Source organism: Paenibacillus sp. GCM10028914 (assembly GCF_042666275.1).
Lineage (GTDB): Bacteria > Bacillota > Bacilli > Paenibacillales > Paenibacillaceae > Paenibacillus_AQ.
Window position 1 is genome coordinate 57,672 of record NZ_JBHTFO010000013.1, and the last position, 57,671, is coordinate 115,342.

A 57,671-nucleotide genomic window follows, 5' to 3' on the forward strand; every position below is an offset into this window, starting at 1 on the left:
GGTTTATATGCGCTTCGAGGCGAAAATGTGGTGGATTGGACCGGGATTGCTGCGGGTGGAACGATTGCCATTGTTCCAATTATTATTGTATTCCTATTTCTTCAGCGCTATTTTGTCGATGGAATTGCAGGTGCTGTAAAAGGTTGAATTGTTAAGGGTGTAGCTTCAATAAAACAAACATCAAAGGCAGGTAATTACTATGCGAGTTATTTATTTAGATTTAGATTCACTACGTCCTGATCACTTGGGTTGTTACGGATACCACCGTAATACTTCACCACATATTGACCGAATTGCAGAGAAAAGTGTACGCTTCACTAACTACTATTGCTCTGACGCTCCTTGTATGCCGTCGAGATCGGCTTTGATGTCGGGGAAATTTGGAATTCATAACGGTGTTGTTGGACACGGTGGAACGGCAGCGGATATGAGACGAGAAGGAGCGAGCCGCAGTTTTGGAGACCGGTTACGCACGGAAAGCCTTCCTGGCTTGTTCCGCAAACAAGGGTATAAGACAGCTTCGATCAGTACATTTGCCGAAAGACATTCGGTATGGACATTTAATGCCGGATTTAATGAGATTTTTAATAATGGTGGTCATGGACATGAGACTGCGGAGCAGGTTTTACCTATTGCTCTGAAATGGTTGAAGGATAACGCAGAGAATGAGGATTGGTTTTTGCATCTGAATTTTTGGGATCCGCATACGCCTTACCGAACACCGATTGAGCTGGGAAATCCGTTTGAGAATGATCCAATGCCGGAATGGATTACAGAAGAAGTATTTGAGCTTCATAAACAGAAAAAAGGACAGCACAGTATCGAAGATATGAATAAACTTGCCAAGTCCCACTATTTCAGACATCCAAGGCATGGTACGCAGATTGAACAGTTTAATGATCTAAGGATGATAATTGATAACTATGATTGTGCGATTCGCTATATGGATGATCACATTGGACAGGTGATAAAGTCCCTTGAAGAACTGGGGATTTGGGAAGATACAGCTATTCTCGTTAGTGCGGATCATGCAGAAAATATGGGTGAACTCGGGATCTATTCTGAACATGGAACGGCTGATCAAGGTACTTGCCGAATACCGATGATTATCCGTTGGCCGGATGGAGGACAACAGGGAACGGTTGATGACGGACTGCACTACCATTTGGATCTAGCCCCTACATTTGCTGACCTTCTAGGCGCTCCGAAATCGGATGCATGGGATGGGAAGAGTTATGCTGATACGGTGACCTCCGGTGTGGATACGGGACGTGATTATCTTGTGTTATCTCAGTGTGCGCATGTGTGTCAGCGTAGCGTCCGTTTCGGGGACTTTCTCTACATCCGATCCTATCATGATGGGCATCATGGATTCCCTAAAGAAATGTTGTTTAATTTGAAAGATGATCCGTATGAGCAGTACAATTTGGCTGAAACTCATCGGGACGTTTGTATGCAGGCGGTTTACTTGCTTAACGAATGGCATGATGAAATGATGTCAACGATGGATCATGACAACGACCCGCTGTGGACGGTAATGAAAGAAGGCGGTCCTTTCCACGCGAAGGAATACAAGGAGATGATGGAATAACAAGAGGGAAGCCCTTATCTAAAGGGCTTCTTTTTTTATGAACATGAGTATGAATATATGTTTTGGTTTGCTGAAGGTACTACTACAACGAAGAAGGCGGAATCATTTTGGAGAAGCGAAGCGGTCGCCTTTGTCCCTGGATTTCAACCAATACACAAGATTTAAAGGAAATCCTGGGACAACAGTGATCGGAAGAATGATCCGTTTTTGGAGTGATGCAAAAGCTAACAATCTACCAACTGATACGACATTTTATGTCGTACCATGTGTAATACAATAAAAGTGCTTCCCATTATAAGGAAGTCAATCTAAGATAGATATTAGTTGAAAAGAGGTTGGAAAAAAGATGTCCAAGCCAAAAAGAGGGCGCTCTCTCTGGCATTTACCTTCTCGAGGAAGAGGCACCTGTCCGTTATGTCATAGCACTCGAATTAAGCTGCTATACCCTCGGACAAAAGCCGATGGCACTGCCGTTAAAGTATGTAAACGGTGTGATAAATCGCCGCAGACGAAGATAGATGCCATAACAGCTGTCTGATTCAGCTGCTAGATCAAGCGTCCGCCCGCTTCCTTTATTAGGGAGCGGGCGTTTAATATTCGTTATCGTTCCACTAGGAACATGGGGAGTTGACGTGAAAGCATGAGTAATGTGCACCGAATACAATGGTTTGATCAGCAGATCCGGGAGGGGAAATACCCTAATAGCCGATTATTGTCACTTGAATTTGAGATTTCGATACGACAAGCACAGCGTGACATTGAATATATGGAAGTATCTCTAAGAGCTCCTCTTATGTATGTTGCCAAAAAAAGAGGCTATTGCTATGAAGATCAAACCTATCTTCTACCTTTGTTATATATGACTGAAGATGAAAAAAGTGTACTTAACTACCTTATTCATCGTTATCGCAGCTACGATTATGAGAATTCAGCTTCTGTTCAGCGAGTAGCTCATTTACTAGGACGGTTTACAGAAGAACAGATGACGGAAAGCTTCCGTCTTCCGGTATTTAATGTAAGACCACAGATTCTTCAATATTTTGAGCTGCTATCCTATGCCATTAGAGAGTCATTCATCGTACATATTATCTATAGAGAAGAGCATAGTGAGACAGCTTTAACGGTCTGTCCACTTGCACTTATTTCTAAATATAATGCGGATTATGTACGTGTTTATGACTCCGATCAGCAGACGGAGATGGAACTTCGACTGGACCGGATCTTACATATAAGAGTAAGCAAGGAGAAAGCAGAAGGAGTCAACCTTGGATCTATTAATGAAGGTGCTCTTGTATCGAGATCTAAGCCATTTCAGGCGAGTATGAAGCTAAAGCAATCCTTGCCCGGAGATTCATGGCACGGATACTCTGCCAAGGCATTTGAACCGGGTATATATAGAATTGATTTTTATGATGTAGAGCTATTTATTCAGGATCTAATGCTGCATATGAGCGAGTGGCAGGAATTATCGAGTCCTAAATGGCTGAGAGAGAAATTACGAAATCGCTGCGAGGTCATGATCAGACAATTGAATCCACTCGAGTGAATACTCTTATTAATCAGGAAAGGAAAAAGATAGCGGTATGTCTGAAGTTTATTTGAACGATATCCAAATGAAGCGAGAATCGAAATCGTTTATAGATAGTCTGCATGCCGTCTTGACTGCGGCTGGTCTTTTTGAGGGACCGAAATACATGCTATCCGGTCTTACAGGGATGGCATTTAAGTTCACGGTACATAAGCAACTGCTTCCGATGTCCGTGACAGCTTATGGACAGTGGGGAATCGAGCATCAGGCTGCGCTAGATAATCTGGGGATTTATACAGTATCTGACGGAGGGTTCACAAGGCATCCAACGTCTCAGAGTTACCGGCATGAAGCGACCCAGTGGGTAAAAGAAAGTCTCGACCAGGGGAAGGGAGTCATCTACTGGCTACCTGAATTCGGTGTTGTTCATGGATATGATGATGAAGATGCTGTGTTCTTTATACAGGATGGCATATCATCAGAAGATCAAATCGTACTCTACGATAATTTCGGACTGAACATCACCCCGTTTTGGGACATTCAGCTTATGGGAGACAAGGTAGATGTGCCCATGAAAGATATGATTTTGGAGTCGATGAGACTTGCTTTAGAAGATTGGAATACTCCTTACAAGACACTCCCCTCAACAGATGTAGCTTCGGGACGGCTTGCCTTTGATTATTTAGCGGCTGGACTGGAGAGGGGGATATACGATGAGACAGGCGCTGTCTATATAATGGATTCTTATATATATTCGAGGAAAGAGATTAAGAATTATTTGAGGGAAGCGGCAGAATTCTGGACGGATCTTCAGCAGGTGTATGAGCTCTATTCGCAGCTAGTGCACGTTATGATTGAGAAACAGGCATACTTTACTGAAACTCCAAGCGGAAGAAGGGTAGACAGGGAGCAGTTTCCATTGATTCTTGAGCATTTACATTTGGCTAAAGGGTTGGAAGAGCAAGCGATGAATTGCTTTAAAGCGATCTCAGCAAGACATCCCGATCCTAAGCGAAGCGTAATACCTCGATGGGGAGCACACATCGTTAGATGAACGAAAGGACAGATACATATGGAACGGATAATTTTGACAGACTTGCATATGAAACGTGAATCCTATTCCTATATTGATGCACTTCATACCATTGTAACGAATAAAGGCTGGCTTTCTTGTTCCAAAGCTGTATTGGCTGGTATGACGGCCATGTCATTTCGCTTTACAGTAAACCGGAAGTTAAGTGATGAATCATCTACTGCTTACAATTGGATGGCAGAGCATTTCGTAGCTGCTGATCTTCTGGGGCTTAGAACAGCGCAGCAAGCAGGATTTTCGTTTCAACATACCTTTCCTTTGTATCAGAAACAAGCTGTTCAAGATATTAAACAATCCATTCGTCAGGGGACAGGTGTATTGATCTGGAGGGATTCTTTTGTTGTCATTTCTGGATACGATGATAAAAAGGAATTGTTCTTGTACTCTGATGGGTTAAGTGAAGAGCTAATTAGTTTGAAGTATGAGGATTTTGGCTGTAATAATTCGCCTTATTGGTATTACCAATTGTACGAAGGGAAAATCGAGCTGGATATTTATGAAGTGTACAAGGAATCGTTGATGCAAGCGGTAAGTAAGTGGGATACACACGATATACTGCTTCCACAGCATGAATATGCTTGTGGCAGAGAGGCATATGACGCCATCGTAGAAGCTTTATCAAGTGATGATTATGATCGTAGGGGAGCGTTTGAAACGTTCCGCTGTTATGGCGCGGCCAAGCGGGATGCGGCCCAGTATCTCTGCTCATTGAAATCGATTTGGCACGAGTATACAAGGGTATCTGAACTGTATCTTCGAATAGCTGACCTATTTGATGAAATTATCCATAAAGCTGCAAGGGAAGAATGGAATGTTTTGATCCCTTTATTTATGGACGCCAAGCGATATGAAGAGCAGGCGATCGAGGAATTAAGAGCGTTACTAAGTGAAAACATACATAATCGATTCGATGATTCTGGATTGAGATAAACTGGTAATTGGCATATAATATAAAGCAGTTATGATGAGATTAAGACCGTTTTCTTGGCGAGAACGGTCTATTTTTTTGTCTAAAGGGTGTGTGCAGGATGAGAGATACTCATGTTGAAGTGAGGATAGGAGATGTATTGTTCCCTCTAAAGGAATTCCATGATTTCAGCTGGATTCAAGCCAAGGGGCGTGTATTTAAAGTGTTTTCTCAGCAGGACTCCGGGAATATTAGCTTTGGTGTCGAGACGTCAGATGGAGGACGAAAATTTATTAAGTATGCAGGTGCTCGAACAATGGCGTACGAAGGAATACCGGACGAAGCGATTGCTCGCTTAAGGCAAGCTGTTTCTTTATATGATACACTTCAACATCACGCTCTGATCAAGCTTCTGAATCATTATCCGGTCGGTAATGGATACGCAGCGGAGTTTGAATGGTTTGAGGGAGAGAATCTCCATCCTCATGAGACCTATCCTCCCCCGGCAAAATACATTCATCCGGATTCTCCACACTTTCGCTTTAAACAGTTACCGGTTGCTCAAAGATTAAAAGAATTAAATGATATTTTTGATTTTCACGTTCTAGTTGAACAGAGCGGTTATGTGGCGGTAGATTTTTATGATGGTAGTATCTTATATGATTTCAATCATCAGCAAGTACGTGTATGCGATATTGATATGTATCAGCTGAAACCTTTCTCTAATACGATGGGCAGGTTATGGGGCTCTTCTCGTTTTATGTCACCAGAAGAGTTTGAGCTTGGAGCTCCCATTGATAGTGTGACGAATGTGTTTAATATGGCGGCTATTGCGTTTGGGCTGCTTGGCGGTGAGCGGGATCGTTCCTTGGAAAAGTGGGATGCTGGAGAGGATTTATATCGGATTGCATTAAGAGCAGTCAACCCTCAGAGAGCTGAGCGCTATACGAATGTAAAGGAGTTTGTTTCTTACTGGTCACAGGCTTGCCGTCAGGCTAGTGATGGGGAATACAGAAGACGATTCTCAGAGGCACGATGTAAAGAAATAGATTATCATACGCAATTTTACGGAGAGACAGAGCTTTTTCAGCTTGGAAGCTGGTTATCAAAACCTGTGAAATCCGTCATGGATGCACTAGAGCTGCTGGAATCTAAGGAGCTGCAAGTGTTAGACTTAGGCTGTGGAGTCGGAAGAAATAGTATACCGATTGCACAGCGTATAATGGACAGGGGTGGCAGGGTTGTATGTGTAGATTTGCTGCCTGAAGCTATTGATAAATTACGAGTCAATGCGGATCAATACGAGGTTGCACACTTGATCGAAGGGTATACGGCAGATGTGGAATACTATGATGTTCCGAGAAACACTTTCGATTTTATCGTAGCCTGTTCGGTATTGGAGCATATGAGCTCTGAAGAAGCCTTTATTTCAAAGCTTGAACAATTGAAAGAAGCGGTTAAAGATGAGGGAATTATCTGTTTGTTAATAAACACGGATGTGAAAGAAATTGATGCAATCACTGGAGAAGAAGAGGCCGGCTTAATTGAGCTAAATCTCCCAACAGAGCGTACGCTCATCCTTTTGCGTCATCATTTTTCGACATGGGATACTCTTAAAGAAAGCCATGTTCAGCAAGAGATCCCAGAGATTAAATTAGGAAGAAAAGTTATATTTCGAAGCGAGTGGGTTACCTATATTGCTAGGAACGTTATGCTCTAAATAACGTAGTAAGGAAGCGAACTTTGATAGAAGGTTGTGAATGTAGTGGAAAAGTATACACATCTCGGTGTTTATGGGGTTCTGATTCGTGGAGGAAGGATTCTATTAATCCGTAAAGCTAGAGGGCCATACTTAGGGAAATGGGATTTGCCTGGAGGTTCGATTGAGTTCGGGGAAGAGCCCGAACAGACATTGAAGCGTGAGTTTCTTGAAGAGACCGGACTGGATGATATTCAAGGACGTATGAAAACTGCTGTTTCTTGCACCATTATTTATGAGCGAGCAGAGGGTATATTGGAGGAAATGCATCATATTGGCCTTATTTATGAAGTAGAGTTAGAGGAAATAGATGCCCCGATTAAACGAGATGGAGACCAGCAGGATTCCCTTGGGGCGGAGTGGATCCCACTCGAAAAGTTGCAGTTTATCCCGATGACTCCGTTTGTGGAAATGGTTATAGAGCAGTTTGTTGATCAGCATGCGGAGGATTCCTTAAGTTAGTAGTAAATCAAGAGAGAGTCATCCTTATAGGACAGGTTGTAACGGATTTATCAGGGCTTACAAAAAAAGGGGTGTCACAAGAGCCGTTTCATGGCTTTTGGGACGCCCCGTTTTCAAGTGATAATATTTTAAAATTTGAAAATGTTAATTGTTTTCTGCAGCTGGAATACTGCGTCTGTCATGGTGTCAGCTTCATCGGCTACCTTCTGGATGGAAGTAATGCCTTCATTCATCGATGCGGATACCTGCTCGGTACCCGCAGCAGATTCTTGAGTAATCGCCGATATATTCTGTATTGCTGTTGATATATTCTGTGCACTTTCCAGCATGGCTTCACTTTCTTCGGAGAAAGCGGAGATTTGTTCTGTTATGTATTGGACGCTGTTCACGATCTGTAAAAATATCTGCTCTGCCTCACGAATCATTTCTGTCTGCTGACGTACGACTTCTTCATTGATTTTTATATTCTGACCGGCAAGTTTGACGTCCTGCTCGATACTGCGTACAAGATTGAATACTTCGCGCGTGGAGGAAGTTGATTCTTCGGCAAGTTTGCGTACTTCCTGGGCAACCACAGCAAATCCAGCGCCATGTTCTCCGGCACGTGCAGCTTCTATTGAAGCATTCAGAGAGAGTAGATTGGTTTGTTCAGCGAGTTCCGAAATGGTCTCGGTAATTTTGGAAATCCCTTTGGCATTCTTGGAGAGAGCCTCAATCGATTCAGCAACTTTAGAGGTCGCTTCAATATTTTTCTGCATACCGGCAGACTGGTTCGCAACAGATACCCGGCCTTGTTCTACCAGGTTTAGAGTTTCGAAGGAATGCTGGTTCATGACTTTAGTGGAATCGGTATAATTACTAACTTTCAATTCGATTTCGCGGATGGAACCCGTCATCTCAGCAACATCCTCAGATATTTCATTTGCCCCTAATGCAAGTTCATTCGAGGACATAGAGACTTGGTTCATCATTTGAATGAGATCATGGTTCTTGTTCGAGATATCTCGACTAGAGTTCATAACTTGACGAGTGATCTCCGATGTTTCTTGCAAAATTTTTCGAAGTCTATCTACCATGCTGTTAAATGTGCGGCTCAAATCCGTCATACCGCCGACCTCTTCAACTTTAAAAGTGAAATCCCCTTTGGCAATTTTGGATGAAACATTTGAAATGTCAGAAAAAGAGTTTGTAAGCGCATTCTGAACAACACGTGAAAGAGGATAAGTGAGAATGATAAGCACGGTGACGAGCAAAATTCCAATAATAAATTTTCCGAGCGCGACTAAGGTGATTAGCATAGGAATAGCAAACAGCAGAGCAACCATATAACATGCGGCAGTTATTTTACTGGTTATAGGCAGTTTATTAAACCACGACATAAGCTTGACTTCCTCCCTTTGGCACAGGATATATTTACCATGATTATAGCATCACTCGACAAAAGTGGATATATTGAATTATATTCGATGTCGAAAGTGGGTCATATTGATTAGTTCTAATGATCTAATTGAACATGAGGGGATTTAAGGGGATGCGTTATTTCCATCAAATACATCCCCTCAAAATGTTTATGAACCTATTTATTTTACAGCTTTGAATAAGGCCGAGGCTAAATAATTTGTGTTATTCAAGATCATCCGATCATGTTGAAATAGGGTTTCCCATAGGTTCATATCAAGCAGCGCTCCTTCATCCCGGCGTTCAAATGTATCCAGGTGACGGGTTTGTTCCTGTTTCAATTGTTCTGTGAAATGGTTGTATTCTAAAGCTTCTTCATATGAGAATCCACTCTCAATGAGTCGTTTATGCCATTCTTCTCGATTCATGAGTTGCGGAATACCGAAAAAATTCTCTAGTTCTTTTTGTGTTTCTGCAGGCATCGGTTTGTCCATCAACAATTCACGGTCGTAAAGTGTTCCTCCTTTGTCTAAAACTCGGCAATACTCCGATAATGAACGGGATGCATCGGTAAAAACAGTAACGGACTCCGCAATAATGAGGTCAAACTGATTGTCTTCGAATGGCAAAGAACATACATCAGCCTTCTGAAAATGAATATCCAATCCCATAGCTTCTGCTCGTGCACGAGCCTTATTCAACATGTTCTCATGCAAATCAATGGCGGTGACGTTAAATCCTTGCTCTTTTAAGTAACAAGCAGTCCTACCCGTTCCACAACCCACTTCTAATATCCTGCTGTTAGGAGAAATGGGCTCATTCCGGAATAATCGTAGTGTTGCTTCAAATCCTCCGGGATGGGCGCTACCCATTCCTAACTTGGACAGCATATTGATATAATTCATGTGCTTAGGTCCCCCAATTCTTCCTGTATTCGGTGTAATGAGCATTCGTCTTATTTAACATATGTTTCAGGTACGTTTGGGGTTTTGCTGAATTTAATAATTTGAGCCCGTTTTTATAGGCTTGATGAAGTTTAACAATGGGGGAACGTAAAGTGAGGACTGAACCGTTTGCTGCAGCTAGGCAATTGATATTTCGCGATTATCCGGATTGCACGTTAGCCGTGTTAGGAGGAAGTGCAGGTAGAGGAGAGCATAACGAGCACTCAGATCTCGATATTGTGGTTATAGATGGAGAGGGCTCAGAAGATTTAAGTCGTAAGACGGTGGAGGCTTATGGTTGGGTCGTTGAATTATTCTTCATAGCTTCATCAGAGTATCGTGAGCAATTCGATGCAGGTGTGCTAGCTGGAAATCCGACCTTGCAAAGAATTATTGCCGAAGGAAAGGTATTACGCACAAGTTCCATTGGAAACAAAATTAGGGAAGAAGCGAAGAATGATCTGGATCTCGGACCATTGCCGCTCACTTCTTTTGATATTGACGTTAATCGTTATGTAATTACCGAATTGATGATGGATTTAAGAGGTTCAACTAAGGCTGTAGAAAGCTGGTTCATCGCTCAAAAGATGACTGTGCTACTGTGTGAATTCATGCTCAGAGCCAATCGTCAGTGGATTGGAGAAGGAAAATCGTTATTTCGATTTCTGTCTGTGTATGATGCGAGTACAGCAGATGCATTGGAGAAGTCAATGGCGTTGTTCTACCGCTACAATAACCAGGAGCAATTATTGGAGCTAGCCGAAAGAATTTTAGAGCCATATGGTGGTCCGCATTTGATTGGTTACGAAGAGTAAGTATCATGGAGGGATAAGAGCCGTTACAGATCAGCCTCATCCTAAATACATTAGTATTGTGATTAGATCACACGATATTAAAACTCAGGAGGGATCTTCATGAGCGAAGTATGTGGCGGTGGATGGGGCAACCCAGTTGGTGTCGTATTGGTACTCTTCATTCTGCTTGTAATCATTCTTGCAGTTTGGGTCTAGTCCAATCGGCTAGATGAGAAATGGATACACTCCCTCGACCTATGTCTCGGTCGAGGGAGTATATTATAGAAGATAGTCGATGTTTAAGATTATTCAATAACGAAGTGCAGGAAGTTCAAATTGACTTTGGAGAAGGACTATTAGCCGAAACAACAGCAGTCATCACCAGATGGCTTCTTTCTGTTTGTATCGCATGAGTAAAAGCATCTTCCAGGGTTTCAAATACCGCTGATAAAGTGCCGTCCAGTCGGCTGGAGTAGTGAATGCCCTGTGTTAATGTCCCTTTGGATTTAGCACGTTCCACTTCTTGATATATGATGTCCATATAATTGTCTGTGCCTAACGGATAAAGTGAGAAGTGACTGGCTGTTTCAATGTTAGCTTTTTCAGCAAGACTTTCATTCATGCGAACATCATCTTCTGACATGAATACATCCCCTTTGCTGTCACCTGGGCAGCCAATCGAGAAAGTTCCGTTAAATACCGTATGAACACCCGTTCCAGCTGTATGGGCGAATATCGCACGAGTCACGTCGAATACATGCTCTGCTCGTCCTCTGACACATGTACATAAATCATCGGTATGAATCCAAACCTTGTCGGTATTGACGGACTCCAGTGCTTCCGTAATAACCTCTACGAATCGATCAGTCATTGGAAATACGGAGAATCGGCAGCCTACTATTCGGCTGGTTCCGCAAGTGAGATGGCTCATAAAATTAAAACCTCCTTGTATTATATGAAAATAAAAAACTGCACTCCGGGTAAGAAGTGCAGTTTTATGCTCATAGGAAATAAACACAAAGCTCCACTTCCCCACGCTAGTATGACCTAGATCGGGTAGTAAGGGTTGACGATCATTACGTCTCTCAGCACAAGGCACCCCTAGTTAGCTCGAAATTGTATGCGATTGGTAACAGGACCTTCATTCTCGTGTTATTGTAACGTCCAGGCTATTATATTTCAATGATTTCTTACATTTCTTACCGGAGCGTAGCGACAACAGCAAGGGCAGCCTCCAATCAAAATATGAAAAACGGGTGCCCTACTAGCCATGATATGGCTTTTAGGACACCCGTTTGAGGTAAGAGATTATTTAAATACTTTTACACGGTTTTCAAGCGGCTGGAATTCTTTCTCGCCTGGCTCTGCTGTTGGCTTACCGAAAGGCATTTGAGCGAGCAATTTCCAGCTTTCAGGCAGATTCCATTCATTTCTAACCTTCTCATCAATCAGTGGGTTATAGTGCTGCAGGGAAGCACCAAGACCTTCAGCCTCAAGAGCTGTCCATACCACAAACTGAAGCATACCTGAAGATTGAAGGGACCAGATCGGGAAGTTATCAGCGTAAAGTGCGAAGTTCTCTTGCAAGTTAGCAACGACACTGCTGTCTTCGAAGAATAGAACTGTTCCGTAGCCTGCACGGAAGCCGGCCATTTTTTGAGCTGTAGAAGCGAATTGCTCTTCGCTACCGCCAACAACTTCCTTAAGAATACCTTCAGTCAGGTTCCATAGTTTATCATGTTGTTCTCCTAGAAGCACAACTACCCGAGCACTTTGGGAGTTGAAAGCAGATGGAGTATGTTTTACCGCTTCATTTACAAGATCTTGAATGCGTTCATCTGAAATAACGGAGTCTTTACTGATCGCATAAATTGAACGACGGTTTTTAAGGGCAGTGCTGAAATCTGTTGACATGATGAAATTCCTCCTAGAGTTCATAGTTTTGGTTGCTTACTTAGATATAAGATTTCTAAAAAATCTGTCGTAATACATTGATGGCTGCTATGTGTACGATCAGTCATCGGACAGTAAAACAACACTAGCAACTTACAAAAAGTTATAAAAAAACTATCTGTAAGTATGTTATTATATTACAGAGTTCATTGTCAAGTTTAATTAATCGATTTTTCGAAAGTTAAAACAATAACGACGGTTAGTATATGAAGGAAAATGATAATCATGTGATGTTTACATGAACGAAACTTAATAATGTGAACAAATGATGAACATATATTAAATTTTTGAGAAATTTAATTGATTTTGATTCTCAATTATACTTGATGGGTTGAGAATGGGATGATATAATTCATTACAGATCGCAAATGATAATCAATCTCATTGAGAATGATATCAACTTAACGAACCGGAATTTACCGGTAACTGCATACCTGCATAGAAGGAAGAGCTATGAAGAAAAGATACTTGATCGCAGCAGTTATAGTATTATCCTTCATCTCCTTATTTATTGGAGTAAAGGACATTTCACCACTTGATCTGTTCAGGATGACTGAGCAACAACAGCATATTTTTCTAGTCAGTCGTGTACCGAGACTTATCAGTTTAATTCTGGCTGGAGTCAGCATGAGTATTTGCGGATTGATTATGCAGCAGCTTAGCCGGAATAAATTCGTTTCGCCGACGACGGCAGGAACGATGGATTCCGCAAGACTTGGGATTCTGGTCTCCATGCTGGTGTTTTCAACCACAGGGCCGCTCATCAAGATGCTAGTCGCATTTCTCTTTGCTTTTGCTGGTACGCTTGTCTTTATGAAGATACTGGACAAAATTAAATTCAAAGATGCGGTGTTTATCCCGCTGGTTGGATTGATGTTCGGGAATATTATTAGCTCAATCGCTACATTTTTCGCCTATAAATATGATCTTATTCAGAACATGTCTGCCTGGTTACAAGGTGACTTTTCAATGATCATCAAGGGGCAGTATGAACTGATGTACATAAGTGTTCCACTGGTCGTTCTTGCCTATTTGTTCGCCAATAAATTTACAGTGGCAGGCATGGGTGAGGAATTTGCAACAAATCTGGGATTGAAATACAGAAGAGTGGTAAACATCGGTTTGATTATTGTGGCTCTGGTAACTGCTTCAGTCGTTCTGACTGTAGGTATGATACCTTTCCTAGGACTGATCATACCGAACATCGTGAGTCTTTACTTGGGGGATCACTTGAAAAAAAGCCTTTCGCATACCGCACTGCTGGGGGCCGGATTTGTTCTCTTTTGTGACATTATCGGCCGAATTATCATCTATCCCTACGAAATTCCGATCAGCTTAACCGTGGGAGTAATCGGAAGCGGTATATTCATTTACTTATTGATGAGGAGAAAGGCATATGACTTATAAAGCCAAAACCGGTCTGTTGGCCGCGGCGGCGCTTATCCTGATAGCCCTCTTCCTATTTATAGATCTTGGAGGTAGTTGGGACTACGCGTTTCCGAGAAGAATCAAAAAAGTGCTTGCAATCGTATTAACTGGCGGTTCAATAGCATTATCTACCACGGTGTTTCAAACGATTACTAACAACCGGATATTAACACCAAGTGTCATGGGACTTGATTCCTTATATGTACTAATACAGACCTTTGTTATTTTCGCCTTTGGTTCATTTGCAATGTATGAGCTTGGCAACCTTAATTTTCTTATCAATGTCGGCGGTATGATTCTCTTCTCTGGAGTCTTGTACAAGATTCTGTTTCGAAGGGAAGGAAATAGCATTTTCTTTCTTCTGTTAGTCGGCATGATTTTCGGATCATTGTTCTCAAGTATGTCTTCATTTATGGAAGTACTGATTGATCCGAATGAGTTTCAGTTTGTATCTGATAAAATGTTTGCCAGCTTCAACAATGTAAAGACCGAGCTGTTACTTATTTCTTTTATTGTTGTAGGGTTAACATTGATCTATTTCGCAAGGTTCTTTAAATACCTTAATGTACTGGCTCTAGGGCGTGAGCAGGCAATCAATCTTGGTGTGAACTATGATTTTGTTGTAAAGAGATTGCTGATTATTGTAGCTGTTCTTATCGCGGTGGCTACAGCGCTTGTCGGACCGATTACATTCCTCGGACTTCTAGTCGTGAATGTATCGTATGAATTCTTAAAGACATATCGACATTCTTACTTAATTACAGGCTCGGTTCTAATCAGTATCATTGCTCTGGTCGGAGGACAACTGATCGTTGAACGAGTGTTTACCTTCTCAACTACGCTAAGTGTCATTATTAACTTTGTCGGCGGTGTGTACTTCATCTATCTGCTATTAAAGGAGAGTAAATCATGATCCAGGTTACTAATGTATCTAAAGCTTACAATGGTAAAAAAGTTGTGGATAGTGTGTCAGTTACAATACCTAAAGGTAAGATTACATCCTTTATCGGACCAAACGGCGCTGGTAAGAGTAGTCTTTTGTCCATGGTCAGCAGACTCGTATCTAAAGACAGTGGAGAAATCATGATTGAAGGTAAGGAAGTCAGTGAGTGGAAGAGCGGCGATCTGGCTAAGAAGATTTCGATCTTGAAACAATCTAACCACATCAGTCTTCGTCTGACGGTTAGAGAGCTGGTCTCCTTCGGACGGTTTCCATATTCTCAAGGTAGATTGACGGCTGAAGATGAGAAGTATGTCGATGAAGCGATCCGTTATATGGAACTTGAAGACATGCAGCACAAATATCTGCACCAGCTTAGTGGTGGTCAAACACAGCGTGCCTATATTGCTATGGTCATTGCTCAGAATACAGAGTATATTTTGCTAGATGAACCGCTGAATAACCTGGATATGAAACACTCTGTTCAAATTATGAAGATTCTTAGAAAGCTAGTAGCCGATCTGAATAAAACGATTGTTATTGTTATCCATGATATTAACTTTGCATCTTGCTATTCCGATTATATCGTAGCTCTTAAAGACGGTAAGATTGAGAACGAAGGTAAGACGGATACAATTATTCAGAGTGATGTGCTTCGCAGCATTTATGATATGGATATCGAGATTGAAGAGATTAACGATAATAAGATCTGTGTTTACTACGCTTAACGGATTAATGATACCAGCAGGGATAAGATTCACGAGGATTAACCAATAATCTTATCCCTAATGCTTAATGAGGAGTCTGCTTGTGAAAAGCGGAAGGACTCCCTATGGCATACAAATGGTAATAATTAACTTCAATTGTAATTTTTTCATTAATATAAAATAATATATAGGGGTGGAAGTAATGAAAAAAGTATTAATGTTGATCATGGCTACAGTATTTACACTGGCTCTTGCAGCCTGTGGATCGGATGAGAACAAGAATGCGGCGTCCGGTAATGGTGGTAACAGTGGAGAATCCGCAAGCGATAAAATCACGATTGAGCACCAGCTTGGTAAAACAGAGTTTTCGAAGAACCCACAAAAACTCGTTGTGTTTGACTTTGGTGTTCTCGATTCGTTAGATAAGCTCGGCATTGAAGTTACAGGTGTTCCTCAGAAAAACATTCCTCCGTATCTTTCAAAATATGAAGATGCGAAGTACGAGAACGTGGGTAGCTTGAAAGAGCCTGATTTCGAGAAAATCAACCAAATCAAGCCGGACCTCATCATCATCTCCGGTAGACAAAGTGATGCTTATGAGGAGCTTTCCAAAATCGCACCAACGATCTATATGGGTGTAGACACTGCACGATACATGGAATCTTTTAAAGAAAACATGAACACGATTGGACAGATTTTTGGTAAAGAAGATCAAATTAAGACCGAATTGGAAACCGTTGATAAAGAGATTGCAGCGCTAAACGAAAAGGTTACAGCATCAGGTAAGAATGCCCTGATCATCCTTGCGAACGAAGGCAAGATTAGTGCTTACGGTCCAGGTTCCCGTTTTGGTATTCTGCATGACGTATTCGGCTTCACAGCAGTAGACCCTGGTATTGAAGTTAGTACACATGGTAAAGATATTTCCAGCGAATATATTGTAGAGAAAAATCCGGACTACCTCTTCGTTGTTGACCGTGGTGCTGTCGTAGCAACAGGTCAAGATTCTGGTGCAAAAGATGTGGTAGAAAATGAACTTGTAAAAACAACGAATGCTTACAAAGATGGAAACATCGTTTATTTGGACCCGAACTACTGGTACCTTTCCGGTGGTGGATTGACTTCTGTATCTGAAATGGTTAAAGAAGTTAGCGCTGGAGTTAAATAATTAAGTTGAATATAAACACCGGTTCCGTTACACAGGACTCGGTGTTTTGTTTATTTGAAAGTCGGTTACTATTAGAGGACAATGGTCATATATTAGCACGCATAGGGAGGGGGATTAGCATATGAATCCAAATCAAATGTATATAGGTGGAGAATGGCTAAGTACATCCGAACAGACAGAGGTCTTTAACCCGGCTACTGGCGAAATGATCGGTACTGTTTCTAAAGGGGGACGGTCGGAGGCTAAGCAAGCCGTAGACGCGGCACATAAAGCATTTCCTGCTTGGTCGAAGTTAACCGCCGAGGAAAGAGGGGATTTTCTCCGTCGTTGGTATGATTTGATCGCTGAGAATACAGATGAATTAGCGAAAACGATGACACTTGAGCAAGGTAAGCCATTGAAAGAAGCAGCCGGGGAAATTAAATATGCGAACAACTTTATTAGCTGGTACGCTGAGGAAGGTAAAAGAATATACGGCGAAACGATACCGGCATCTTCATCGAATAAACGAATACTTGTAACGAAACAGCCGGTAGGTGTTGTCGCTGCGATTACGCCGTGGAATTTTCCTGCTTCCATGATCACTAGAAAGGTTGCGCCTGCTCTCGCTGCTGGCTGTACAATCGTTATTAAGCCTTCTCGGGAGACGCCTTTCACAGCACTTAAGCTGGTGGAATTAGCCGATAAAGCCGGATTGCCTGCAGGTGTGATTAACATCGTTATGGGCAATTCAAGTGAGATTGCTGATGTGTGGCAGCAAGACAGTCGAGTTCGCAAGTTATCTTTCACGGGATCAACAGCTGTCGGTAAGAAGTTGATGGCTGGAGCTTCCGAAAATGTGAAGAAGATTTCGCTGGAGTTGGGTGGACATGCTCCTTTAATCGTGACTGCACGCGCTGATCTGGATAAGGCCGCAGAAGGAGTTATTTTGTCTAAATTCCGTAATGCTGGACAGACCTGTGTATGCACGAATCGGATTTATGTGGAAGAATCTGTTGCATCTGCGTTTGCAGATAAGGTTGCCGAATTGACGAAGAAGCTTAAGGTAGGTAACGGATTGGATGAGGGCATCGATATCGGGCCTCTCATTAATGCTGAGGCAGCCGAGAAAGTACGAAAACATATTCAGGATGCGCTAGATAAAGGTGGTATTCTACTAGCAGGTGATGAACAGAATAAGGAAGACCAAGGAACGTATGTACAGCCTACTGTCATTAAGAATGCAACGGATGATATGCTGTGCATGAGTGAAGAAACCTTCGGTCCGCTAGCTCCCATTGCGGTATTCAGCTCCGTGGAGGAAGCCGTGAAACGAGCGAATAACAGTCCTTATGGACTGGCTGCTTATGTATTTACTGAACATATCAGTGAAGCAGTGCAGATTGCGGAATCACTGGAATACGGTATTGTAGGTATTAATGATCCTCTTCCATCAACCGCCCAAGCGCCATTCGGTGGCTTTAAGGAGAGTGGGCTTGGCAGAGAAGGCGGCCATTTCGGAATCGAGGAGTTTCTGGAAATCAAGTATATTTCACTCGGACTGTAATCCGGCTTATAGTGCAGCTATTATGAAACCGCTCCTTTGAAGATGGTGGCTTATACACTTCCATTCTTCCAAAGGGTGGTTTTTTTGTGTTATCTGTTATTTTGATGGTCTAACAAAAGAAAAAGGAGCTATCCTGCAAGATTAGATCTTTTAGAATAGCTTCTTCTCTAAAGTATGCTGTCACCCTTTAATTCCATTCATAGCTATTCCTTCGATGAAATAACGCTGCAAGAAAATAAATAAAATGATTATTGGCATGATAGCCATTACAGCACCCGCCATCAGTAGCGGATAGTCGGTAGAATGCTGTCCCTGAAAGCTAGAGATGCCAATTGAAAGCACTCGCATATCTTCGGAGCTGGTCATAATGAGAGGCCAGAGCAAATCATTCCAAGATGCAAGGATCGTAAAGATGGCTAATGAAACAAGCGCAGCTTTGGATAATGGCAGATAAATGTTCCAGTAAATTCGGAAATAACTGCAGCCGTCGATTTTAGCAGCCTCTTCAAGATCCTTAGGAAGGGTCATAAAGAACTGTCTAAGCAGAAATGTGCCGAAGGCACTGAAGATACCAGGGACGATAAGTACATAAAAGGTATCAAGCCAGTTTAGCTCCCGCATGATAACAAAGCTTGGAATCATGACAACTTGGGAGGGAACCATCAATACTGCAAGTAAAGCAAGAAAAATAACATTTTTAAAAGGGAAATTCATACAAGCGAAGGCATAAGCGGCAAGAGAACAGAGTATCAGCTGACCGCCTGTACGTCCCAAGGTTACGAGTATTGTATTCCAGTAGTAAACGCCGAAATCAATCGTCTCTATCACACGAAGATAATTATCAAAATGCCACTCAGCCGGTAGCCACGTCGGGGGTATAGTCATGGAATCCGCAAAGGATTTAAAAGATGTTGATAGCATCCATAGAAACGGCATGATCATTAGGAGTGCACCGGCAGCTAACAGAAAGTGGACCGCCAGACGGCGGGTTTTTTCTGACGCAATTGAAGTTTTCAAGATGTGACCCTCCCTCTGGTTATTGGTAATGAACCCACCTTTTTTGGAAATACATCTGGAACATCGTAATGATTAGAATGACGATAAACAACATAAAGGCTTGTGCTGACGCATATCCCATATTGAAATATTTGAATCCATCTTCCCAGATGCTATATACAACGGTTCGTGTTGAATCGAGAAGCGTTGTCTGTTGATCCATCATGATGAAGATCAAGTCATATACCTGAAATGAATTAATAAATGACATCACGAGTACAAAGAACAAGCTTGGAGTCAGAAGAGGGAGTGTAATCCGGAAGAACTTATACAGCGTACCGGCTCCGTCTAGTGAAGCGGCCTCATAATAACTGCTGGATATTCCCTGTAGACCTGACAATAGAATAACTGCATTATAACCAATGCTGCTCCAGACGCTTACAATGACGATCGAGAAGAGGGCAAACTTTTCATCAAAAAGCCAGTTAGGCTGCGGTAAATTCATCGTACCGAGTACATAGTTGATCAGACCGAACTCCGAATTATAGAGCCATCTCCATACCATACCAACTGCAATCGGCATGGTTATGACGGGGATGAAAAATAGCGTTCGATATACGACCATGCCCTTGATTTTTTGATTGAGAAGTACCGCTAATAGCGTAGCGAAAGCAATGGATAATGGAACAGTCCCGAAAGTGTAGAGCATAGTATTCAGCATGGATTTTGTGAATTTTTCGTCTTTCATCAGATTTTGAAAGTTCTCGATACCGATGAAGTTAGGGGACGTCATGCCATCCCATGAGGTAAAGGATAAGAACAATGAAGCGGCAGATGGAGCCATATAAAATATTCCCAGACCTAACACAACAGGCAGGATGAAGAGATAGCCCCAAATCGCTTCCATTCGGGTAAGTTTGGATGTTTTGTGCTTTTGTTTTATCAGCATTTCCGGGTGCTTGCTTTTCTTTAGCGAGGGCGCATTCATGGGCCGCACCGTCCTTTCTTTATGCTGATCGGTTTATTTTTGCTCCGTAGCAAGGATGGAGTTCATTTTTTCGGCTGCATTCTTGAGAGCCTCTTCAAATGACTTCTTCCCGAGGAAGGCGGCCTGAATCTCTTTGACCTCGGCATCTTGCCATTCAGCTGTTTTCTGCGAAACGGGGTAAGGAACGGCGAATTCGAGACTGTCAACGAACACTTGTAAATCAAGTGAAGGAATAGATTTGAGCCAGCCTTCTTCAGCACCTTTATATGCCGGAATGCTAAATCCAGATTTGGCTAATAGTTCAGAGCCTTCTTTACCGGATAGAATTTGGACCAAATCCCATGCCTCTTGCTCGACCTTGGTTTTGCCGTTAATCGTCCAACTGAGTCCATGAACAATCGAAGCCTTCTGTTTGCCTGCTGGGAGCTCGGCTACACCGAGCTTGTCACCTAACAGCTTGTAAAGCTCAGGAGAGTTAACGGAAATTGCAGGGTACATGCCGACTTTACCGGAACCGAATAATTGACGCGGCTTGGTCTCCAGCTGCTGTTGTGCATTTGGGGAATACCCCTTATCGATCATATTCTGTTCCCACTGAAATGCAGACAAGGCTTCAGGCGAGTTAAAACCGGATTCTGTTTTATCGTCAGAGATGACAAAGCCGCCAGCCTGATGAATGAAATTGTAATACCCGATTTGGTTATCGATGGGAGCGATGAATCCATAAATACCATTTGACTTATCCGTAAGCTTGGCTGCATTTTCTTCTAGAGTCTCCCAGGTCCAAGTATCATCAGGGTAAGTTACCCCAGCTTTATCGAAAATTTCTTTGTTATAAAAAAGTCCGATGGAATCGAGGAAATAAGGAAGGCCGTATAGGTTCCCGTTGTAGGTATACAAGTCAACAAGTGCATCCGTGTACACTGAAGTATCTAGATTGCTCTGATCAATGAGTGGCTTCAGATCCTTAATTAATCCGGAAGAAGCATAAGAATGGAAGTTAGGTCCGTTCATCCAGAACACATCAGGGCCGCTGTTTCCTGCCAGACTCGTTCTGAGTTTGGTCCAATAGTCAGCCCAAGGGGTGTATGTAACCTTAACCTCAACATCAGGATGTTTTTGATTATAGAGTTTGATCGATTCGTTCAACGTTTCCTTTACGTTTTCATCCCACAAGGCGACATTGATTACCTTTTTTCCACCGTTATCAGAGGATCCGCCTCCACATGCGGCTAAAAGAGAAGTAAATAAGAACATAACCGTTAAAATAATTTTTTTCATCACTAATGCCTCCTCATTCATGTTTAGTCAACGAGCTTAAGCAACTTTATGAGTAGCTACTCGGGTGAATGGTGTAAATGAAGGCCCCCCTCAAATTCAAATTAAATGATAAGTTATTCCATTCATAAGAATAAGTTATTAGGATGTAGATGCATCCAATGATGGATAACTATGTCATCTGTTGCGAAAGATTATATAATTCCTCTTAAATATTTTCAAGTAAGCGGTTACAAATAATTTTAATTAAATTTTGATCCATATGGCAGGTGATGCAGGAGATAAAAAAGAATAAATAGAGTTTATGTTATTTTGATCATTGGAATAAGTCGAATCAATGCTTGCAAAAAATGGTTATAGGACTAAATATGGAATATATGAATGAATAGCACTCGTAAACTAGTAAAACGGAAAGGTTGAAGCTTATTGAAAAAAATGCGGAAAGGTGACCTAAAGCTTATACAGGAACATAACCGCTCCATGGTGCTGAACAAAATACGGACAGAAGGGCCGATCTCGCGAATTGAACTCGCTAAGTCAAATCAAATTAGCCCATCGACAGTTGCATCAGCAGTACAGGAATTGATTAAGGAAGGATATGTATCCGAGATTGGCACCGGGATTTCCAGTGGAGGGCGAAAGCCTGTCCTGCTGAAGTTCAATCCGAATAATCAATATTTGTTCGCAGTGGCTATGACGAACTCCCTGATCATTTTGGCCCAGATGAATCTTGAGGCAAGTGTGCTTCGAAAGAGTACCCATCAAATATCTGGTCTGCAGGGTGAAGAGCTGGTTCAGCTCCTGCTTGAGTTAATGGATACATTCTTCGGAGGATCTGAGGATCTTCATAGGTGCATTGGAATATCAGTTACCGTACCTGGAGTAGTTAATAATGAGCAAGGTATTGTATATTACAACACAAAGCTTCGCATGTCCAATGTGCCGCTAAAGCAGATTTTAGAGGACAGATATGGCCTAAAGATATGGCTGGAGAACGATATGAATGCCGTTGTTCTGGCTGAAAGAAGGTTCGGTAAATTCCCTTACTCAAACTTGATTTATATTTCTATTGGTGATGGTCTGGGGTCAGGTATTCTAATTAATGATCGTATTATGCGCGGTGTTCACGGTGGCGCAGGGGAATTCGGCCATACCAGTGTCAATCGCAGTGGAATACGTTGTGAATGCGGCAATGTGGGTTGCCTTGACAGCTACATTAGCTGGATAGCTGTATATTCACGAATTTTAACCGCTATTACAACGGGACGGCCAACACGAATCGGTGAGGTCATCGGTGGAGATTATGGAAAGATCATTCCGTCGGTCTATCTGGAAGCACTGAGACAGGGAGATCGTCTGGCTCAGGATATTAACGAGGAGGTGGCTGAGCATCTAGGTGCGGGTATCGTTAATTTGATCAATATGTTTAACCCTGGAGCGCTTATTCTTGGCGGGGAGATGGCGATAGGCAATACCGAGCTGCTGAGCAAGGTTCAGGTATATATTGAAAAGCATGCGATGTCGATCGTCAAGGATGAGCTGGTATTTGGACAATCATCGCTTGGTGAAAATGATAAATTAATGGGGGCAGCTGCTGTATTGCTTCAGGATGTTCTGGGTTTTTCGATAACGGATTAACCACAGAAGCAGAGCAGTATTAAGATTTGACACGAGTAGAGGAGTGTAGCGAATGAGTTTTCACGGCCAGAAAATACTTCCCGCTGCAAAGCAGATGAAACAGCTCGATAAAATTCTCGAAAGTACGTATCGATATGGCGTATTGCTGGACACGCATATTGCCCGCCTTGGGCCTATGTATCGACTAATACGCGAAACGGAGAAAAAGATGTTTCTCCACGCGGATTTAATCCAAGGACTGAAGAATGATGAATATGCTGCGGAATATTTGTGTCAGGAGATCCGCCCAGATGGACTCATTTCTACGCGTTCGAGCGTTATTTTAAAAGCAAAGCAGAAAGGGATCGTAGCCATACAGCGAGTGTTTCTGCTCGATACACTTGCACTTGAGAAGAACTATGCGTTGCTTGATAAGACAAAGCCTGATTATATAGAGGTGCTTCCCGGCGCTATGCCGCATATGATTGAGGAAGTATACGAGCGCACAGGTATTCCGATCTTTGCTGGTGGGCTCATAAGGACACCTACACAGGTGGAAGAAGCGATTGCAGCGGGTGCTATGGCTGTGACGACATCAAGTAAAGAGCTATTTCAGCATTATTTGCCTAGTCATATATAGTGAAATGAGAACTGTTCTTCATATTTGACATGCTATTCTCAAGGCCGTAATCTTTTTTTATAAATGAACTGGAAAGGGGAATTGGAATGGAACGATACATACTAGCTCTGGATCAAGGTACGACGAGTTCAAGAGCTATTTTATTTAATCAGGATGGTAATATGGTATATTCGGCTCAAAAAGAGTTCCCACAGTATTTCCCCAAACCTGGCTGGGTCGAGCAAAATGCAAATGAAATATGGGGCTCTATTCTCGCGGTTATCGCCACCTGTTTGTCCGAGGCAGGAGTGAAGACAGAGCAAGTAGCTGGCATCGGTATCACGAATCAACGAGAGACGACCGTGGTGTGGGACCGTAAGACCGGCGTTCCAGTCTATAATGCGATCGTATGGCAATCCCGTCAGACGGCCTCAATCTGTGAGCAGCTAATCGCGGATGGTCATGATCAGATTGTCCGTGAAAAAACAGGCCTATTGGTTGATCCTTACTTCTCAGGTACCAAAATCAAATGGATCCTGGATCATGTAGATGGTGTCCGTGACCGTGCTGAGCAGGGGGATCTATTATTCGGTACTATTGATACCTGGCTTATCTGGAAACTGTCCGGAGGAGTGGCGCATGTAACAGATTACTCCAACGCTTCTCGAACGATGCTGTTTAACATTCATGACCTGAAGTGGGATGAGGAATTGCTGCAAATACTAGATATTCCGGCGAATATGCTGCCTGAAGTCAGACCCTCTTCCGAGATTTATGCGAATACAGTCACCTATCACTTCTTTGGCAGGGAAGTACCAATTGCAGGAGCAGCAGGGGACCAACAGGCAGCGTTGTTTGGCCAGACCTGCTTTAAAGAAGGAATGGTAAAGACGACATACGGAACAGGCAGCTTTATGCTGATGAACACAGGCGATAAGCCCGTAAAATCTGAACATGGGCTTATTACGACGATTGCTTGGGGATTAAACGGAAAGGTACAATACGCGCTTGAAGGTAGCGTGTTTGTAGCGGGATCTGCGATTCAGTGGCTCCGAGATGGACTTCGCATGTTCCGTGAAGCGAAGGATAGTGAGCCCTATGCACGCCGGGTTGAGTCCGCTGAGGGTGTGTATGTTGTTCCAGCTTTTGTCGGGCTTGGCAGTCCTTATTGGAACAGTGAGGTTCGAGGTGCGGTATTCGGTCTGACCAGAGGGACAACGAAAGAACACTTTATTCGGGCCACGCTGGAATCACTCGCTTATCAGACCCGGGATGTGCTCTCTGTTATGGAAGAGGATTCAGGGTACAAGATTGAATCCCTACGAGTAGATGGTGGAGCCGTGGCGAATACGTTTGTGATGGAGTTTCAAAGCGATATTCTGAATGTACCCGTAGAACGTCCCGTGATCAGTGAAACAACCGCATTGGGAGCAGCGTATCTAGCTGGTCTGGCTGTTGGCTTCTGGAAGGACCAAGATGAAATTTGCCGCAAATGGAGTGTTGAGAAGAGTTTTGAACCAACGATGAATGAGGAAACCAGAGAACAGCTTTATAAGGGTTGGAAAAAAGCTGTTTATGCAGCTATGGCTTTTCATTAAAATTTTATGTGTTATAATAATCCATAAGTTAATACGAGTCAGGAGATCTGGAGAGACCGCATAGCTCGGTACACCTTTTAATTAAGGTGCTATCGTGTAATTCGCGGTCTCTTTTTTTGTTTATTTATATTCCAATTGACACTCGAGGAGGAATTATCATCAATGAATAAGATGAGATCATTTTCTAGCTTGCAGCGCAAAGATATATTTGAAGGAGTAAATGGTAAAACCTATGACCTGATCGTGATTGGAGGCGGAATTACCGGGGCAGGAATCGCATTGGATGCTGTGACGCGAGGTATGACTATTTTACTCGTGGAAATGCAAGACTTTGCTGCCGGAACGAGCAGTCGTTCAACAAAGCTTGTGCATGGGGGGCTTCGCTATCTGAAGCAATTTGAAGTGGGAATGGTAGCAGAAGTGGGGAAGGAGAGGGCTGTCGTATATGAGAATGGGCCGCATGTGACGACACCCGAGTGGATGCTTCTTCCAATCCATCAGGGAGGAACATTCGGTAAATTCAGCACATCTGTTGGACTGAAAGTATATGACTTCTTGGCAGGTGTCAAGAGAAGTGAGCGGCGGACGATGTTATCTCCTGCAGAGACGCTGAAGAAGGAACCTCTACTCAAAAAGGATGGACTGAAGGGTAGCGGGTATTATGTGGAATACCGAACGGATGATGCCCGATTGACATTAGAAGTGCTTAAAGAGGCTGCAGCTCAAGGAGCTGAAATAATAAACTACGCAAAAGCAGATACCTTGAATTATGATACCGATGGAAAAATCGTCGGAATTAAAATTAAAGACATGCTAGGCGGAGGCGTTTATAGCGTATCCGGTCACAAAATCGTCAATGCTACCGGCCCTTGGGTGGATCAGGTCCGAGAAATGGATCGTTCTAAAAAGGGGAAAATGCTTCAGCTGACCAAAGGTGTTCATCTGGTAATTGATCAGTCCAGATTCCCTCTCAGGCAGGCGGTGTATTTTGATACACCGGATGGACGAATGGTATTTGCTATACCACGGGATGGTAAGACCTATGTAGGAACAACCGATACCGTATACAAAAAGGACCCTATTCATCCATTTATAACGGAGTCGGATCGTGACTATCTTTTGAATGCAATACATTATATGTTCCCAAATGAGAAGCTGACTGGATCGGACGTTGAGTCTGCTTGGGCTGGCGTAAGGCCGCTTATTTTGGAAGAGGGAAAGGACCCGTCAGAAATCTCGCGAAAAGATGAAATTTGGGAGTCGCCCAGTGGACTTATAACGATTGCAGGCGGGAAGCTCACTGGATACAGGAAAATGGCTGATACTGTAGTTAATCTGGTTGCGAAGCGAATTCATGAGAGTGGAGGCCCATCCTTCGGTTCATGCAGAACGAAAAGTCTTCCGATCTCTGGGGGGCATGTGGGTGGTTCCGTTCAATTCCCTGCTTATATCAGGGAGCAAACCGAGCATGCTGTTAGTCTTGGTCTAGACTCGAAACTCGCTGAAAGCTGGGTGCGAACTTATGGCTCAAACGCAGTGAAGTTGTTCGAGCTGGCATGTCAGATCGGCAATGAAGGCAAGATGTATAATCTTCCGTTAGAGGTCTATGTGCCGCTTGTTTATGCAATACAGCATGAAATGACAGTAAAGCCTGTTGACTTCTTTATTCGACGTACTGGCTCGTTACTGTTTCGAATGGAATGGACCTTGAAGTGGAAGGAAGCTGTAATCAGGTATATGACTGAGATTATGAACTGGACGCAAGAACAGGGAGAGTCGTTCACTCAAGAGTTAGATAGAGAGATTGCAGAAGCAACTAGACCCGCAACAACGGAATAACAAGGTTATTTACTTTACTTTCGGTCAGTCTGATAAGGCTGACCGATCTGTGTAATATATAGAATCAGGGAGCTTGTTTATGGTAATCTAAAGGTGACATAAGAGAGGAGAGATCAACCGATGAACCACAAGGCATTCGAAGGATCTTATCAGGGAGAAAAAGCGGTTTGGCTGCAATACGGTCCATACGAGGCTGTTATTTTGCCTGAAATCGGAGGGAATCTGATTGCTTTCCGTGATAACGAAAGCGGTTACCGATTCTTGCGTGAACCGGCTGAATCAGAGATGGAGCTGTTTAAAGATAATCCAGGAGTACACGGTATTCCCGTGTTGTTTCCACCGAACCGATATGAGGATGGAAAGTTCCCTTGGAATGGACAAACGTATCAATTTCCTGTGAATGAAGAGGCAACAGGTAATCATCTTCACGGCTTTCTGCATACCATTCCTTGGACTGTGGAGGAGTATGGAACGACGGCATTAGAAAGTTACGTTACTGTAAGTGTGACCATTGATAAAGATCATCCGGTGTATACAATGCTGCCGCATACATTTACTTTCCGGCTTCGGTATGCAGTGAGTGCTGCTGGATTATCGCAGCAGGTATTCATTCGGAACGAGGGAGAACAAGCAATGCCTTGTTTGCTTGCATTCCATACGGCGATTAATGCTCCTTTTGCTGAAGGAAGTACAGCTGATGATTATAAGCTGCAATTGACGATTGGCAAGCGCTGGGAATTGAATGAACGTATGCTGCCAACGGGTCAGCATCAAGATTTGAACGAAGATGAGAAGCTCATGCGTGAAGAAGGTGTTAATCCATATTTTGATGCGATGGACAACCACTATACGGCTGTTCCTCAGAATGGAAGAAACCGTATGGAGCTAACGGATTCACGACTCAGCAAGACACTGGTATACGATGTAGGCACATCATATAAACAGTGGATGATCTGGAATAACAATGCTTGTAAAGAGTTCTTCTGTCCAGAGCCACAGATTAATTTAGTCAATGCACCGAATGTTGATCTGCCAGCGGATGAGATTGGATTGTTCGGACTTGCCCCAGGTGAAATTTGGGAAGAGACGGCACGTATTTATTTGAAATAGTATCTTTCATTAATAACATAAGGCGTAAGGTATTTCTCGCTTCATAAGGAGAAGTTCCATACGCCTTTTTTATTTATACTACAGTTTAAAATGATGATTGAACTGGCTTATTTCGGGCTTCACGGTTTCGCCGAACTCGATCCGGAATAGCAAAAAACATGGTATACATTACAACAAACAGTACGAGTGCGAACATTTCTTCAACCAGTAAATAGAAGGGATGTGGTCCGAGCAAATCGAGAAGAGAAGGTGTAGATGGTTTATTCATCAGGTACATGTAATTGGATCCGAGAGCAACATTAATAATTCCTACGATCAGAGCAGCCACATTTAAGAATAGCATTGTCCAGGCAATGGACTTCCAACTTGGGCGATATCCTCGAATCCACGTCATATATAAAGGTGCAATAATAATCGCAAGATGAGCCACGAAAAAATGAAAGAAACGGAAGTGTGGAAACGGATAATCAAGACTAGGAGTAAGTACTGCTTGCAGTGCACCACCAATACCCGCAAAATAAACTAAAGGGTATATTTTACGGCTGTCAGTTATCAGCATGATGGCTGAAAGAAACATCGTCAGGCTGCAAAGCTCCAGGGGAACAGAGGAGGTACGGTCCCACATATCGTTAGAAATATACCATATTTGAAGGCAAATTTCCGGAAGTACCAGGGCAGCAACCAATAACCACTTGATGATGGATTTAACAGCAGGCCTTCCCAGAATCCTTTTGCGAAACAAAAATAAAGCCAGGATCAAGAAGAGCAGAAGTCCAATAATACACCAGTGTTCCGTAGTGAATGCCTGAAAGGTGTATGGATAGTTTGGATCAAATAACGTATTAATGGGGAGACCTCCCTTGGATCGCGTTTTCATATAAATATTACCATAAATACAAAAGAATGAGTTGATTGTGATTGGAGGGTGTGTAAACGAATGAAGTGGATTAATCTAAAACATTCAGTGATCAGGATCAAACCGCTGAGATTGGCTCTAATTTTGATGATAGTGAGCCTGTTGTATATCGTGTATTCTGCTTATTCGATCTGGTCATATGGACAGAGAACAGAGCTGCTTCATGCTGACGCGGCTATCGTCCTTGGTGCAGCCACATATAATGGAGAGCCTTCCCCTGTCTTTAAAGCTCGAATAGATCATGCTTTGAACTTATACCATAACGGAAGTGTGAGAAAGTTGATTTTCACTGGAGGAAGTGGAGAACAAGGAGAGATCAGTGAGGCGGAGACAGCGCAAGTGTATGCTATAGATCATGAAGTGAAAGCCGAAGATATTATTATTGAGACATTCTCAACAATTACAGAAGAAAACATAAGAAATGCGAAAATAATCGCAGAGCAGAATGGAGTTTCATCTTTTTTGATTGTAAGTGATCCACTTCATATGAAGCGGGCTATGATGATTGCTCAAGACATGGGCCTGAACGCCCATTCATCACCTGCTCAAAATAGTGCTTATCAAAGCTTACGTACGAAGCTGCATTTCTTGGCACGAGAAGTGTTTTATTATATCGGTTATCAAGTGGTTGCGCCGTTTCGCTAACGTAACAATAATAAAACCGCCTCATCCACAGGTGAGGGCGGTTTTTTCGGCAGGTTTATGCAACAGGATGCTTGTTTCCTGCCATTAAGCGTTTAAGCGGTTCTTGCTTTCTTCTAGGAATTCGAAGGATTTTTGAGGACGGCGCCTTTTCTCCGAAAAAAACAATTCCTTGTTCAACATCAGTAGCTTTGTCTACGTTAACATAACAGTTACCACCGACGTTAAAGAATTGTTTTCTGGATAATAGCGAGTTGATTTGTTCGGCAGTCATTCTCTTTTTTATATTATAATTTCTGCCGTGAAAACTGACCAATCCGTGGGTTCCGGTTTTAAAGAACAGAATGTCCGTTTCGACCACGAAGTCCTCATACACATTTCTGGATTCTGGTGCGCACTGCATCATTCTGACTCCCCCTTATTAAATTATCATTATTTGATAACGCTTTCATCTTATCATGTTTTTGGAGTGCATAAAAGGACTTTTTAAAATTCAAGCCAAAAACACCTTATACCACGATGGTATAAGGTGTCTAAAGTAATTAACTATTAGTTGTCTGATGTTTCGGTTTTGGTTTCTTCGTCAGCAGCCGTTTTCTCTTCAAGCGTGTTTGTGATTTTCGCATTGTCTTTCAATTCTTGAACGTATGAAGCGTACTGCTCACTCACTTTATTAGAAACGAGCTGTTTCTTGATTTCTTCCTTTTTATCCTCAAGCGTTGGGTTTGTTGCTTCTTTATGATCTGTCACCATGATGACGTGGTAACCATAGGAGCTTTTTACTGGTTCTTGAGAAAACTTTCCTTTTTCCAACTTAAAGGCTGCTTCTTCAAAAGCAGAGTCCATTTGACCACGTTCGAAGAATCCAAGGTCACCGCCAGTATCCTTTGTAGCATCTTCGTTTTTCTCTTTGGCAATCGTAGCAAAGTCTGCGCCTTCGTTCAATTGTTTGATGATAGCCTCAGCTTCTTCTTTTGTTTCCACAAGAATATGGGAAGCTCGAACTTGCTCCGCAGTGGCAAAGCTATCTTTATACTGCTCGTAAGTTGTTTTAATCTCTTCATCAGTGACTTCAACTTTATCGCCCATAAGTTTAGTCAGTTCAAGCTGGAATTTAGTTTGTTCCTTAAGTGTATCAAGTGTCAAACCGCTGGATTGCATAGCTGTATTGAATTCGTCTTCGGATGCAAAAGAGCTCTTAATGGATTCAATTTCCTTGTTGATTTCTTCATCCGAAATTACAATGGATTTCTTGTCAAGCTCTTGCTTGATCAGTTCCTGAGTAATCAAATAATCAAGCGTCTGTGTTCCACCTGCGCTAACCAACTCTTCATATAATTCGTTTTGAGTAATTTCTTTGTTATTAACCTTAGCGACCGCTTTTCCACCATTATTCTTGCCAAAAGGATTGACGATCAGCACAACGATCAGTGCTGCAGCCAATACGAGGGATGTGATCATCCAACCTTTGCCACCATTACCACCAGTGGATGCAGGAGATTGTTTTATGTCACCATTATCCGAGGAAACTACGCCTACAGATTCTGATGATTGTACCGTAGTATCGTCCAATGGCTTGAGGTCATCTTGTGTAATATCTGAATTTTTGTCTGAATCCGGTATCTCTGACACAATTTCATTGTTGTCTTCTGGTGTGATAGGATCAGGCGTTACATTTGGATTCTGATCAGAGGCTTGTCCAAAATCGTCTTCTGGACGCCCTCCATTTGTTGGCTGTACATCATTTTCTTTCATTAAATTATTGACTCCCTTCACTGCTTCTATTAATGTGTTTGATTATCTTTTATCACTTTAACAGATATACAATCAGCTTACCTTAAGAAATGATAAAAAATTCGAAATAGGATGACAATATTTGGGGTTATACCATTTATAGGGACTTAGGAGTGATATAAGCTGCAGGATGAATAGACTTAAGACAGCTATTTTCATATAATGAAATTAACTATATAACTTTTTATAGATTAGCCCCCGGAAGTGTCTACATGCTGTGCAGCGGCATTGCATTTCCGGGGTTGTTGTGTGTAAAAGCTGTGGATAGATAAATGTAAGAAGGGATGATTCATCATGAACCAATCAGAAAAAATCAAACTAACGTCTTACTCTTCCAAAGGGGGATGTGGCTGCAAAATCGGACCTGCGGATCTGGCACAAGTGATCCGTACACTCCCACCTGTGGAACCCAACCCTAATCTCCTTGTTGGACTGGATACAAGTGATGATGCAGGCGTATATCGGTTAACTGATGAACTTGCGATGGTGCAGACTGTTGATTTCTTCACTCCAATTGTGGATGATCCGTATTCGTTTGGTCAGGTCGCAGCAGCTAATGCCATCAGTGATATCTATGCGATGGGTGGTAAGCCGCTGACTGCGCTCAATATCGTAGCTTTTCCGATTACGACGCTGGATAAGCAGGTCCTATCAGACATATTACGTGGTGCAGGAGACAAGTTGAAAGAAGCAGGAGTTACACTTGTCGGGGGTCACTCCATTGATGATAAAGAACCTAAATTCGGCCTTGCTGTAACGGGTATTGTTCATCCGGATAAGGTTCGAACCAATGCTGGAGCTAAACCAGGAGATGCACTTATTTTGACGAAGCCGATTGGTGTGGGCATTCTTACAAGCTCCATTAAAAAGGACATGCTTAACGATGAAGAGATCTCCCGCGTAACCTCAGTCATGGCAGGCCTTAATAAAACTGCAGCTGAAATCATGGATAACTATCCAGTGCATGCATGCACAGATGTTACAGGCTTTGGTCTGATGGGGCACACTCTAGAAATGGCCAAAGGAAGTGGGAACGGCATCGTTATTGTTAAAGATCAGGTCCCTGTGCTTCCTAGAGTTCGCGAAATCGCCGAAGCGGGGGTAATACCTGGCGGTACGAAGAATAATCATGCGCATGTAAGTGATTCTGTTCAATTCCCTGAGGAGATGGATCAAATCGATCGCTGGATCTTGTGTGATGCGGTTACTTCAGGTGGCTTACTCATCGCAGTTGATGAGAGTGAAGCTGGAAAGCTGCTTCAGGAACTGCTGGATGCAGGTGTTGAGGCAGGAATGATCGGTCGCGTGACGAGTCAGCATCCAGGGACGATTGTCGTCGAGTAACAACTAGAGTGGTCGGGTTATAGATAAAGGAGCGTACGCATATGTTTCAAGACATCAGTGTGGAGGAATTACTGAAACTTCAGAGCAGTAAACAATTCAGTCTGATCGATGTTAGATCTCCTTCAGAATTTAAAGATTCAACGATTCCTGGGAGTTATAATATTCCAGTGTTTAATGATGAAGAAAGAGCGGAGATTGGCACCCTGTATAAACAGGTGAGTGTTGATGCAGCTAAGGAACGCGGGCTGGAATTGATGTCCGCCAAGCTTCCCGCTTTTGTGAAAGAATTTAAGGAGATAGAAGGTAATAAAGCGGTATTCTGTTGGAGAGGCGGAATGCGTAGTAGAACAGCAGCGACCGTGCTCTCTCTGATGGATGTACATGTATATCGGATTCAAGGCGGGATTAAAGCTTACCGCAAGCTGGTTTTGGATACACTCAGTCAGAATAAATTAGACGCGGAAGCCGTTGTTCTGCATGGATTCACAGGAACAGGTAAGACAGCGGTTCTTCAACAGCTACAGAAAGAAGGATATCCGGTGCTCGATCTAGAAGGATTATCGGGGCACCGGGGTTCGATCTTTGGTCATATCGGACTTAAATCGCGTAATCAGAAGATGTTTGATGCTTTGCTGTATGAACGGTTAAAAGAAATTGGTCGAACGCCTTATGTTCTATTCGAAGCAGAGAGTAAACGGATCGGAAAAATCGTCCTTCCTGACTTTCTTATGGAGAAGAAAGAGTCTGGCGTGGTCGTTGTCATGGATATGCCATTAGAAGAACGTGTCACACAGATTATGAAGGATTATCAGCCCGCCGAGTATAAAGCAGAATACATTCAAGCTTTTAATCGGATTAAAGGTCGTATTCATACACCGATTGCTGCGGAAATTAGCCGCTGCCTTGCCGAAGATCGCTTTTCTGAAGCTATTAGGCTGCTGTTGGAACATTATTATGATCCGAAATACGATCATTCTTCCCGTCAATACGATGATAACAAGCAGCTAGTACTGCATATTGAAAGCATCGAAGAAGGGGTGCAGGCGGTGAAGGAGCTTCTGAAACGGCGTTTCTAAAAAAAGGGGGATTGGCGTGTTACCTTATGTCATCGTCATTAGTATCGTATTAATTGGAGGAATAGCCACCGTTATGGTTGGCTTGTCCCAAGAGAACAAGAAGTCTAATCCGAAGTATGAACGGAAGACAAAAGCTAATATAGTGCGTTTGGTCATTATGTACACACTAGCATTGTTCGTATTTGGAGCGATTTGGATTGTTTATAACTGATAGGTGAGAGGAAACGTCAATCAACAAATCAAAAAAAAAGAGCCAACTGTGAATAGATAGCAGGGCTCTTTTTTTGATGTATTAGTTTAGTATGATGCAGCTGGAGCCTGAAAAGAATTAGCGGATAAGTCTTGTGAACCATCGTATGTAGTGAAACGGTTTGGGTATGCAATGACCTCAGTGCCATCCGAGAAACGAACCGTTTTTACTGAACTGCTCATGTTATATACAACATAAGTTTTATTACCGTTTTTATCAAATACAGCGTATAACGGATAGTCTGAAGTGATGTTTGGATCCTGGGTGCCAAGCGTATTTAAATTATGAATCCAGTGATACGTGTTGGCTTTCGAGTTGCCTTGCTCCGGTATGCTGGAAGTTGCTCGTGACTCAAACTGTTTGATCGCTTCTGTAGGATCAGAAATGGCTAAGTACATATAAATGAGATCATTCCATGTATTGAAATCAGTTCCTTCATTTTCGCGAACCATCGTGTCATAATTCTCACCTGCGTAAGAAGGGAACCTAGTGAGATACAGAGATGATCCTGTTATCGGAAGCCAATTAACCCCATGTACTTCAGCTGGATTGGCCGTCCACATGGTTGAATCACCGGTTGTCTTACCTCCCCAGATAATGCTCGCGTTAGAGCGTGTGAAATTTGACGGGTAATTCGTGCCCGATGTATCAAACCAGTATTCATTAATGGCATACATTTCGGTTGTATATAAGTAGATTCCAAGGTCTCTTGTATCTTGATCACCGGTTGCTTCTCCCCACAAAATAAGAGCTGCCCAGGCATTCATCGATTCCGATGAAGAGGTGCTATTATTACCATCGCTAAATCTCCCATGTCCAGATGACCATGAATGACCTGCATATGGATCAAATTGCCGAAGAAAAGGAAACATAGGATCATTTCTGTCATCACTGGCAATATCCCGTATCAGGAGATCAACCATTGAACCGTACTGACTGCTTGCGGCCCAGCTTTTATCTGTCCGAGCAAGTTCGGCAGCAGCTTTAAGGAAATAGCCATATTGAGTATGATGATCGTTTAGCTCCATATCTGAACCGTAACTCGCAGGATATCCAATGAGTGACCCCCAATCATTGTTATAATAAAACATTTCCGATTGTTTGGGATTTCCCATTTCGTCACTAGTTGTAAACCAGTTTTCCAGACGGGATCTTATTTCTTCTCGGAACTTGTCAGCAGAGACGCTATCTCCAATTTGATCGGCTATTGGAGCTAATGCAGTTAGTTTTCCAAGTCGTTTACCTATAGAGTAAGAGTCAGGAGAACCATAATAATCTTCAGCTGCAGCCTCTTCAATATACTCGGCGAGCAGCTCTCGATCGTATGATCCTTGATCTGGCAGTGATGGAAGGACACCAGGATATTTCATTATGGTTTCAAAAGAAGTGCCTTCTCCTGTCTTCATGGTGCCGCGTACGGATGGGTATGTAAATGAAAGATTCGTATTGTTCGAATGCTTCCATTGATGTGGATACATTGCATAAATCGTTCCAGTCCTGGTTCCTTCTTTCGGCTCTGTATTGAACTTGTACGTAGTGGTTAGTTCACTGGTAGAAGAATCAAATGACCAGCTTACTTTAGTATCCGTGACATGTGAATAAGCATATTGTTCGAACTTCTTAAGGGTTTCTGGCTTGTCATCAGGCAGTGCAGCTATGGAAAAGTAATCTTTACCGTTCAGTGAATTGGTCAGCTGACGGCTGCCAATGCCATCCCATGTGCTGCCGGTTGGTCCGTACAGACCGTAATGAGCGCCGTCTATGCTAACACCAAGAACCGGACTTTTTGCATTACCGTACCAGACCTTCGGTACAGAATCGAATGATATGTATGGTGACCCGTTGTTATATGTAAAGAATATGAAAGGGGAACCATGGCCATATGTAACCTGCATTGTGTTTAATCCTGATGTGTACTTTGCTCTAACAAACCAATCATTATAATGATCGACTTTGGCATCTGGGAATAGATCTGTTTCAGAGTGTCCGACGGTAAGGTCGCCGGATTGATTCATAGAACCTATAATAGCAGAGCTGTCTGCATATATTCGCGGGCTAGGATTATAAACACGAAATCCAGCGGGCTCGTTTTTGACAGCAAGCGGGTGAGGATATTGGGCCTCTGAATATGTATTCCAGGCTAAGCTGCTCCACCAGTCATTGGTGGGGATCTTACCAGTTACATTTGAAGTTCGATAAATGTCGGATGATGGAGACCGCGATGATTCTGGAAGAATATTCGTGTACGATCCAGCTCCTGTATTCATCTCTCCAGTAAAGGCAGCAGCAGGAACGGAAAGTGAGCAACTTATGATCAGCCCGAAGGCAGAAGTAATCCAGCGTTTGGCTTTCATTTGAACCTCCTTGAATGTTTCATAGTGAATCGGTGATAATAAGTGAAATTTAATGAAAATATAAGCCTTAACGGATAGAACTGTACAACCGTTAATGAACGTGATACTATCTTGTTTCTGGCCATTTTATATGGAGAACAGGCATAAGGAGAGAACTTCATGAGTCATAATCATACTTATTCTTATACCCGGATCCGATGGTTTTGGACCATATCGTTTCTTTCATTTCTAGCCTTTGTAGGAGTAGCCCTACTAGTTATTTCGGAAAAAGTGTCCAGATTGGATACCTATTTCACAGAAATTGTACGTAGATTTGAGCAACCTTGGCTGACTGTTGTCGCTAAGGGGGTTACTAATATGGGTTCCAATGTATCAATCATTGTAATTTGTATAGTGGTTTTTACATTTATGTACTTTGTATTACAAACCAGAAGAGAAGCGATGTTCTTTATTGCTGTCATATTGAGTTCAGCAATTCTTAATGTCTTATTGAAGAATATGTTTCAGCGATTAAGACCTGATATTAACCTTTTGATAGAAGTGACTGGATATAGCTTTCCTAGTGGACACTCCATGAGCGCTTTTACATTGTACGGCATATTAACATTCTTATTATGGGCGTATTTGGATACGGGTGCGCAAAGAAATATTGTTCTAATTGTATTTATTGTAATTATACTATCCATTGGGATAAGTCGAATTTATTTAGGTGTGCACTATCCTAGTGATGTAATCGGCGGTTATTTGGCAAGTTGTTCATGGTTAATGTTAGCACTAGGTGTATATGAATCACAACAAAAACACAGTGTATAATATTGCAACACATGGGGTAATTAATCCGTATATGATAAAAGTTATTGCAATAATTTAGATGTATCCATTATACATGATTAGTGGAAAAGAAATATGTTTAAGGAGGGCGTGCCAATGGCCTTTGGCGCAAGAATGTTTAAAACGGGTTTGGCTGTAACTTTAGCCCTCTATCTGACGATGTTATTAGGTATATCATCACCGGTCGGTGCTGCGGTTGCTGCGATTTTTGCTATGCAGCCTTCAATTTACCGGTCGTGGAAATACTTCCTTGATCAACTGCAGACAAGTACTCTAGGTGCGATACTAGCGATGCTTGGAGGGTATTTTCTGACAAATCAACCGATCGCAGTGGGACTTGTATGTATACTCGTCATCATGATCTGTATTAAATTAAATATGGGTGAAACGATAGGACTAACGTTAGTTACTGTTATTTCTGTTATGGAGGCATCTGGACAATGGGACTTCGCAATCAATCGTTTTTTTCTAACGCTGATCGGTATCATTTCTGCATTCTTAATTAACATTATCGTCTTCCCTCCAAAACCCAGAGATCAATATTTCAAACAGATCAACAGCGTGTTTGGCAAGATGTCACTGTTGCTGCGAACCGCTATTTCTCATGAAATTAAAGATTCAGTTTATCGGGACGAATTGAATAGCTTGGAAGGAACGATAAAGTCCCTCGCAGATAAATACCATTTGTTTGAGGAAGAGCAGAAGAAACTAAAGCGGGCTAAATACAGCCACTCGAGACAACTGGTAGTGTATAAGCATCTGCTAATCTCATTACAAAAAGGTTATGAAGTGCTTAATGCTGTGGAGAATCATTATTTTCAGGCGAAGAGAACAGAAGCGGTTGATCATCAGTTTGATGCACAACTCGAAAGTCTGATTAAATTTCATGAGCATATTTTGTGGAAATTTGAGGATAAGCTGAAGCCTAATGAGGATGAAGCTGAAAGTATGGCAGAACAGAATGAAGCGTTTATGGATCAAGTGATATGTGGTGCTGGGCTTGAACCGGGAGGATTCCGGATGACCATTGTAGCAGCAGCCATGTATGATTATGGACACACTCTAGATCGTCTAAATCGGGTTGCAGATCATATCAGTCGTTTTGTCGAAAAAAAGGAAAACAATGCTGGAATTCTCGCTTGGCTCAAAAAATAAGGTTAGACTAGGAAAATGATATCATCGTCTGATGGGGATAGATTAAAGAACAGGCTGCACTTAAAGTCAGCCTGTTTCTTGTCTTTTCTCTTTTAGTTAAGGGGCAAACCGATTACTACTTGTTGATGAATACAAAAAAATCGGCTACTTTAGCCGACTTCTGGGTAATCATATTGATTAATGATATGCAGCCTGTTACAATAGAACTTGGTCTGATTAAACACAGATACAAGTTCATATCTAATACATTTCAATTATATCACATGTTGATTTTGTTGTCAATGTTTAAAATAGGGAGATGAAGAAATGGCGATAACCGATCAGGATTGGAAGGATGAACAAGCACGAGTAACTGAGGTCACTGACAAAATCAGCCGTAAAATTAACCAGCTTGAAGCTGATGTTGGTTTAGTACGCGATGATGTCATCACCATGCGTAAAGAATTCTGGGATGAAGTAACCGTCAATTTTAGTAACCCTGATGATCTGGGGGAGACATCAACTAACTTGCGACAGCAGTCTCAGGTGCTTTCGGAAAGAGAAAGGACTCACCTGCAATCCAGTAAAGCACTGAAAAAATATAAGAGGCTTGTATATTCCCCTTATTTTGGACGGATCGACTTTCGGGAAGAAGGCACTACAGAAGTGGAGTCGATTTATCTTGGAATTGGATCCTTTATGGATGACACTACGGAGACATTTCTAGTTTATGATTGGCGTGCACCGATATCCAGTCTATATTATGATGGATCGCCAGGTATAACCCAATATGAGACTCCTTCCGGAACCGTTTCGGGTGAGATGAGTCTAAAGCGGCAGTTTGTCATCCACGATCGTGTTATTGAGGTCCTATTTGATACAGGTGTAACGATAGGCGACGAACTGCTTCAACAAGTGCTTAGTCATAGTGCCGATGATCGCATGAAAAGCATTGTAGCTACAATTCAACGTGAACAAAATGCTGTGATTCGTAATGACAAAACTCGAATGCTAATTGTGCAGGGGGCGGCAGGAAGTGGTAAAACATCAGCTGCACTGCAAAGGGTCGCTTATTTACTATATAAGTACAGAGAAATACTACAAGCTGATCAAATGATTTTGTTCTCTCCAAACCCGCTCTTTAACAGTTATGTATCCACAGTGTTGCCTGAGCTCGGGGAAGAGAATATGCAGCAGACGACATTCCAGTCCTATCTGGAACACCGACTTGGCAAAGAATTTGAACTTGAAGATGTGTTTACACAGACTGAGCTACTGTTAAATGCACCGGATACTCCTTCTCACCGTGCACGGCTTGCGGGAATTACCTATAAATCCTCCGTACCTTATTTGGATGTCATTCGTTCTTATAAAGATCTGTTGGAGAAGGAAGGCATGATGTTTAGACCGATTGTCTTCCAAGGTAAAGTTATCGTAAGTAGTGATGAAATGGTAGCACAGTTTTATGAATATGATTCCGCTGTTAAGTTAGCGGGAAGGCTTGATTTAATGAAGGATTGGATCCTGAAACGTTTATCGGATTTTGCCCATGAAGAACGCAAGGAGCCGTGGGTTGAGGATCAGATTGAGTTGCTTGATGAAGATGATTATCATCGTGCTTTTCAGACGATGCGTCGTAAGCAGAAGATGAAGAAGAATGAAGTTAGCTTCAATGATTTTGATAGGGAAAAGGAGTTACTGGGCCGTATGGTGGTCAGTGATCGCCTTAAACCAATACGTCGCTGGGTCAAACGGTACCGGTATGTTGATGTTAAAGGATTGTATCGTAAGTTGTTCGCAGATGAGCGGTTATTCCGTCGATTGGCCGGTAATGATGCAGCCTTACCAGACAACTGGAGTGAAGTGTGCAGCCAAACGATGCAGAAGATCGAACACAAGGAGTTATTTTACGAAGATGCAACTCCATTTCTTTATTTGAAAGAACTTTTACAAGGCTTCCGTACCAATACATCCATTCGTCATGTTATTGTGGATGAAGTGCAGGATTATTCCGCATTTCAGCTGGAGTTTCTAAAGCGGCTTTTCCCGCGTGCGAAGATGACGGTGCTCGGTGACCTGAACCAAGCTATTTATGCTCATGGCGAGGCATTAGGAAGTCTTGAGAATCTCGTCAGTCTTTATGGGCAAGAGGAAACAGAAGTCATCTCGTTAACTAGGAGCTATAGATCGACCTATGAAATCGTCGATTTTACCCGGAAGATGATTCCTGGAGGAGAGAAGATCATTCCATTCAACCGACCCGGAGAAGAACCGCGTATTCTTTCGGTAGAATCAGAGGCTGAACTGAATGACGCTGTTGTATCAGATATCCGCAGTCTTCATGATAAGGGTTATCATTATGTTGCGGTCATCTGTAAGACAGAAGAGGAAAGTCGACGTGTTAAGGAGCAGCTTTCCGCTCATATTCCTGTCAGATTAATAACAAAAAGCACTCCTGCATTTGAAAAAGGAACGCTTGTTGTACCCGCCTACCTAGCCAAAGGTGTAGAATTTGATGCTGTTATTATTTATAACGGATCGAATGAAGTCTATAACAAGGAAAGTGAACGGAAGCTGTTCTACACCGCATGCACCCGTGCCATGCACGAGCTTCATATTTATCATCTGGGTGAAAAGAGTCCTTTTCTTCCTTGATGTATAGGGTAGTTAATTGAATATTATTTTTACTTTAACATCGCCACTATGAAATGGTCCTGATACATCCATTTCGTAGTGGCGATGTTTTTACGTCTATTCATTTCCATCCATCTTTCAGGAAATTTATTAAGGCTAATGTCTGGATATAAAGTGTAGACAATCATATCACTTTTTGGCATGCATACTACAGGGGAAAGAACCCACAATATAATATATGACGTAAATGATGTTAAAGGTGGTCTTCTTCGTGGAAAACAAGAAATGGGATCTAATCGCCCTTGCATCAATACCGTTAATTATGACACTGGGTAATTCCATGTTGATTCCCATTCTTCCTCAGATATCCAGGGAATTGGGTATTAGCTCTTTTATGGTTAGTATGTTAATTACGGTTTATGCAGTTGTGGCTATACTCCTGATCCCGATCGCGGGTTTTCTCTCAGACCGATATGGTCGTAAGAAAATCATCATTCCAAGCTTGGTTATAGCTGCTGTAGGTGGTGGCGTTTCTGCGATTGCTGCTTGGTTAATGAACGGAATGGGTGCGTATGCTGTAATTTTGGCAGGTAGGTTGCTCCAAGGTATTGGAGCTGCGGGTGCTTTTCCCATTGTTATACCACTTGTAGGCGATATGTTTAAAGAAGATGAAGAAGTGAGCAAAAGCCTGGGAATTATTGAAACTTCAAATACGTTTGGTAAAGTATTAAGTCCAATCCTAGGAGCACTTCTAGGAAGTGTGGTATGGTTTTTACCGTTTATTGCGATACCTGCACTTTGTCTAATCTCCATTGTGTTGGTCATTTTTCTTGTGAAGCCGCCAAAGCATAAGGAGAATAAACAATCGATTCGGGATTTTTTGAAAACAACCAAAGAGGTTCTAAAGGAAAAAGGACGATGGATGTATGCGATTTTTGCTATCGGCGGTATCGCTATGTTTGGCGTATTCGGCGTGTTATTTTATTTATCTGAGGTATTAGAGTCGACATATCAGTTAAAAGGGGTTATTAAAGGTCTTGTATTAGCTATACCGCTCGCTGCGCTTTGTTTAGCATCGTATCTAGCAGGGAAATTTATTGGCAATAATAAGGCAGGCATGAAGTGGACGGCTTTTATTGGCATGACATTGTTGACAGCTTCCCTCATCATTACAGGATTTAGCGCACAAATTTATTTTGTTGTTGGTCTGATGACGCTAGGGAGTACCGGGATCGGCCTTGTTCTTCCAAGTATGGATACGCTGCTTACGGAAGGTGTAGATAAAGAACAGCGGGGCACGATCACTTCACTGTACAGTAGTATGCGTTTCATCGGGGTTTCTCTTGGACCACCAGTCGTCTCACTTCTGCTAGGGGCTAATCATTGGGTTTTGTTTAGTGTGTTAGCCGCAGTATCTGGGATCGGCGCGCTATTAACCTTCTTTGCTGTTAAGCCAGAAGAGGAGAAAGAAGAGGATGATAAAGATGGCGGTCTTCACAAAATGGAATATAAAAAACAGCGTTTGCGTACACGCAAAAACCTTGCCCCTAAATAAGGCAAGGTTTTTTAATGAGACCTATGGTGTGAGTTTTTGTTTTGATGTGCTAGAGGAAGTTTTTAGGATTAGGGCAACAATGTAAATGATGACTACTAAAGCGGGTGCTATGGCAGAATAACGATACATGACCGCATAGCTAGAATAGCTTGCAATTACTCCAAGAAGCATGGAACCAATCGCGACACCGAAGTCTAGGGAATTCAGGAAGGTTCCGTTAGCCATACCGCGTTGTTGGGGAGGGACTTCCTGAATCATCCAGGTTTGCAGAGAAGGCTGCAATGAACCGAAACCAAGACCATAACAGATTGCAGAAAGAAGCAAGCCTCCAATTGATGTTGAGTATGTAAGCAGTAAAAGCCCTGCGAGCATGCAGATTGCACCAGGGACTAATAAGGCTTTATGTCCAAAACGGTCATACAATCTTCCTGATATAGGACGGATTAGAATAATAGCAAGGGCATTAAACAGAAAGAAGTATTGTGGATTGGAGAGATGAACTTCTTTGCCGTATAGAGCCAGGAAGCTGAGCAAACCACCATACGTAATAGATATCAAAAAATTCAAAACCGATGGCAGTAGCAATCGACGCATAACGGATGTTTTTTTGTCCTTTTCGATAGGGACTGGTGCTGGTTCTTTGTGTGACTTAGGTGTTCTTGATGTTAAAAGAAATGCTAATGGAAAAATAATAATATTGATCGCAGCTGTCAGAAAGACAAGCGGCGTAAAACCTCCCCCTTGAAGAAGAGTTAATCCAATCATGGGGCCAATGGACATCGCCAGTGTCGTAGAGAGGCCAAAGTATCCCATTCCTTCTCCTAAACGTTTAGCCGGTATGATGTCCGAAGCCATTGTTGGGAAGGAGGTACTGGTCATACCGAAGCCGATGCCGAATAAGACGCGCATTAACAATAGGAATCCGATACCCGAGGCCAAGTAATAACCAAATACAGCAAGCAGGGAAAGGAATAGTCCGATATAGAGTAATTGACGACGTTTTCCATTCTCCAATGCTTTGCTGGAAAACAGTCTGGAAGCGATAGCGCTGAATGCGAACAAGCTTGTGATCAGGCTTACCTGCGTCGCATTGGCTCCGAATGCTTCTTTAGCATAAACCGGTAATGTAGATAGAAGCATCTGAAGCGTTAGGAACAAGAACAGGTTGCTTAATGTTAAGATTACGAATTCTTTAGTCCATAATTTATTTGCTGTGTTATTCATGAATGTCATTTCTCCTGTTGTGTTCATTTCTTTTGAGGTTTGCATTCATTCGAGAGAGGATATCCTTGAACAAATCCATCTCATGAGAATTAATGCCTTCTGAAATAAGACGACCGCATTCTTGTTCGAGCGGCATAGTAGAGGCAAGCAGAGCTTGACCGGATTCAGTAATGTGCAGTAAAAAGGCTCTACGGTCATGAGGAGATACCTCACGATAAATAAGCCCTTTTTTTTCAAGTAAATCGAGAATTCTTGTCGTTGTCGGTTGATCTTTGTCTAGTCTGGCTGCGACTTCTTTTTGGTTCAAACCTTCGCTGATTGCAATCTGATTAAGGACGGACCACTGTTCAGGTGTAATATCAAATGGTTTTAATTTACTTAGAAACAGATTGGAGGCTCGGCGATAGGTATATCCGAGTTGGAAACCGATCGAATAGTGATCAGAGTTCATCATAAAATTCACCGCATTTCTATTGTGTTATAAATAGTTGTCTTGACAATTATATGTTTAACAAGTTTAATCAGTCAAGATTCTGACGAATTCTATAATGAAATAGTGGCTTTAGAGAGATATGTCCTAGGAAGCGCGAAGGGGATATATTTATAATTTTTATAATAAAAACTAAAAAAATGGAGGAGAGATCGTTGGGAGAGAGCAGACGTAAACAGTCATCGGGGCAGTATTCAAACCGATCTAAATCAGGTGAATCTTTATCACCGCATAAAAAAACATTAATTGGAATCGCAAATGGCATCATTATCATTGCTGCTTTGACTGCCTTGTTTATGATGAATGATAAAGCGGATATGGATTATCCGGACCTTGCTCAGGTACAAGCTGGTGATACACCGGAAGATTTTGATGTTAATAACCAGCCTGTCTTAGGAGATCTAAATGCACCAATTCAAATCGTAGAATTTTCGGATTATAAATGTCCTTACTGCAAGATTTGGACAGAGGAAGTGTTTCCGAAGCTGAAAACAGAGTATATTGACACGGGAAAAGCAAATTTTGTATACGTAGATATGGCATTTTTAGCTCCGGACTCTGTACTTGCAGCTTTAGCGGGAGAAACATTATATCAGATGAATCCGGAATATTTCTGGAAGTATCATGAATTAATGACTGAGCGGCAAGGTGATAAGGATAAACAATGGGCAACGTATTCCTTCATAACAAACTTGGTGAAAGAAGAAATGCCAGAAGTACCGCTCGAGCAGTTTAAGTCAGACCTGAAGTCTGAGAAATATATTAAAAATGTAAAACGTGATTTAGATATAGCAGACAAGCAAGGTGTAAATGGTACTCCAACCATATTTGTTAACGGTGTGAAATTTGAAGATCCAACGTTCGAAACATTAAAAGCATTTATAGATGAAAATGCTAAATAGTGATTAGAAGTAAGTTCTATTAAGGAAAGCCAGGCACGGTAATGTGTCTGGCTTTTTTTATGATTGCGTAGAGGGTTTACTGGATGAATGTGGAATATGGAAAGTGGAAAGTGAATAACGTACGAATAGATTGTTACATTCCTCAAACACAGCCTTAACAATTAAGAGCTACTATAAAGTAATGATATTCAATAGACAATCAGGAGGAATACAAAATGACACCTATTATTAACTTTGCTCACCGCGGAGCCTCGGCTGTCTGTCCTGAGAACACGATGGCTGCATTTCGTAAGGCATTAGAGCTTGGAGCGACAGGGATCGAGACCGATGTTCAGATGACTAAGGATGGAAGTCTTGTCCTTATTCATGATGAAACGTTGAGGAGAACTACGAATGGTCAAGGATTCGTTAAGGATTATACATGGGAAGAGATAAGAGAGTTTGATGCAGGTGCCTGGTTCAATGAGGATTTCCGTGGAGAGCGACTACCCTCACTGGAGGAGTTGCTTCTACTAACAAAGAATCATGGCACGGTTATAAACATTGAATTGAAAAATGGGATCATTCAATATCCAGGACTTGAGGAAAAGGTTATTGCAATGGTTCAAAGCTTAGGCATGGAAGATCGCGTAGTATTATCCAGTTTCAATCATTATTCACTTGTAAAATGCAAGGCATTAGCACCTGAAATTCGCACAGGTATTTTATATATGGAAGGTCTGTATAAAGCTTGGGAATATGCTCAGACTGTAGGTGCTGATGCGCTGCACGCTAACAAATATGCTGTATTGCCGGAATGGGTAGAAGAAGCAAAAGCTAGAGGGATTGTGTATCACCCGTTTACCGTAAATGATCCTCAAGAGATGAAGCGCTTGATAGCGGCTAAAGTGGCAGGGATTATAACAGACCATCCAGATTTGTTGAATCAATTGCTTCAAACTGAAGGAGCGTGAATATGTGAGAAAAACATGGCTGTTAGGATTCGGTTTTTTCAGCATCAGCATCACCTGGGCATTATACAATGCGTTTGTTCCGTATTTTCTAGAAGGATACATATCGAGCGTAGCCATGATTGGTTTTATAATGACCATTGATAATTATTTTGCTCTATTCTTACAGCCATGGATCGGTAGCAGAAGTGACAAGACTCGTACACGATTTGGGAGAAGAATGCCTTACCTTCTTATCGGGATGCCGTTGGGTGCTTTATTTACTGCCCTTATTCCCTTCCACACAGGAATGCTGACTCTAATATTGTTTATGGTGCTGATGAATCTGGCTATGAGTCTCTACCGCTCTCCAACAGTAGCGCTTATGCCGGATATTACAGCAGAGAAGAACCGGACCCGGGCGAACGGAATTATTAACTTTATGGGCGGAGTGGGATCTATCCTTGCTTTCGGTGCGGGATCTATTCTTTATAAGTCGAATCCATCATTTCCGTTTATTGCAGCTGCATGTGTCACCCTGATCTCGATGCTTATACTGATGCGATTTATTAAAGAGAAACGTGATGCACCTGGATATACCGCGCAGACTGAAGTCAAGACGAAGATCTCCTTTAAAGGACAATTGGATCGTACAACCATCTTTTTACTGGCGGCGATTTTTTTCTGGTTTGTCGGTTATCAAGGTGTGGAAACGCTGTTCACTTTATACGGTAAAAATGAGATGGGATTGAGTGAATCTGCAGCTTCATTCTCATTGACATTCTTCTCTCTTGCCTTTGTGCTATTTGCCATTCCAAGCGGCTGGCTCGGTAGCAAGTATGGTAAGAAACGAATCATCCTTATCGGTGTTACCGGATTGTTTGTGGTTTTTGCCCTCGTTCCATTTATTGGCTCTTTGCTACTATTACGTGTTTTATTGATCATTGGGGGCTTGTTCTGGGCTTGTATCAATATAAACTCCTATCCGTTTATCGTTTCTACGGGTTCGGAGGAAAGTATAGGCACCCGTACAGGGTTGTATTATCTGGTATCTTCACTAGCGGCCATTTCGTCTCCACCTTTACTTGGACAGCTTATAGATGTGTTCGGGTATTCCATCTTATTCTATTGTGCAGCAGGCAGTATGCTCGTCGCATTGTTCTGTGTTTCCATGATCCGTCATCCTGAAAGTTTAAACCGCACTAAAAACAAAAATTCTGCTCTGGGTGTTTAGTATCTGTTTATACCAACTGGATATGATGGATGGATATTTCAACGAAAAGTTTGTACTTCTTTGCTGGTAATTATATAAATATCACGAAACTCTTGGTACAATAACAAAAGTTAAATACCAAGGAGGCATAAAATGACACACAAGATAAGAGTGGGGATCGTTGGATACGGAAACCTGGGCCGCGGAGTTGAGAAAGCCCTGAAGCAAAATTCCGATTTCGAATTGAAGGCTGTATTTTCCCGCCGGGATCCACAAGGGGTTTCCTCGGAGGCTACAGCAGTACACATATCTGAATTAGATAACTATAAAGAGTTAATTGATGTATTGATTCTTTGCGGAGGATCAGCAACGGATCTGCCGGAACAGGGTCCAGCTTTGGCGGGTAAATTCCACACGGTGGATAGCTTTGATACTCATGCTAAAATTCCTGCTTATTATGAAAGTGTTGACGCAGCTGCACGTGAGGGTGGTAAAGTCAGCGTGATCTCAACAGGTTGGGACCCAGGCTTGTTCTCCTTGAACAGATTGCTTGGAGAAGCAGTGCTTCCTGAAGGGAATGAGTACACATTCTGGGGCAAAGGTGTTAGCCAAGGTCACTCCGATGCGATCCGCCGTGTTTCTGGTGTGAAGAATGGTGTGCAGTACACGATTCCTCGTGAAGAGGCAATTGATCGTGTTCGCAGTGGTGAGAATCCTGAGCTTAGCACGCGTGAGAAGCACCTTCGTGAATGCTTTATCGTAGCTGAAGATGGGGCTGATCGAACTGCAATCGAGAATGAGATTAAAGAAATGCCGAACTATTTTGCTGATTATGATACAGTGGTTCACTTTATTAGCGAAGAAGAAATGAAGCGTGATCACGCCGCAATGCCACATGGTGGTATGGTCCTTCGCAGTGGACGCACTGGAGATAACAATAACCAGATTATCGAATTTGGTTTGAAACTGGATAGCAACCCAGAGTTTACAGCAAGTGTACTTGTTGCTTATGCTCGTGCAGCATTTAAACTTGGACAAGCTGGTGACACGGGAGCGAAAACAGTGTTTGATATTCCATTTGGATTGCTTTCTCCTAAATCACCTGCACAACTTCGTAAAGAACTTTTATAGTAAACTTTATCAAGGGCTTTTCCTAAAGATCTATGATCTTAAGGGAAGCCCTTTTTCTATTGTATGCATGCAAGGTCGAATTGAGAGAATGTTAAACTTGCAGCCTAAGCTAAAGCAACTCATAATGGAGTAAGATGGAAGTGAGAAATAGCCTTTACAGGCGATAACTATGGGAGGAACCCTGTGCAAGTATTGGCGATGCTGACGATGTTAATTGATCACGTGGGACTTATCTTTTTTCCAGAACAGGAGATATGGCGAATTATTGGGCGGATAGCATTTCCATTGTATGTTTATGCGCTTGTACAAGGTTATGACCGTACCTCCTCAAGAACTCGCTATATGTTTCGTTTAGGTCTCATTGCTGTGTTATCACAAATACCGTATCAAATGGCACTACATTCTACTAGTTTTAACGTAGTTGTAACTCTTTTAGCCGGTATCATTGTGCTTAGGGCATTAGATCGAATAAACTCCTTTTACATGTCTGCTTTAATCGTCGGTGCAGCAAGCTTAGTTATGGAGCTTTTAGAATTTGATTATGGCTCCTACGGCTTGTTTCTTATTTTGATCTTTCGGTATGTACCGGCAGACAAGCTTGTTATGTGGCATTTTACACTCAATCTCCTCTACGTATTCTTGAATGGATGGATCCTGCAAATGTGGAGTCTGCTTCCTTCCATTGTGTTTGCGTATGGTCCAGTTATTTGGGCGCGGTTAGAATCAATCCGGGTTCGTTCCTGGGTATGGAGATCATTCTATCCATTACATTTATTGTTGCTGGCAATACTTCAAGTGTGGAAGTTTTAATATACGATGTGTTAATGAGAATACATAAGGAGAGGTTTTCATGTTGGAAGTGGGGATCGTAGCTTGCCTTATCATTTTGACAGTTGCGGGATACTTAGCTTTTCGAAACTCAAAATTGATTGCCGAGAAGAAGCAGTTATCACACATTTCGTTGCCTCCTGCTGAATATACACTTTATATGGCGAAGGAATTTACGGAAGAAGACCGAAGGATCATGGTGCCGCTGGGTATGATGGAATTTCGTGATTTGAATGGAATAAAGATAGTAGCGCTTTGCAGAGTTATCGATAATAATAGGGGTGATTTAAAGCTGGAGGAGGCAGGGGCGATTCTAATGAAACATATACGCCAAGCTCGCCAGAAGGGAACATTTATCTCTTATCGTTCAGTGCAAGATGCGTTGCAGGATCCGACAGAAATACAAATGGCAGAACGTATTGCTGAAGTGGTTAGTAGCGAAGAGGGGCTATCACTTTCGACACAATAGAAATTTATCAAATGAACTGAGCTGTGGATGGGGTCAACCTCCCCGACGAAGGGGTAATGAAGAGGAAAAAGGCCGAAAGGAGATTTTCCGAATGAAAACGGTGACGATCGGAAATACAATGATCTCCGTCTTAACAGGTGATATTACTGCTTGGAAGGGCGACATTATTGTAAATGCAGCAAATTCCGGCCTTCTGGGCGGTAATGGTGTAGATGGTGCTATCCACAGAGCTGGCGGACCTGAGATTATGGAGCAGTGTAAAGAAATACGTAAGCTTCAGGGAGGATGCCCACCTGGTTACGCGGTCATAACAGGGGCTGGGAATTTAGATGTGAAGCATGTAATTCATACGGTAGGTCCGATATGGGAAGGCGGAGGACGTGGTGAGGCGCAAACCTTGGCAAATTGTTACCGCAGTAGTTTGCAGTTAGCTAATGAAGTGGGTGCACATTCCATAGCATTTCCGAATATCAGTACTGGTATTTATGGTTATCCCAAATCTCCTGCTTGTGATGTTGCTTTGAAAGCGGTAACTGATTTTCTATTAGGAGAACCAGAGGATAATCGATTGGAGAAGATCGACTTCGTATGTTTTGAAATTGATAATGCGAATTTATATGTGCGCTGGCTTGAACGTTATGATTAAGAGTCAGTAACATTGTATACGGGGGCTGTCCCAAAAAGTAGGGACAGCCCTGTTTATTTTTACTATTAACATATAATAATGTAACCTTAGAGTAGTTTATCTTTCACATACAAAGGAGATCGTCAGCATGAATCAAAAGAAAATTGCTGCAGAAAAAGCTGTTGAGTATATTCAGGATGGTATGAAAGTTGGTCTTGGCACAGGCTCCACAGCGTATTATGCAATCGTACGGATTGGGGAACGGGTGAAACAGGAGGGTCTTCGCATTCAAGCCGTTGCAACATCAAAAGCTTCAGAGAAGTTGGCCCTCGAACATGGAATAACATTGACGCCATTTGAACGATTAGATAGATTAGATCTAACAATTGATGGTGCAGATGAGCTGGATTCTCAGCTACGTCTGATTAAAGGCGGTGGTGGAGCATTGCTTCGTGAGAAGATAACAGCTTTCCACAGTGATCTGCTGCTTATCGTAGCTGATGAAGGGAAGCTTGTACCATCATTAGGAGCCTTTCCGCTCCCTGTTGAGATTATTCCATTTGCAAGTGAATGGACGCTGTCTGCCCTTGAGAAATTAGGCTGCAGGGCAGAGCTTCGGAAGGATGAATCGGGACATTTATTTATTTCCGATAATGGGAATTATATAGCGGATTGTAAATTTGGTATAATAGAATTTCCTGAACAGCTGCAGAAGCAATTAAAGGGGATTCCGGGTGTTGTTGAGCAAGGTTTATTTATAGAAATGGCAGATAAGGCTTTTATTGGACGTGATGACGGTTCTGTAGATGTCCTAGATAACAACATAAAGTAACTCGGATTAGATGATTTCGGAGGTTAAGAGAGCATGTCGAATAATCAAGAGCATGAAGAATTGTCATTATATTTGTTAGTGGTACTCTCGCGAGCTTACAATTCAGTAATGGCTCACTCGAATCGAAGTATTCAAAGTCATGGACTGAATTCAACGGAGTTCGGTGTTTTGGATGTGCTTTATCATAAAGGGCCACAGCCGCTTCAAAAAATCGGCGAGAAGGTCCTTATTTCCAGTGGGAACATTACTTATGTCGTGGACAAGCTTCAGAAGAAGAATCTGCTTGTAAGAAGAGCTTCGGCTGAGGATCGCAGGGTAATCTATGCTGAACTGACGGATGAGGGTACAGAGTTGTTTGAACGTATTTTCTCCGGGCATAAAGAGAAGATTGCGTATGCAGTGAGTGGACTGACGGATGAGGAGAAGCAGCAGGCATCGATTCTGCTTCGGAAGCTCGGGACGACCGCAGAGGATTTGTTGAAATAATTGATTTTGATTTAGAAATGAGGTTAAGATGATGATCAAAAATATTTCTTCCCGATTGGATGATATAGAGGTAAAGGAACTGCTCGCTTATTCCGTTTTCCCAGATCCAGATCGTTTGGATGAAGCTGTAGAAGCCTACCGTAAACCGAATGGTCTGGATCTATACGGGTATGAGGAAGATGAGGTACTGGTAGGGATTATTGGAGTTGACACTAATGGTGATGAATTAACGATTAAACATATCGCTGTCACGCCAGAGAATCGTGGAAAGGACTACGGTCGGGGTATGATTTTAGAACTCATGCTTCAACAAAAGCCCGCGCGTGTCATTGCAGAGACAGATGATGAATCCGTAGGTTTCTACCGCAGTATCGGATTCGAGATTTATAGCCTTGGAGAATTGTATCCTGGCGTGGAGCGTTTCCGATGTGTTTATGAAGTTGAAGAAGAGTAGAATTAATCAAGAGGGCATCCTAAAAGGTCTTATGACCAGGGATGCCCTCTTTTTCTTTCTCTGAAGTTAACCCGATTTCCGCATGTCGAACCCTCAATTGTTTAAATTTGACAAATGGGTGGTCCATGAATATAGTTTTATTATTGAATAGTTTTATTAGTGAACTAAATGGACATGGAGGATGACATGAACCTTAGTACTACGGAGAGCTGGATTAAGCGCTATATTGCAGCTGACATGATGGTCAGCAGACGTATTCATGCAGATACCCGAGATGGAATTGGTGTGGAACTGACAAGAGAACAGTATCAGGTAATGTGTTTGATCCACAGTAATGAACGATGTACATCTACTATTTTGGCAGATATTCTGTTTGTCGGTAAAAGCTCGATTACGGCCATTGTAAATCGAATGGTGACAAGGAACTGGATTGAAAGAACGCGGGATGAAGAAGATCGCAGAATCGTTTATTTAACACTGACAGATAGCGGTCGCAGAGTGTATAAAAAAGCGGAGAATCAGCTGCAGTCACTTGTGTCTTCATACTTGACTCATTTTGATGAAGGTGAAGTGGAACATTTTATTACGCTATATGAGAAGTTGGCTAGATTAATGCATGAGCATGGGGGAGATCAGGAGAATGAGAACAATACTTAAGGCCAGATGGGCGATTATCGTATTATGGCTTGCGGCGGCAGTCATACTCATGTTTACCGCACCTTCAATGACTGAGCTGGTCCGGGAAAAGGGACAATTATCCGTTCCAGATGGATACTCCTCAACTCACGCTTCTGAACTGTTGAAGGAAATGAACGCAGCTAAGGACGGAGAGAATCTGGTTCAATCGGCTATGGTATTTTACAATGCTGATGGCTTGGGGGAAGAAGGAAAGGATAAGGTCAATAAAGCGGTGTCCGACTTGAAGGCTGAGCAGGATGCATTAGGCATTGATATGATAATGAATCCCTTTGATGAACCTTCACTGGAAGACAAGATGATATCGAAGGACGGCAAGACAATTATGATTGCCATATCGGCTGATATGGAGAAAATGCCAGTTAAAGAAATGAGAACGAAAGTTCATGAGACGTTAGGCGATGTCGGTGTAGAGTATTATTTGACAGGTAACGATTTAATTAATGAGGATACAATTCAGGGGTCGGAGGATGGACTTAAAAAGACGGAATACATAACGATTGTGTTTATTCTCGTTATTCTATTTGCTGTATTTCGTTCGATTGTCGCTCCATTTATTCCTTTATTGACGGTAGGGATCAGTTACCTTGTTTCTCAGTCTGTCGTAGCCTTTTTGGTGGATACAGTTGATTTTCCACTATCGACTTTTACCCAAATCTTTATGGTTGCGGTCATGTTCGGAATTGGCACAGACTACTGTATTCTGTTAATCAGCAGATATAAGGAAGAATTGATGCGTCAGGAAAATACTGCTTCGGCGATCGTAGAGACGTATCGAACCGCAGGTAAAACGGTGTTTTATTCGGGTCTTGCTGTTTTTATCGGGTTCTTGTCGATTGGGTTATCCCAGTTTATTTTGTATCGCTCTGCGGTAGCGGTGGCGGTTGGTATTGCTGTTATGTTAGTAGCGTTGTTTACGGTTGTGCCTTTCTTTATGATGGTACTTGGGAACAAGCTATTCTGGCCTTCTAAAGGTTCTTTGGAGCATAAAGAGAGCAAAGTATGGGGGCTCGCAGGTAAGTTCTCACTTAAACGTCCATGGGCTGCGTTATTTATTATCGCCGTGATTTGTATACCGTTCCTGGCTTCTTATAACGGGCAGTTATCGTTTAACAGCATGGAAGAAATAAGTGAGGAATATGAATCGGTAAAAGCTTTTAATCTGATTGAGGCAGGCTTTGGAGCGGGTCAATCCATGCCGGCAACAGTTGTTCTTAAGAATGATGACCGAATGGATACCGGTGAATATATGGCTCTGACCGAAAGAATATCTCGTGAAATCCTGAAGGTAGAGGGTGTTGATTCGGTACGAAGTCTATCACGTCCTGCTGGGGATGAGATTAAAGAGTTCCGGGTTTCAGAGCAAGTCGGGACTTTGAATGAAGGTCTGGGTCAGACAACAGAGGGATTATCTCAAATTGAAAAAGGATTGTATGAAGCTAGTCGTCAATTGAGTCAAAATGAACCTAAGTTGCTGGAAGCAGCAGAGGGTGGTGGCAAGCTGACTCAGGGAACGGAAGAACTCAAGCAAGGTATTGGGCAGCTGGGTGATGCCCTTCAGCAAATCCAGATTGGCATACAGAGTGGATCTTCAGGTGCGGGCGAGCTAAAGAGTGGACTGCAAACTGCTAAGAAAAGCGCGCAGCAGCTTGCTGCAGCTAATCAGGAATTGTTGAAAGGTTACAGTCAGGCTGCTGAGGGTCTTGGAACTTTAAGCACTGCAATGAACTCGATTCAAGATCAGCTTAATGGTGTTGCCAAGGCCTTAGGTGGATTGGAAGCTTCCTTTAAACGTTTGGAAGCATCAACGCCCGAACTGCTTCAGGATGCGGATTATCTGACGATTCGGGCTACGGTCACAGAAGCCAGTAAGGGCACTTCACAGCTTGCTTCTGGTCTGACTCAAATGCAGAAGCAGACGAACCAAGCAGCAGAGGGCTTGAAAAAGGCCAACGAAGGTTTGGCTGCTGCTACAGCTGGTCAACAGGCACTTGGTAAGGGATTCGACCAATTGATTTCAGGTATGGATGAATTGCAGAAAGGACTAGAGCAAGCAGCATCAGGTCAAGGTCAAGTGGTCGAGAAAGTTCCTTCAATTCAATCGGGATTGGAGCAGCTTCAAGGAGGACAGAAACAAATCCTAGAAGGGTTTGGTCAGTTGTCAGGCCAACTTGGCAAATTGACAGATGGACTTGATCAAAGTGCAGAAGGACTTGCGCAGATCAGTGGGGGGCTGTCTACAGCTCAAGATTATCTTGCACAGATTGAAACAGCGCCTGATCAAGAACTAAGTGGTTTCTTTATTCCGCAGGAAGCGCTCGGTAATCAAGATATGCAGCGTGCCTATGATATTTACTTGTCACCGGATCGGAAGATCATGACAATGGATGTTGTCTTTGACGGAAATCCATATGCTGCGGATACGCTAGATCGAATAAAGGACTTAGAAGAGGCAGTAACTCGGGCGGTGAAGGGTACAAAGCTTGAAAACGCCGATCAGGCGATCAGCGGTGTAACGAGCACTTATGCGGATTTGAAGAAGATCTCGGATGAAGATTATAACCGTACTGTAATTTTGATGTTAACTGGAATTTTATTAATTTTAATCGTTTTGCTTCGTTCCATTATTATGCCGCTCTATCTGTTGTTCTCTCTGGTTTTAACGTATTATGTATCACTCGGAATCACAGAATTTGTATTTGTGGATTTGCTCGGATATTCCGGTGTTAGTTGGGCAACCCCATTCTTTGGATTTGTAATGCTTACGGCTCTAGGCGTAGATTACAGCATATTTCTAATGGATCGGTTTAACGAGAACAAAACAGCGAATGTGCAAGATGCAATACTATTTGCCATGCGCAATATGGGCACGGTGATTTTGTCCGCAGTTCTCATATTGGGCGGTACTTTCGCAGCGATGTATCCGTCAGGTGTCTTGTCCATGATGCAGATTGCGACGGTTGTATTGACTGGCCTTGTGCTTTATGCGCTGCTGTTCCTACCATTTTTCGTACCGGTGATGGTTAAGTTATTCGGAAGCGCGAACTGGTGGCCATTTAATATGGCTAATAAACGCGGTGCTGAATATCAACAAGATGTAAATTTATAGATATCTTTTCTTCGCCTCCTTTGCTCGGTTTTCCGCTGTACGTGCGACTATTTTCAGTTTCGTATATTCGACAGCTAACATATAATATCTAACCGAGCAGAGGTGGAGGTGAATGAAGTGGTGTACCATTACACCGCTGTCGGCGACTCTCTGACCTTCGGGATCGGTGCGTTGCCCGGGAGCGGCTTTGTTTCTTTATATAGGCGAATGGCCGAGGCGCACTTACAGCAATTTGTTGCTTATGAGAACTTGGGAATAAACGGATTAACTTCGGATGAGCTATATGAACGAGTTGTGAAAGATTCACGGTTCCGGGGGCATCTGAAAGATGCGAGTCTGATTACGATCACAGTCGGAGGAAATGATCTCATACGCGCTGTTAAAACAGGGGGGAATCGTCCTGATCGAGATCGTTTGGATAAAGCTCTGATCCGATGTCAGCATAATATTTCGGGTTGCCTCGCAGCTATTCATAAGCTGAAAAAGGGTGGCGAACAGCCCTATATCATAAGAGCGGTAGGCTTGTATAATCCTTATCCTTCTTGGGATGAAGCAGCGGAATATGTAACACGTTTTAATAAATATTTATTCGGACTGAGCAATGGGAGTTACTTTCGCGTAGCGGATATATACTCTCGGTTTGCTGGTAGAGAAAAGGAGATGTTATCTCTTGATGGCATTCACCCAAGTACCAAAGGACATCGAGTCATTGCAGAGAAGCTTAACCAGCTTGGGTATTATCCTTTAAAGTAAACGAGCACTTGATACAGAGACAAAAGACCGGCACTCCAGAAAGGAGGCCGGTCTTTTTAATATTTAGGGAATTGTAACGTACCTAGGTTTAAAACGCATCCTTGATTAAACTGCGAACAGCCCATTTACGCTCTTGACGCTTTTTGTATTTAGGTAGAGATTTATACACCGCTATGGATTCCTTGAAGGCCTCTTTCGCCTCTTCGGTTCTTCCTAGATCCTTGTACATTGAGCCTAGCAGGTAAAATGCTTCACTTGAAGAGGAGTGGATCGAGTGAAACTGTTCAACATAGCGAATTGCTTTTTCGCGATCGCTTGTTTTGAAAGCTGCTGCTAAACGCAGGTGTGGACGACCGTATTTTACCCTCGGATTAATTTGAAGAGCTTGTAAGATTGCCTGCTCCCCCTGGGTTATATTCCCTGTGTTTAATAAACAAGTTCCTAGGTCATCCCAGTATTCAGCAGAATCCTCTGAGTTTGCTCGAATCGATTCGAGGATGTTTAATGCCTCATTATATTTACGGCGTTCGATAAGTAGTCTGGCAAGTTCATGCCGAGAGGATACATCACTTGGACTGTTTGCAATCTGTGTACGAAGCTTTGAAATATGACGAAGCCGTTTGAAAGGCCGTGTAATGCTTGGGAATAGACCTATGAAACGGCGGTCCAGTAAATATACAATCAGTAGTATGACGAATATGGCAATGAATGGATTGCCTAAGATGTTCCATAATAAA

General features: G+C 42.5%; 55 protein-coding genes, 1 pseudogene and 1 riboswitch (2 of these 57 cut by a window edge). Of the genes and pseudogenes, 42 read left to right on the plus strand and 14 right to left on the minus strand.

Features of this window, described 5'->3' with window-relative positions; all coding sequences use genetic code 11:
• The 9 genes and pseudogenes from ACFQV5_RS12260 to ACFQV5_RS12300 form a co-directional block, all read left to right on the plus strand.
• A protein-coding gene (locus ACFQV5_RS12260; RefSeq protein WP_379247123.1) for a carbohydrate ABC transporter permease crosses the window boundary here: on the plus strand, positions 1–147 show its 3' portion. It extends 657 nt beyond the left edge of the window; only the last 147 of its 804 coding nucleotides appear in the window; its start codon lies off the left edge, out of view; the stop codon is at positions 145–147.
• Positions 148–199: 52 nt separating this feature from the next.
• Positions 200–1,591, plus strand: coding sequence for a sulfatase family protein (locus tag ACFQV5_RS12265; RefSeq protein ID WP_379247125.1), 1,392 nt, complete (start codon positions 200–202; stop codon positions 1,589–1,591).
• Between the two features lie 43 nt (positions 1,592–1,634).
• The gene (locus tag ACFQV5_RS12270; RefSeq protein WP_379247127.1) at positions 1,635–1,871 is read left to right on the plus strand and encodes a hypothetical protein; all 237 of its coding nucleotides are present in this window, start codon (positions 1,635–1,637) and stop codon (positions 1,869–1,871) included.
• 360 nt (positions 1,872–2,231) lie between these two features.
• Positions 2,232–3,137, plus strand: coding sequence for a helix-turn-helix transcriptional regulator (locus ACFQV5_RS12275; protein WP_379247129.1), 906 nt, complete (start codon positions 2,232–2,234; stop codon positions 3,135–3,137).
• Positions 3,138–3,174: 37 nt separating this feature from the next.
• On the plus strand, positions 3,175–4,173 hold the full coding sequence (locus tag ACFQV5_RS12280; protein ID WP_379247131.1) for a cysteine peptidase family C39 domain-containing protein: 999 nt from the start codon (positions 3,175–3,177) through the stop codon (positions 4,171–4,173).
• A gap of 18 nt (positions 4,174–4,191) precedes the next feature.
• Positions 4,192–5,142, plus strand: a complete 951-nt coding sequence (locus tag ACFQV5_RS12285; protein ID WP_379247133.1) for a hypothetical protein — start codon at positions 4,192–4,194, stop codon at positions 5,140–5,142.
• A gap of 98 nt (positions 5,143–5,240) precedes the next feature.
• A pseudogene (locus ACFQV5_RS12290) lies at positions 5,241–6,095 on the plus strand (serine/threonine protein kinase); the annotation flags it as partial.
• A gap of 150 nt (positions 6,096–6,245) precedes the next feature.
• On the plus strand, positions 6,246–6,839 hold the full coding sequence (locus ACFQV5_RS12295) for a class I SAM-dependent methyltransferase (protein WP_379247298.1): 594 nt from the start codon (positions 6,246–6,248) through the stop codon (positions 6,837–6,839).
• Positions 6,840–6,884: 45 nt separating this feature from the next.
• Entirely contained in the window at positions 6,885–7,340 is a 456-nt protein-coding gene (locus ACFQV5_RS12300) for an NUDIX hydrolase (protein WP_379247135.1), read from the plus strand.
• Positions 7,341–7,468: 128 nt separating this feature from the next.
• Here ACFQV5_RS12300 and ACFQV5_RS12305 read toward each other — a convergent pair whose 3' ends face one another.
• On the minus strand, positions 7,469–8,719 hold the full coding sequence (locus ACFQV5_RS12305; protein ID WP_379247137.1) for a methyl-accepting chemotaxis protein: 1,251 nt from the start codon (positions 8,717–8,719) through the stop codon (positions 7,469–7,471).
• A gap of 201 nt (positions 8,720–8,920) precedes the next feature.
• The gene (locus ACFQV5_RS12310; protein ID WP_379247139.1) at positions 8,921–9,643 is read right to left on the minus strand and encodes a class I SAM-dependent methyltransferase; all 723 of its coding nucleotides are present in this window, start codon (positions 9,641–9,643) and stop codon (positions 8,921–8,923) included.
• 152 nt (positions 9,644–9,795) lie between these two features.
• Between ACFQV5_RS12310 and ACFQV5_RS12315 the strand changes: the two genes are divergently transcribed.
• Together ACFQV5_RS12315 and ACFQV5_RS12320 are read left to right on the plus strand one after the other, a co-directional pair.
• Positions 9,796–10,497 (plus strand): nucleotidyltransferase domain-containing protein, encoded by a 702-nt coding sequence (locus ACFQV5_RS12315; protein ID WP_379247141.1) that lies wholly within the window; start codon positions 9,796–9,798, stop codon positions 10,495–10,497.
• A 99-nt stretch (positions 10,498–10,596) separates the two neighbouring features.
• Entirely contained in the window at positions 10,597–10,692 is a 96-nt protein-coding gene (locus ACFQV5_RS12320) for a sporulation protein YjcZ (protein WP_379247143.1), read from the plus strand.
• Between the two features lie 115 nt (positions 10,693–10,807).
• Here the strand turns inward: ACFQV5_RS12320 and ACFQV5_RS12325 are convergent, their stop codons facing one another.
• Together ACFQV5_RS12325 and ACFQV5_RS12330 are read right to left on the minus strand one after the other, a co-directional pair.
• Positions 10,808–11,407 carry a YkoF family thiamine/hydroxymethylpyrimidine-binding protein gene (locus ACFQV5_RS12325; RefSeq protein WP_379247145.1) on the minus strand — a complete coding sequence of 200 codons (600 nt, stop codon included), beginning with the start codon at positions 11,405–11,407 and terminating at the stop codon, positions 10,808–10,810.
• An 81-nt stretch (positions 11,408–11,488) separates the two neighbouring features.
• A riboswitch (TPP riboswitch) is annotated at positions 11,489–11,589 on the minus strand.
• 195 nt (positions 11,590–11,784) lie between these two features.
• On the minus strand, positions 11,785–12,390 hold the full coding sequence (locus ACFQV5_RS12330) for a nitroreductase family protein (protein WP_379247147.1): 606 nt from the start codon (positions 12,388–12,390) through the stop codon (positions 11,785–11,787).
• A gap of 492 nt (positions 12,391–12,882) precedes the next feature.
• On the opposite strand from ACFQV5_RS12330, the gene ACFQV5_RS12335 reads away from it, so the two are divergent.
• The 5 genes from ACFQV5_RS12335 to ACFQV5_RS12355 all read left to right on the plus strand — a co-directional run bounded on the left by ACFQV5_RS12335 (position 12,883) and on the right by ACFQV5_RS12355 (position 18,218).
• Positions 12,883–13,836, plus strand: coding sequence for an ABC transporter permease (locus ACFQV5_RS12335; protein ID WP_379247149.1), 954 nt, complete (start codon positions 12,883–12,885; stop codon positions 13,834–13,836).
• Positions 13,826–14,770, plus strand: coding sequence for an iron chelate uptake ABC transporter family permease subunit (locus ACFQV5_RS12340; protein WP_379247151.1), 945 nt, complete (start codon positions 13,826–13,828; stop codon positions 14,768–14,770). Before ACFQV5_RS12335 ends, ACFQV5_RS12340 begins: the two co-directional genes overlap by 11 nt.
• Positions 14,767–15,525 (plus strand): iron ABC transporter ATP-binding protein, encoded by a 759-nt coding sequence (locus ACFQV5_RS12345; protein ID WP_379247153.1) that lies wholly within the window; start codon positions 14,767–14,769, stop codon positions 15,523–15,525. Before ACFQV5_RS12340 ends, ACFQV5_RS12345 begins: the two co-directional genes overlap by 4 nt.
• Positions 15,526–15,706: 181 nt before the next feature.
• Complete coding sequence (locus ACFQV5_RS12350) at positions 15,707–16,672, plus strand: siderophore ABC transporter substrate-binding protein (protein ID WP_379247155.1); 966 nt, start codon at positions 15,707–15,709, stop codon at positions 16,670–16,672.
• Positions 16,673–16,793: 121 nt separating this feature from the next.
• A complete protein-coding gene (locus ACFQV5_RS12355) occupies positions 16,794–18,218 on the plus strand; it encodes an NAD-dependent succinate-semialdehyde dehydrogenase (RefSeq protein ID WP_379247157.1) in 1,425 nt (474 codons plus the stop codon).
• 180 nt (positions 18,219–18,398) lie between these two features.
• Here the strand turns inward: ACFQV5_RS12355 and ACFQV5_RS12360 are convergent, their stop codons facing one another.
• Genes ACFQV5_RS12360 through ACFQV5_RS12370 form a run of 3 tightly spaced genes read right to left on the minus strand, consistent with a single transcriptional unit; the run spans position 18,399 to position 21,483 of the window.
• A complete protein-coding gene (locus tag ACFQV5_RS12360; protein WP_379247159.1) occupies positions 18,399–19,235 on the minus strand; it encodes a carbohydrate ABC transporter permease in 837 nt (278 codons plus the stop codon).
• A 19-nt stretch (positions 19,236–19,254) separates the two neighbouring features.
• Entirely contained in the window at positions 19,255–20,202 is a 948-nt protein-coding gene (locus ACFQV5_RS12365; RefSeq protein WP_379247161.1) for a carbohydrate ABC transporter permease, read from the minus strand.
• Between the two features lie 33 nt (positions 20,203–20,235).
• A complete protein-coding gene (locus tag ACFQV5_RS12370) occupies positions 20,236–21,483 on the minus strand; it encodes an ABC transporter substrate-binding protein (protein ID WP_379247163.1) in 1,248 nt (415 codons plus the stop codon).
• 432 nt (positions 21,484–21,915) lie between these two features.
• Here ACFQV5_RS12370 and ACFQV5_RS12375 point away from each other — a divergent pair, with 432 nt between their 5' ends.
• The 5 genes from ACFQV5_RS12375 (at position 21,916) to ACFQV5_RS12395 (ending at position 28,263) form a co-directional block, all read left to right on the plus strand.
• A complete protein-coding gene (locus ACFQV5_RS12375) occupies positions 21,916–23,118 on the plus strand; it encodes an ROK family protein (protein WP_379247300.1) in 1,203 nt (400 codons plus the stop codon).
• Between the two features lie 52 nt (positions 23,119–23,170).
• The gene (locus ACFQV5_RS12380; protein ID WP_379247165.1) at positions 23,171–23,737 is read left to right on the plus strand and encodes a glycerol-3-phosphate responsive antiterminator; all 567 of its coding nucleotides are present in this window, start codon (positions 23,171–23,173) and stop codon (positions 23,735–23,737) included.
• 86 nt (positions 23,738–23,823) lie between these two features.
• Positions 23,824–25,314, plus strand: a complete 1,491-nt coding sequence (gene glpK / locus ACFQV5_RS12385; RefSeq protein WP_379247167.1) for a glycerol kinase GlpK — start codon at positions 23,824–23,826, stop codon at positions 25,312–25,314.
• A gap of 162 nt (positions 25,315–25,476) precedes the next feature.
• Positions 25,477–27,153 carry a glycerol-3-phosphate dehydrogenase/oxidase gene (locus ACFQV5_RS12390; RefSeq protein WP_379247169.1) on the plus strand — a complete coding sequence of 559 codons (1,677 nt, stop codon included), beginning with the start codon at positions 25,477–25,479 and terminating at the stop codon, positions 27,151–27,153.
• A gap of 120 nt (positions 27,154–27,273) precedes the next feature.
• A complete protein-coding gene (locus ACFQV5_RS12395) occupies positions 27,274–28,263 on the plus strand; it encodes an aldose 1-epimerase (RefSeq protein ID WP_379247171.1) in 990 nt (329 codons plus the stop codon).
• A gap of 85 nt (positions 28,264–28,348) precedes the next feature.
• Here the strand turns inward: ACFQV5_RS12395 and ACFQV5_RS12400 are convergent, their stop codons facing one another.
• Entirely contained in the window at positions 28,349–29,140 is a 792-nt protein-coding gene (locus ACFQV5_RS12400) for a YwaF family protein (protein ID WP_379247173.1), read from the minus strand.
• Between the two features lie 60 nt (positions 29,141–29,200).
• Here ACFQV5_RS12400 and ACFQV5_RS12405 point away from each other — a divergent pair, with 60 nt between their 5' ends.
• On the plus strand, positions 29,201–29,824 hold the full coding sequence (locus tag ACFQV5_RS12405) for a YdcF family protein (protein WP_379247175.1): 624 nt from the start codon (positions 29,201–29,203) through the stop codon (positions 29,822–29,824).
• 55 nt (positions 29,825–29,879) lie between these two features.
• Here the strand turns inward: ACFQV5_RS12405 and ACFQV5_RS12410 are convergent, their stop codons facing one another.
• Both ACFQV5_RS12410 and ACFQV5_RS12415 read right to left on the minus strand, forming a co-directional pair.
• Positions 29,880–30,227: a LytTR family DNA-binding domain-containing protein gene (locus ACFQV5_RS12410; protein WP_379247177.1), complete on the minus strand. Its 348-nt coding sequence runs from the start codon at positions 30,225–30,227 to the stop codon at positions 29,880–29,882.
• Positions 30,228–30,370: 143 nt separating this feature from the next.
• On the minus strand, positions 30,371–31,576 hold the full coding sequence (locus ACFQV5_RS12415) for a peptidylprolyl isomerase (RefSeq protein WP_379247179.1): 1,206 nt from the start codon (positions 31,574–31,576) through the stop codon (positions 30,371–30,373).
• A 333-nt stretch (positions 31,577–31,909) separates the two neighbouring features.
• Here ACFQV5_RS12415 and selD point away from each other — a divergent pair, with 333 nt between their 5' ends.
• The 3 genes from selD to ACFQV5_RS12430 are packed head-to-tail and all read left to right on the plus strand — an operon-like array spanning position 31,910 to position 34,246.
• Entirely contained in the window at positions 31,910–32,959 is a 1,050-nt protein-coding gene (gene selD / locus ACFQV5_RS12420; protein ID WP_379247181.1) for a selenide, water dikinase SelD, read from the plus strand.
• A gap of 41 nt (positions 32,960–33,000) precedes the next feature.
• Positions 33,001–34,035 carry a tRNA 2-selenouridine(34) synthase MnmH gene (gene mnmH / locus ACFQV5_RS12425; RefSeq protein ID WP_379247183.1) on the plus strand — a complete coding sequence of 345 codons (1,035 nt, stop codon included), beginning with the start codon at positions 33,001–33,003 and terminating at the stop codon, positions 34,033–34,035.
• A 16-nt stretch (positions 34,036–34,051) separates the two neighbouring features.
• The gene (locus tag ACFQV5_RS12430) at positions 34,052–34,246 is read left to right on the plus strand and encodes a hypothetical protein (protein ID WP_379247185.1); all 195 of its coding nucleotides are present in this window, start codon (positions 34,052–34,054) and stop codon (positions 34,244–34,246) included.
• Between the two features lie 86 nt (positions 34,247–34,332).
• Here ACFQV5_RS12430 and ACFQV5_RS12435 read toward each other — a convergent pair whose 3' ends face one another.
• Positions 34,333–36,639 (minus strand): glycosyl hydrolase, encoded by a 2,307-nt coding sequence (locus ACFQV5_RS12435; protein ID WP_379247187.1) that lies wholly within the window; start codon positions 36,637–36,639, stop codon positions 34,333–34,335.
• A 159-nt stretch (positions 36,640–36,798) separates the two neighbouring features.
• Here ACFQV5_RS12435 and ACFQV5_RS12440 point away from each other — a divergent pair, with 159 nt between their 5' ends.
• The 4 genes from ACFQV5_RS12440 (at position 36,799) to bcbE (ending at position 42,793) form a co-directional block, all read left to right on the plus strand.
• A complete protein-coding gene (locus ACFQV5_RS12440; RefSeq protein ID WP_379247189.1) occupies positions 36,799–37,452 on the plus strand; it encodes a phosphatase PAP2 family protein in 654 nt (217 codons plus the stop codon).
• A gap of 114 nt (positions 37,453–37,566) precedes the next feature.
• Entirely contained in the window at positions 37,567–38,625 is a 1,059-nt protein-coding gene (locus ACFQV5_RS12445; protein WP_379247191.1) for an aromatic acid exporter family protein, read from the plus strand.
• A gap of 306 nt (positions 38,626–38,931) precedes the next feature.
• Positions 38,932–41,259 (plus strand): RNA polymerase recycling motor HelD, encoded by a 2,328-nt coding sequence (gene helD / locus ACFQV5_RS12450; protein WP_379247194.1) that lies wholly within the window; start codon positions 38,932–38,934, stop codon positions 41,257–41,259.
• 250 nt (positions 41,260–41,509) lie between these two features.
• Entirely contained in the window at positions 41,510–42,793 is a 1,284-nt protein-coding gene (gene bcbE, locus ACFQV5_RS12455; RefSeq protein ID WP_379247196.1) for a bacillibactin exporter BcbE, read from the plus strand.
• 21 nt (positions 42,794–42,814) lie between these two features.
• On the opposite strand, the gene ACFQV5_RS12460 is transcribed toward bcbE, so the two are convergent.
• Complete coding sequence (locus ACFQV5_RS12460; protein WP_379247198.1) at positions 42,815–44,017, minus strand: MFS transporter; 1,203 nt, start codon at positions 44,015–44,017, stop codon at positions 42,815–42,817.
• A complete protein-coding gene (locus tag ACFQV5_RS12465) occupies positions 44,010–44,471 on the minus strand; it encodes a MarR family winged helix-turn-helix transcriptional regulator (protein WP_379247302.1) in 462 nt (153 codons plus the stop codon). The genes ACFQV5_RS12460 and ACFQV5_RS12465 overlap by 8 nt, the downstream gene beginning before the upstream one ends.
• A 191-nt stretch (positions 44,472–44,662) precedes the next feature.
• Between ACFQV5_RS12465 and ACFQV5_RS12470 the strand changes: the two genes are divergently transcribed.
• The 13 genes from ACFQV5_RS12470 to ACFQV5_RS12530 all read left to right on the plus strand — a co-directional run bounded on the left by ACFQV5_RS12470 (position 44,663) and on the right by ACFQV5_RS12530 (position 56,934).
• Positions 44,663–45,409, plus strand: a complete 747-nt coding sequence (locus ACFQV5_RS12470; protein WP_379247200.1) for a DsbA family protein — start codon at positions 44,663–44,665, stop codon at positions 45,407–45,409.
• A 215-nt stretch (positions 45,410–45,624) separates the two neighbouring features.
• Positions 45,625–46,362: a glycerophosphodiester phosphodiesterase gene (locus ACFQV5_RS12475; protein WP_379247202.1), complete on the plus strand. Its 738-nt coding sequence runs from the start codon at positions 45,625–45,627 to the stop codon at positions 46,360–46,362.
• A 4-nt stretch (positions 46,363–46,366) separates the two neighbouring features.
• A complete protein-coding gene (locus tag ACFQV5_RS12480; RefSeq protein WP_379247204.1) occupies positions 46,367–47,572 on the plus strand; it encodes an SLC45 family MFS transporter in 1,206 nt (401 codons plus the stop codon).
• A gap of 132 nt (positions 47,573–47,704) precedes the next feature.
• Complete coding sequence (locus tag ACFQV5_RS12485; protein ID WP_379247206.1) at positions 47,705–48,682, plus strand: diaminopimelate dehydrogenase; 978 nt, start codon at positions 47,705–47,707, stop codon at positions 48,680–48,682.
• 183 nt (positions 48,683–48,865) lie between these two features.
• On the plus strand, positions 48,866–49,492 hold the full coding sequence (locus ACFQV5_RS12490) for a TraX family protein (protein ID WP_379247208.1): 627 nt from the start codon (positions 48,866–48,868) through the stop codon (positions 49,490–49,492).
• Between the two features lie 40 nt (positions 49,493–49,532).
• Positions 49,533–49,979, plus strand: coding sequence for a hypothetical protein (locus ACFQV5_RS12495; RefSeq protein WP_379247210.1), 447 nt, complete (start codon positions 49,533–49,535; stop codon positions 49,977–49,979).
• 91 nt (positions 49,980–50,070) lie between these two features.
• Positions 50,071–50,625, plus strand: a complete 555-nt coding sequence (locus ACFQV5_RS12500) for an O-acetyl-ADP-ribose deacetylase (protein ID WP_379247212.1) — start codon at positions 50,071–50,073, stop codon at positions 50,623–50,625.
• Positions 50,626–50,752: 127 nt separating this feature from the next.
• The gene (rpiA, locus tag ACFQV5_RS12505) at positions 50,753–51,436 is read left to right on the plus strand and encodes a ribose 5-phosphate isomerase A (protein ID WP_379247214.1); all 684 of its coding nucleotides are present in this window, start codon (positions 50,753–50,755) and stop codon (positions 51,434–51,436) included.
• A 33-nt stretch (positions 51,437–51,469) separates the two neighbouring features.
• Complete coding sequence (locus ACFQV5_RS12510; protein ID WP_379247216.1) at positions 51,470–51,922, plus strand: MarR family winged helix-turn-helix transcriptional regulator; 453 nt, start codon at positions 51,470–51,472, stop codon at positions 51,920–51,922.
• Between the two features lie 28 nt (positions 51,923–51,950).
• A complete protein-coding gene (locus ACFQV5_RS12515; RefSeq protein WP_379247218.1) occupies positions 51,951–52,376 on the plus strand; it encodes a GNAT family N-acetyltransferase in 426 nt (141 codons plus the stop codon).
• 186 nt (positions 52,377–52,562) lie between these two features.
• Positions 52,563–53,033 (plus strand): MarR family winged helix-turn-helix transcriptional regulator, encoded by a 471-nt coding sequence (locus tag ACFQV5_RS12520; RefSeq protein WP_379247220.1) that lies wholly within the window; start codon positions 52,563–52,565, stop codon positions 53,031–53,033.
• The gene (locus ACFQV5_RS12525) at positions 53,017–56,181 is read left to right on the plus strand and encodes an MMPL family transporter (protein WP_379247222.1); all 3,165 of its coding nucleotides are present in this window, start codon (positions 53,017–53,019) and stop codon (positions 56,179–56,181) included. The genes ACFQV5_RS12520 and ACFQV5_RS12525 overlap by 17 nt, the downstream gene beginning before the upstream one ends.
• Positions 56,182–56,298: 117 nt before the next feature.
• Positions 56,299–56,934 carry a GDSL-type esterase/lipase family protein gene (locus tag ACFQV5_RS12530; RefSeq protein WP_379247224.1) on the plus strand — a complete coding sequence of 212 codons (636 nt, stop codon included), beginning with the start codon at positions 56,299–56,301 and terminating at the stop codon, positions 56,932–56,934.
• A gap of 88 nt (positions 56,935–57,022) precedes the next feature.
• Here ACFQV5_RS12530 and ACFQV5_RS12535 read toward each other — a convergent pair whose 3' ends face one another.
• Positions 57,023–57,671: the 3' portion of a tetratricopeptide repeat protein gene (locus ACFQV5_RS12535; RefSeq protein WP_379247226.1), read on the minus strand. 23 nt of this gene lie beyond the right edge of the window; only the last 649 of its 672 coding nucleotides appear in the window; its start codon lies off the right edge, out of view — the gene reads right to left on this strand; it ends in the stop codon at positions 57,023–57,025.

Bases quoted from the DNA above. Each gene is read 5' to 3' on its own strand.
- ACFQV5_RS12510 (WP_379247216.1), top strand. From the start codon at position 51,470: ATGTCGAATAATCAAGAGCATGAAGAATTGTCATTATATTTGTTAGTG.
- ACFQV5_RS12280 (WP_379247131.1), top strand. From the start codon at position 3,175: ATGTCTGAAGTTTATTTGAACGATATCCAAATGAAGCGAGAATCGAAA.
- ACFQV5_RS12520 (WP_379247220.1), top strand. From the start codon at position 52,563: ATGAACCTTAGTACTACGGAGAGCTGGATTAAGCGCTATATTGCAGCT.
- mnmH (WP_379247183.1), top strand. From the start codon at position 33,001: ATGTTTCAAGACATCAGTGTGGAGGAATTACTGAAACTTCAGAGCAGT.
- ACFQV5_RS12515 (WP_379247218.1), top strand. From the start codon at position 51,951: ATGATGATCAAAAATATTTCTTCCCGATTGGATGATATAGAGGTAAAG.
- ACFQV5_RS12265 (WP_379247125.1), top strand. From the start codon at position 200: ATGCGAGTTATTTATTTAGATTTAGATTCACTACGTCCTGATCACTTG.
- ACFQV5_RS12440 (WP_379247189.1), top strand. From the start codon at position 36,799: ATGAGTCATAATCATACTTATTCTTATACCCGGATCCGATGGTTTTGG.
- ACFQV5_RS12395 (WP_379247171.1), top strand. From the start codon at position 27,274: ATGAACCACAAGGCATTCGAAGGATCTTATCAGGGAGAAAAAGCGGTT.
- ACFQV5_RS12350 (WP_379247155.1), top strand. From the start codon at position 15,707: ATGAAAAAAGTATTAATGTTGATCATGGCTACAGTATTTACACTGGCT.
- ACFQV5_RS12400 (WP_379247173.1), bottom strand. From the start codon at position 29,140: ATGAAAACGCGATCCAAGGGAGGTCTCCCCATTAATACGTTATTTGAT.
- ACFQV5_RS12375 (WP_379247300.1), top strand. From the start codon at position 21,916: ATGCGGAAAGGTGACCTAAAGCTTATACAGGAACATAACCGCTCCATG.
- ACFQV5_RS12365 (WP_379247161.1), bottom strand. From the start codon at position 20,202: ATGAATGCGCCCTCGCTAAAGAAAAGCAAGCACCCGGAAATGCTGATA.
- ACFQV5_RS12275 (WP_379247129.1), top strand. From the start codon at position 2,232: ATGAGTAATGTGCACCGAATACAATGGTTTGATCAGCAGATCCGGGAG.
- ACFQV5_RS12495 (WP_379247210.1), top strand. From the start codon at position 49,533: ATGTTGGAAGTGGGGATCGTAGCTTGCCTTATCATTTTGACAGTTGCG.
- ACFQV5_RS12525 (WP_379247222.1), top strand. From the start codon at position 53,017: ATGAGAACAATACTTAAGGCCAGATGGGCGATTATCGTATTATGGCTT.
- ACFQV5_RS12475 (WP_379247202.1), top strand. From the start codon at position 45,625: ATGACACCTATTATTAACTTTGCTCACCGCGGAGCCTCGGCTGTCTGT.
- ACFQV5_RS12340 (WP_379247151.1), top strand. From the start codon at position 13,826: ATGACTTATAAAGCCAAAACCGGTCTGTTGGCCGCGGCGGCGCTTATC.
- ACFQV5_RS12305 (WP_379247137.1), bottom strand. From the start codon at position 8,719: ATGTCGTGGTTTAATAAACTGCCTATAACCAGTAAAATAACTGCCGCA.
- ACFQV5_RS12335 (WP_379247149.1), top strand. From the start codon at position 12,883: ATGAAGAAAAGATACTTGATCGCAGCAGTTATAGTATTATCCTTCATC.
- ACFQV5_RS12435 (WP_379247187.1), bottom strand. From the start codon at position 36,639: ATGAAAGCCAAACGCTGGATTACTTCTGCCTTCGGGCTGATCATAAGT.
- ACFQV5_RS12370 (WP_379247163.1), bottom strand. From the start codon at position 21,483: ATGAAAAAAATTATTTTAACGGTTATGTTCTTATTTACTTCTCTTTTA.
- ACFQV5_RS12310 (WP_379247139.1), bottom strand. From the start codon at position 9,643: ATGAATTATATCAATATGCTGTCCAAGTTAGGAATGGGTAGCGCCCAT.
- ACFQV5_RS12390 (WP_379247169.1), top strand. From the start codon at position 25,477: ATGAATAAGATGAGATCATTTTCTAGCTTGCAGCGCAAAGATATATTT.
- ACFQV5_RS12415 (WP_379247179.1), bottom strand. From the start codon at position 31,576: ATGAAAGAAAATGATGTACAGCCAACAAATGGAGGGCGTCCAGAAGAC.
- ACFQV5_RS12345 (WP_379247153.1), top strand. From the start codon at position 14,767: ATGATCCAGGTTACTAATGTATCTAAAGCTTACAATGGTAAAAAAGTT.
- ACFQV5_RS12500 (WP_379247212.1), top strand. From the start codon at position 50,071: ATGAAAACGGTGACGATCGGAAATACAATGATCTCCGTCTTAACAGGT.
- ACFQV5_RS12485 (WP_379247206.1), top strand. From the start codon at position 47,705: ATGACACACAAGATAAGAGTGGGGATCGTTGGATACGGAAACCTGGGC.
- helD (WP_379247194.1), top strand. From the start codon at position 38,932: ATGGCGATAACCGATCAGGATTGGAAGGATGAACAAGCACGAGTAACT.
- ACFQV5_RS12270 (WP_379247127.1), top strand. From the start codon at position 1,635: ATGAGTATGAATATATGTTTTGGTTTGCTGAAGGTACTACTACAACGA.
- ACFQV5_RS12355 (WP_379247157.1), top strand. From the start codon at position 16,794: ATGAATCCAAATCAAATGTATATAGGTGGAGAATGGCTAAGTACATCC.
- ACFQV5_RS12295 (WP_379247298.1), top strand. From the start codon at position 6,246: ATGGATGCACTAGAGCTGCTGGAATCTAAGGAGCTGCAAGTGTTAGAC.
- ACFQV5_RS12325 (WP_379247145.1), bottom strand. From the start codon at position 11,407: ATGAGCCATCTCACTTGCGGAACCAGCCGAATAGTAGGCTGCCGATTC.
- ACFQV5_RS12445 (WP_379247191.1), top strand. From the start codon at position 37,567: ATGGCCTTTGGCGCAAGAATGTTTAAAACGGGTTTGGCTGTAACTTTA.
- ACFQV5_RS12405 (WP_379247175.1), top strand. From the start codon at position 29,201: ATGAAGTGGATTAATCTAAAACATTCAGTGATCAGGATCAAACCGCTG.
- ACFQV5_RS12380 (WP_379247165.1), top strand. From the start codon at position 23,171: ATGAGTTTTCACGGCCAGAAAATACTTCCCGCTGCAAAGCAGATGAAA.
- ACFQV5_RS12285 (WP_379247133.1), top strand. From the start codon at position 4,192: ATGGAACGGATAATTTTGACAGACTTGCATATGAAACGTGAATCCTAT.
- ACFQV5_RS12460 (WP_379247198.1), bottom strand. From the start codon at position 44,017: ATGAATAACACAGCAAATAAATTATGGACTAAAGAATTCGTAATCTTA.
- selD (WP_379247181.1), top strand. From the start codon at position 31,910: ATGAACCAATCAGAAAAAATCAAACTAACGTCTTACTCTTCCAAAGGG.
- ACFQV5_RS12330 (WP_379247147.1), bottom strand. From the start codon at position 12,390: ATGTCAACAGATTTCAGCACTGCCCTTAAAAACCGTCGTTCAATTTAT.
- ACFQV5_RS12465 (WP_379247302.1), bottom strand. From the start codon at position 44,471: ATGATGAACTCTGATCACTATTCGATCGGTTTCCAACTCGGATATACC.
- ACFQV5_RS12320 (WP_379247143.1), top strand. From the start codon at position 10,597: ATGAGCGAAGTATGTGGCGGTGGATGGGGCAACCCAGTTGGTGTCGTA.
- glpK (WP_379247167.1), top strand. From the start codon at position 23,824: ATGGAACGATACATACTAGCTCTGGATCAAGGTACGACGAGTTCAAGA.
- ACFQV5_RS12410 (WP_379247177.1), bottom strand. From the start codon at position 30,227: ATGATGCAGTGCGCACCAGAATCCAGAAATGTGTATGAGGACTTCGTG.
- rpiA (WP_379247214.1), top strand. From the start codon at position 50,753: ATGAATCAAAAGAAAATTGCTGCAGAAAAAGCTGTTGAGTATATTCAG.